Origin of the sequence: Nonomuraea sp. NPDC023979 (assembly GCF_040639085.1) — a bacterium.
Classification (GTDB): Bacteria; Actinomycetota; Actinomycetes; order Streptosporangiales; family Streptosporangiaceae; genus Nonomuraea; species Nonomuraea ceibae.
Genome location: NZ_JBEZZG010000009.1, coordinates 1 through 56262 on the forward strand (window position 1 = coordinate 1; position 56262 = coordinate 56262).

The window sequence follows — 56262 nt, forward strand, 5'->3', positions numbered from 1 at the left end:
CCTGGCTCGAGCACTACAACACCACCCGGCCACACACAGCCCTCGGCGGCCGACCACCGATCAGCCGACTGACACCAAGTTCATGACCAAGTACACCTAGAGCGTGACCGACTCGCCGGTCTTCAGCCGCCGCATGTCGGCCTTCTGCACGTCCGACTCCAGCCGCAGGTAGTTGTCGACCAGGCCCAGCCCGAAGTCGTTGAGCAGCCCGTCATGGGTGGAGAACGCCCGGGCGGGCCGCACCTCCCGCAGATAGCCGACCATCTCCGACAGCTTCATCCACGGCGCGTTGGTGGGCACCAGCAGCGTGGGCACCTCGACGCCCGGCACCGTCAGCGCGTCGCCGGGGTAGAACACCTCGTCGTCCACGAGAAACCCGACATTGCTGACGATCGGCACGTCCGGATGGTTCTTGGCGTGCCACTCGCCGAACACCCGGACCGAGAAACCGGCGGCCTGGAAGTCGTCGCCGTGCTCCACCACGTGGACCCGGACCGGCACGCCGGACAGCTCGGCGGCGACGGCGGCGCAGGTCCAGACCTCCAGGCCGGGCGAGGCGGCGGCCAGCCGGTCGATGTCGAGGTGGTCGGCGTGCTCGTGCGTGACCAGCACCGCGTCGGCGCCGTCGAGCACCGGATCGGCGGTGAACGTGCCCGGGTCGACCACCAGGACCTTGCCGTCCTTCTCCAGGCGTACGCAGGCGTGACCGTACTTCGTGAGCTTCATCTTCGAGAGCCTACGCTTGTCCCATGTTGACGTGGGGAGCCACCGGAGTCGGGTCGCATCCGGGCGAGGATCATCTTGAGGCGTTGCGCGTCGTGTTCGGGGAGGTGCCGGGCCTGCCCTACCTGCCGGAGCTGCCGGCGCGGGGGGTGGGGGCCGACCTGGTGGGCCGGACGGCGGCGCTGCTCGTGGACCTGCCCGTCGAGGTCCAGCCCTCCGGGTGGCGGATCGCCGGCCGGCCGGGCCGCGACCACCAGCGGGCGCTCGACCACCTCCGGCGTGACCTCGACGGCCTGGAGGAGGTCGGCCACGACTACGCCGGGCCGCTCAAGCTGCAGGTGTGCGGGCCGTGGACGCTGGCCGGGGCGATCGAGCTGCGCCACGGCGACAAGGTGCTGTCCGACCGGGGGGCCGTGCGCGACATGATCGCCTCGCTGGCCCAGGGCGTCGCCGACCACTGCGCGGACGTGCGGCGGCGGCTGCCCGGCGTGACCGGGATCGTGCTGCAGCTCGACGAGCCGGGGCTGCCCGGCGTGCTGGCGGGCACGGTGCCGACGGCGTCCGGGTTCGGGCGGCTGGCGGCGGTCGAGGAGTGGCGGGTGGAGGAGTCGCTGCGCTCCTTCACCGACCCGGTGGTGCACTGCTGCGCGCCGTCGGCGCCGTTCGCGCTGCTGCGCCGGGCCGGCGTGCGGGCGGTCTCGGTGGACGCGTCGCTGATCAGGCGGCGCGAAGAGGAGGCCGTCGGCGAGCTGGTCGAGGCCGGGATCGGGCTGCTGCTCGGGGTGGTGCCCGGCAGGGACGCGCGGCTGCCCGACGTGGGCGTGGTGGCCAAGCCGGCGCTGGAGCTGTGGCGGCGGCTCGGGTTCGCGCCGGAGCGGCTGGCCGGGCAGGTCGTGCTGACCCCGTCGTGCGGGCTCGCCGAGGCCTCGCCCGCCTACGCCAAGGCGGCGCTGGCGGCGTGCCGGAGGGCCGCCGACGTGCTGCGGGACGATCCTGGCAGCGAATAGGCTGGAGCGGCTACGGAGGGAGTGCACGGGGTGAGCGAGCAGGCAGGGGGCGTGCCCGTGACCGCGCTGGAGCGGCACGCCGAGCTGAGCGAGCTGGTCGAGGACGCACGCTACCGCTACTACGTCGAGGACCAGCCGACGGTCAGCGACGCCCAGTTCGACGCGTGGTTCAACGAGCTGCTGGAGCTGGAGCGGGAGCATCCGTCGCTGCAGACGCCCGACTCGCCCACGCAGAAGGTCGGCGCCCCGGCGGCCGGCGACTTCGCCAAAGTCGACCACCTGGCCCGGATGGAGAGCCTGGACAACGTCTTCAACGCCGAGGGCATGGCGGAGTGGACGGCCAGGGCCGAGCGGCTGGCCGAGCACGACCCGGGCCCCTACCTGTGCGAGCTGAAGATCGACGGGCTGGCCGTGGCGCTGGTCTACCGTGACGGCAGGCTGGAGCGGGCCGCCACCCGCGGCGACGGGCGCACCGGCGACGACGTCACGGCCAACGTGCGCACGATCAAGGGCATCCCGCACCGGCTCATCGGCGACGACGTGCCGAGCCTGGTCGAGGTGCGCGGAGAGGTCTACATCCCGGTCGAGGACTTCAAGATCCTGAACGAGCAGCTCGTCGAGCAGGGCGTCGCGCCGTTCGCCAACCCGCGCAACTCGGCCGCCGGGACCCTGCGCCAGAAGGACCCGCGCGTCACCGCGCAGCGGCCGCTGCGCATGCTGGTGCACGGCGTCGGCGTCTGGGAGGGCGCGGCAGAGCCGCAGGCCCAGTCGCAGGTCTACGACCGGCTGCGCGAGTTCGGGCTGCCGGTCAGCGACCTGTACAAGGTGGTCGACGACCTCGACGGCGTCAACGCCTACATCGAGCACTACCGCGAGCACCGCCACGACCCGGCGTACGAGATCGACGGCGTGGTGGTCAAGGTCGACAGGTTCCGCATCCAGCGCGAGCTGGGCTCCACCTCGCGGGCGCCGCGCTGGGCGATCGCGTACAAGTACCCGCCGCAGGAGGTCAACACCAAGCTGCTGGACATCCAGGTCGGCGTGGGGCGCACCGGGCGGATCACCCCGTTCGCGGTGATGGAGCCGGTCGTGGTGTCCGGCTCGACGGTCGAGCGGGCCACGCTGCACAACGCGGCCGTGGTGGTCAAGAAGGGCGTGCTCATCGGCGACACGGTCGTGCTGCGCAAGGCGGGCGACGTGATCCCGGAGATCATCGGCCCCGTCGCCGCGCTGCGCGACGGCACCGAGCGGCCCTTCGAGATGCCGACCCACTGTCCCGAGTGCGGCACCGAGCTGGCCTACGAGCGCGAGGGCGACGCCGACCTGCGCTGCCCCAACGCGCGCGGCTGCCCGGCGCAGATCCGCGAGCGGCTGTTCTTCGCCTCGCGGCGCTCGGCCCTCGACATCCGCGGCCTCGGCTACGTCGCGGCCACCGCGCTCACCCAGCCGATCCCCTCGCAGGAGCCGGTGGTGCGCACCGAGGCCGACCTGTTCGACCTCACGCTGGAGCAGCTCGTCCCCATCAGGTCCGTGGTGCGCGACAAGGACTCCGGCCTGCCCAAGCTCGACGAGAAGACCGGCGAGGAGAAGGTCGTCTCGTTCTTCTCCAACGTCGACGGCCGGCCCAGCCAGAACGCCCACCTGCTGATGGACGAGCTCGCCCGCGCCAAGGAGGCGCCGCTGTGGCGGGTCCTGGTCGCGCTGTCGATCCGGCACGTCGGCCCGCCCACCGCGCAGGCGCTGGCCAGTGCGATGGGGTCGATCGAGGCCGTCATGAACGCCTCGGAGGAGGAGCTGGCCGAGGTTCCCGACATCGGCCCGCGCGTGGCGGCGACGATCCGGGAGTGGTTCCAGGTCGACTGGCACCGCGAGATCGTCACCCGCTGGAAGGCGGCGGGGGTGCGCATGCGCGACGAGCCGCCCGCGGACGTCGAGGAGCTGCCGCAGACGCTCGACGGGCTCACGTTCGTGGTGACCGGCACGCTGCCCGACCACACCCGCGAGCAGGCGGGCGCGGCCATCGCCGCGCGGGGCGGCAAGGTGGCCGGCTCGGTGTCGAAGAAGACGTCGTTCCTGGTCGCGGGGGAGAACGCCGGGTCGAAGTATGACAAGGCGCTCTCGCTGAAGGTGCCGATCCTGGACGCCGAGGGCTTCCACGCCCTGCTCGAACAGGGCCCCGAAGCCGCCGCCGAGCTGGCCTTCAAGGAAGAAACCCCGCCTACGTAGCGTTGGGCTAATAACACGCTGGGTGGGTATATGCCGGGAAGGCGACGTGACGGAACGTACGCGCTTGGTTTCGCGAAGTGGAGTTAAGGTCGTACCCTCCCATAGTGACCTAATGGGGGTTCTGTTACCGATGACTGACCCAACCGACACCCGCGACACAGGACCGCGCGTCGGCACGCCCCTCTGGGCGTTCCTCGCGGGCGTCACCGTGATCGGCTTCACCGCGCTCGTCGTCGCCCTGCTCAGGCTCGACACCGCCGAGTTCGCCGAGCTCGTCCGCACGCCGCTGTTCTGGGTGCTCGCGGTCCTGGTCGTCCTCGGTGAGCTGCGGCCCGTCATGGTGTCGTCCGCCACCGCCGTGGGCGGCACCTACCCGTCGACGATGTTCACCTTCGCCGTGCTGCTCCACTTCGGGCTGCCGGTCGCCGCGCTCATGCAGGCCGTCGCCGTCGTCGTCAACGGCGTGGCCACGCGCAAGGCCTGGCACCGGGTGATGTTCAACATCGCCCAGTCGACGCTCGCGCTGACCACCGCCGCCGTGGTGCTCGGCGTGTTCCGCATCGTGCCCAGCGCCGCCCTGCCGTGGGTGCCCTCGGGTCCCGACCTGCTCGCCATCGCGCTGTCCGGCGTCGCCTACTTCGCCGCCCGCGCCATGCTCGTCAGCGGCGCGGTCGCCCTGCACGAGCGCCGCTCGATCGTGCGCGTCCTGCGGGTCACCGCCGGCCCGCAGAGCCTCGTGTACGCCGCGCTCCTCGGCCTGGCCCCGCTGGTCGTCGTCGTCATGAGCCATTCGCCGGGGCTGGTGCCGCTGTTCGTGGCGCCGCTCGCGGCCGTTTACTTCACCGCCACGCTCTCCATGCGCCGCGACCACCAGGCGCTGCACGACGAGCTGACCGGGCTGCCCAACCGCAAGATGCTCATCGTCTCCACCGAGGAGGCGCTCGCCGAGGCCCGCCAGGACGAGCGGGTCGGCCTCTTCCTCCTCGACCTCGACCGGTTCAAGGAGGTCAACGACACGATGGGGCACCCGGTCGGCGACCGGCTGCTGCAACTGGTCGCCCACCGCCTCACCCACTCCGTCCGGCCCGGCGACGTCGTGGCCCGGCTGGGCGGTGACGAGTTCGCGGTGCTGCTGCCGTCCATCCGCGACGCCCACGCGGCCCGCGAGGTCGCCGCCCGGCTGCGGGCCGCGCTGACCGAGCCCGTACGGCTCGAAGGCATGTCCTTCGACCTCGACGGCTCCGTCGGCATCGCCCTCTACCCCGACCACGCCCCCGACTTCGAGCTGCTGCTCCAGCGCGCCGACGTCGCCATGTACCTGGCCAAGGAAGGCCGCACCGGGGTGGAGCTCTACCAGCCGGACAAGGACCGCAACTCGCCCGAACGCCTGAACCTGCTCGGCGACCTGCGCCGCGCCATCGACAACGCCGACCTCAAGCTGCACTACCAGCCCAAGGTCGGCCTCACCGGCGGCGCCATCTACGGCGTCGAGGCGCTGCTGCGCTGGCACCACCCCGTGCACGGGCCGATCGCCCCGTCCGACTACATCCCGCTCGCCGAGCAGTCCTACCTCATGCGCCAGCTCACCGAGTACGTCGTCCACGAGGCGCTGGAGCAGGCCGCCCGCTGGTGGCACACCGGGCTGCAGATCCCGATCTCGGTCAACATCTCCGCCCGCGACCTGCTCGGCTCCGCGCTGCCCGAACAGCTCGAAGCCGGCCTGGCCAAGCTCCGGCTGCCGCCCGCCGCCATCCAGCTGGAGGTCACCGAGCGCATCCTGACCGGCGAGCAGGCCTACACCCACGAGACCATCAAGGCCCTGGCCACGCTCGGCGTCCCCCTGGCGCTCGACGACTTCGGCACCGGCTACTCCTCGCTCATCCGGCTCCAGCGGCTGGCGGTCTCCGAGGTGAAGATCGACGCCTCGTTCGTGCGCCGCATCGCCGAGTCCGAGGACGACGACCGCATCGTCCGCTCCATCGTCGACCTGGTCCGCTCCCTCGGCCTGCGCTCGGTCGCCGAGGGCGTCGAGTCCGACGAGGTCGCCCTGCGGCTGGCCGAGATGGGCTGCGACGTCGGCCAGGGATGGCTGTTCGGCCAGCCCATGCCCGCCGCCGACGCCACCGCCTGGCTGCTGCGCCGCGCCGACGCCTCCTACGACCTTCGCTCCGAGGTCACCCAGACCGCCTGACCAGCGGACCGGCGCACGGGTAATGGTTCGGAGGCGATCGGCCGACGCCCCTAGGATGTGAGTGTCCAAACTCCATCCACGAAACGGGTTCAACGACTCATGTCCGCCATAACCCGCGACGAGGTCGCGCATCTGGCCCGGTTGTCCAGGCTGGCGCTCACCGACGACGAGCTCGACCACTACGCCACGCAACTCGATGCCATCATCGAGTCGGTCGCGAAGGTGGCAGAGGTCGCCGCCGAGGACGTGCCGCCTTCGTCGCACGCTCTCCCGCTGACCAACGTTTTCCGTCCCGACGAGGTGCGACAGTCCCTGACGCCCGAGCAGGCCCTTTCGGGCGCTCCCGCCGTCGAGGACGACCGCTTCCGGGTGCCGCGCATCCTCGGGGAGGAGGCATGAGCCTGATCCGCAAGACGGCCGCCGAGCTGGGCGCGATGATCGCCGCCGGTGAGGTGTCGGCCGCCGAGGTGGCCGAGGCGCACCTCGACCGGATGGCCGAGGTCGAGCCCAAGGTCAAGGCGTTCCTGCACGTCGACCGCGAGACCACGCTGGAGCAGGCCAGGGCCGTCGACGCCCGGCTGAAGGCGGGGGAGAAGCTCGGGCCGCTGGCCGGGGTGCCGATCGCGCACAAGGACATCTTCACCACCCGCGACATGCCGACCACGGCCGCGTCCAAGATCCTGCAGGGCTGGCGCCCGCCTTACGACGCGACCGTGACGCGCCGGCTGCGCGAGGCCGGGCTGGTCATCCTGGGCAAGACCAACCTGGACGAGTTCGCCATGGGCTCCTCCACGGAGAACTCTGCCTACCAGCTCACGCACAACCCGTGGGACCTGACCAGGGTGCCCGGCGGCTCGTCGGGCGGCTCCAGCGCGGCCGTGGCCGCCTACGAGGCGCCGCTGTCGACGGGCACCGACACGGGCGGCTCGATCCGCCAGCCGGCCGCGGTGACCGGCATCGTGGGCATGAAGCCGACCTACGGCGGCTCGTCCCGCTACGGCCTGATCGCCTTCGCCAGCTCGCTCGACACGCCGGGCCCGTTCGCCCGCAACGTGCTCGACGCCGCGCTGCTGCAGGAGGCGTTCTCCGGGCACGACCCGATGGACTCGACCTCCATCGACGCCCCGGTCCCGTCCGTCGTCGAGGCCGCCCGCAACGGTGACGTGGCCGGGATGCGCATCGGCGTCGTGCGCGAGTTCGCCGGCGGCGACGGCGTCCAGCCGGGCGTGCTGGCCCGCTTCAACGAGGCCGTCCAGCTCCTGGAGTCGCTCGGCGCCAAGGTCGTCGAGGTCTCCTGCCCGTCGTTCGCGAGCGCGCTGCCGGCCTACTACCTGATCGCGCCGTCGGAGTGCAGCTCCAACCTGGCCCGCTTCGACGCCATGCGCTACGGCCTGCGCGTCGGCGACGACGGCACGCGCAGCGCCGAGGAGGTCATGGCGCTGACCCGGGCGGCCGGGTTCGGCCCCGAGGTCAAGCGGCGCATCATGCTCGGCACCTACGCGCTGTCGAGCGGCTACTACGACGCCTACTACGGCCAGGCGCAGAAGGTCCGCACCGTCATCGCCCGCGAGTTCGAGGCCGCCTACCAGCAGGTGGACGTGCTGATCTCGCCGACGACGCCGACGACGGCGTTCCCGATCGGCGAGCGCGCCGACGACCCCATGGCCATGTACCTGGCCGACCTCTACACCATCCCGTCCAACCTGACGGGCAACGCGGCCATCTCGGTGCCGTGCGGCCTGGCGGACGAGGACGGTCTGCCGGTCGGCCTGCAGATCATGGCCCCGGTCCTGGGCGACGACCGCTGCTACCGGGTCGGCGCCGCCGTCGAGAAGGCCCTGGAGAGCCGCTGGGGCGGCCCGTTGCTGAAGGAGGCCCCGTCGCTATGACCATGGTCTATGACGAAGCGCTCGAACGGTTCGAGCCGGTGCTCGGGCTGGAGACGCACGTCGAGCTGGGCACCAACTCCAAGATGTTCTGTGGCTGCCGCACCGCGTTCGGCGCGCCGGCCAACACGCAGGTGTGCCCGACGTGCCTGGCGCTGCCCGGCGCGCTGCCGGTGGCCAACGCCGCCGCGATCGAGTCGACGATCCGGATCGGGCTGGCGCTCAACTGCTCGATCGCCGAGTGGTGCCGCATGGCCAGGAAGAACTACTTCTACCCGGACATGCCGAAGAACTACCAGATCTCCCAGTACGACGAGCCGCTCTGCTTCGACGGCTACATCGACGTCGAGGTCTACGGCGAGACGGTGCGGATCGAGATCGAGCGCGTGCACCTGGAGGAGGACACCGGCAAGTCGACCCACGTGGGCGGCGCGACGGGCCGCATCCACGGGGCCGATTACTCGATCGTCGACTACAACCGGGCGGGCATCCCCCTGGTCGAGATCGTCACCAAGCCGATCCCGGGCACCGACCGGCTCGCGCCGGAGGTGGCCAGGGCGTACGTGACGGAGCTGCGCGAGATCATGCGCTCGCTGGGCGTCTCCGACGTGCGCATGGAGGAGGGCTCGCTGCGCTGCGACGTGAACGTCTCGCTCATGGAGCGCGGCGCCTCCGAGTGGGGCACCCGTACGGAGACCAAGAACGTCAACTCGCTGCGCAGCGTCGAGCGGGCGGTGCGCAGCGAGATCGAGCGGCAGGCGGGCGTGCTGGCCGGCGGCGGCCGGATCGTGCAGGAGACGCGCCACTTCCACGAGGACACCGGCACCACCACGCCCGGCAGGTCCAAGGAGGAGGCGCAGGACTACCGCTACTTCCCCGAGCCGGACCTGGTGCCGATCGCGCCGGACCCGGCGTGGGTGGCGGAGCTGAAGGCGGCGCTGCCGGAGCTGCCGTCGGTCAGGCGCAAGCGGCTGCAGGCCGAGTGGGGTCTGTCCGACCTCGACATGCAGGCGATGCACAACGCCGACGCGATCGAGCTGGTCGAGGCGACGGTCAAGGCGGGCGCGCCGGCCGCCGACGCGCGCAAGTGGTGGATGGGCGAGCTGGCCCGCCGCGCGAACGAGACGGCGACGCCGCTGGCCGACCTGCCGATCACGCCGGAGCAGATCGCCCGGGTGACCGAGCTGGTGGCGTCCGGGGCGCTCAACGACAAGCTGGCCCGCGAGGTGCTGGAGGGCGTGCTCGCCGGTGAGGGCACGCCGGACGACGTCGTGGAGAAGCGCGGGCTCAAGATCGTCAACGACGAGGGCGAGCTGTCGGCGATCATCGACGAGGTGCTGGCGGCCAACGCCGACGCGGCCGACAAGGTGCGGTCCGGCAAGATCGCGGCGGTCGGCGCGCTGGTGGGCGGCGTGATGAAGGCCAGCCGGGGCAAGGCCGACGCGGCTCGGGCGCGCGAGCTGATCCTGGAGAAGCTGGGCGTCTCCGCCTAGCGGTTCCGCACGTCCGTACGCGGCCTAGGTCCATCTGACCGGGTGGACCTAGGACCGCGGCGGGAGGTGCCCGCGCGAGCGACGGCCTAACGTCGGGTTCCATGAGACGAACTGCGTTGACAGCCGGCCTGGTGGCGATGGTGTCACTGGTGGCCTTCGAGTACGTCGCCGTCGCGGTGGCCATGCCCGTCGTGGCGGCGGATCTGGACGGTGTGGGACTTTACGGCCTGGCGTTCAGCGGGGCGATGGCCGCCGCCGTGGTGGGCACGGTGCTCGGCGGGCGGTGGGCCGACCTGCGCGGGCCGCTGGCGCCGTTGTGGACCGGGGTGGCCGGTTTCATCGGCGGCCTGTTGCTGGCGGGGCTGGCGCCCTCGATGGAGGCGCTGATCGCCGGGCGGCTGGTGCAGGGCTTCGGCGGCGCGCTGGTGAGCGTGGCCCTCTACGTGGTGGTGGCGCGGGCGTACCCGGAGGAGCTGCATCCGAAGATCTTCTCCTTGTTCGCCACGGCCTGGGTGGTGCCGTCGATGGTGGGGCCGGCGATCGTCGGCCTGGTGGTCGACACGCTGGGCTGGCGGTGGGTGTTCCTGCTGGTGCCGATCCTGACCGTGGTGAGCGGGCTGGTGCTGGCGCGCGGGGTCGCCGGGCAGCCGGTGCGCGGCGGCCAGGGCACGCCCGCGCCGGGGCTGGCGGCCAAGGTCGCCTGGGCGGCCGTGACGGCGGTGGCGGCCGGGCTCATGCAGTACGGGAGCGGCGGGTCGCCGGTCCTGCTGGTCGCCGGGCTGGTCATCCTGGCCGTGGCGCTGCCCAGGCTGCTGCCCGCCGGGACGCTGCGGGCCGCCCGCGGGCTTCCGGCGGTGGTCGGGCTGCGCGGGCTGGCGACCGGGGCGCTGTTCGCCGCCGAGGTGATCGTGCCGCTCATGCTGGTGCAGGAGCGCGGGCTGTCGCCGTTCCTGGCCGGGATCGCGATCACCGGCGGCGCGGTGACCTGGTCGTTCGCGTCGTGGCTGCAGGGGCGCGAGGTGTTCGGCCGGATGACGAACCTGGTGCTCGGCTCGGCCGCGCTGGCGGGCGGCATCCTGCTCATGGGCGCGGTGACGTTCGACGGGGTGCCGGTCGCGGTGGCCTACCCGTCGTGGATCCTGGCCGGGTTCGGCATGGGGCTGATCTATCCGACGCTGTCGGTGCTCACGCTGGAGCTGTCGGCTCCGGGCGAGGAGGGCGTCAACAGCTCGGCGCTGCAGGTGGGGGAGTCGGTGTTCTCGGTGGTGGCGGTCGCGATCACCAGCGCGCTGTTCACCGCCGTCGGCTCCGCCTACTGGGCGGTGTTCGCGGCCACGCTGGTGATGGCGCTGGCGGGCCTGGCGATCGCGCCCCGCGCGGTCCGCTCGGCCGCGCCCGCCGCCACCGCGTCGGCGTGACCCGCGGGCCCGGGTACGGTCCCGGGCCCGCGGGCGTCACGCGGCGCGCCGCGCCCAGAGCCTCCTGAACAGCGGCGTCAGCAGCGCCACGCCCGACAGGAGCAGCAGCACCACCGACACCCAGCTCTCCACCAGCACGCTCACGTCGCCCGCGCCGATGGCCAGGGCGCGGCGGAGCTGGATCTCCGCCATCGGCCCGAGGATCATCCCGATCACCGCGGGGGCGACCGGGAGCCCGAAGCGCCGCATCGCGAACCCGAGCAGCCCGAGCACGAACAGCACGACCAGGTCCACGACGCTGGCCTTCAGCGCGTAGACGCCGAGCGCCGCGAACACCACGATCCCGGCATACAGGTACGGGCGCGGGATCAGCAGCAGTCGCGCCCACAGCGGCGCCAGCGGCAGGTTGAGCACGAGCAGCATGGCGTTGCCGATGAACAGCGACGCGATCATGCCCCACACCAGGGCCGGGTTGTGGTCGAACAGCTGCGGCCCGGGCTGCAGCCCGTACTGCTGGAAGGCGGCGAGCATGATGGCGGCGGTCGCGGACGTGGGCAGGCCCAGCGTCAGCAGCGGGACGAGGGTGCCGGCGGCGGAGGCGTTGTTGGCCGCCTCCGGCCCGGCGACGCCCTCGATGGCGCCCTTGCCGTACTCCTCGCGGGCGACGCCGCGCGCCAGCCGCTTCTCGGCCGCGTACGACAGGAAGGTGGGGATCTCGGCGCCGCCGCCGGGCAGCGCGCCGAACGGGAAGCCGAGCGCGGTCCCGCGCAGCCACGGCCGCCACGAGCGGCCCCAGTCGGAGCGGCCCATCCAGGCCCGCCCGACGGGCACCACCTCGGGCGCGGCGTGCCGCAGCCGCGACGCCACGTACAGGGCCTCGCCGAGCGCGAACAGCCCGACGGCGACGATCACCACGTCCACGCCGTCGAGAAGCTGCCGCAGGCCCAGCGTGAGCCGCGCCTGCCCGGTCTGCTGGTCGATGCCGATCAGCCCGATCACCAGGCCGAACCCGAGCGAGGCCAGGCCGCGCACCACCGAGCGCGACAGCACCGACGACACGGCGGTGAACGCCAGGATCGCCAGCGCGAAGTAGTCGGCGGGGCCGAACGAGATCGCGAAGCTCACCACGGCCGGCGCGGCCACCACGAGCAGCGCGGTCGCGATGGTCCCGGCCACGAACGAGCCGATGGCGGCCGTGGCCAGCGCCTGCGCCGCCCGCCCGCGCCGGGCCATCTTGTTGCCCTCCAGCGCCGTGATCATCGACGACGACTCGCCCGGCGTGTTGAGCAGGATGGAGGTGGTCGAGCCGCCGTACATGCCGCCGTAGTAGATGCCGGCGAACATGATGAACGCGCTGGCCGGCGGCACCGTGAAGGTGATCGGCAGCAGCAGCGCCACGGTCATCGCCGGCCCGATCCCCGGCAGCACGCCGACCAGCGTGCCCAGGGTGACGCCGATGAGCGCGTACATGAGGTTGACCGGGGTGAGCGCGGCGGCGAACCCGTCGAGCAGGAGCTGCACCGACTCCACTCAGATCACCCCCCGCAGCACCCCGGCGGGCAGCGTGACGCCCAGCCCCTTGACGAACAGCAGGTACGTGGTGACGGCCAGGATCACGGCGATGCCCGCGGCGCGCAGCCGGTGGGCGGCGCCGAGCACCACCGACAGGCCGAAGAACAGCAGGCTCGCCGAGATGATCCAGCCGAGCAGGTCGAGCACCGCGGCGAAGCCCAGGAAGACGCCGCTGACCAGGCCGACGCTGCGCCAGTCGGCGGGCGCGTCGGGGTCCACGTCCTCGCTCTCCTCCGGGTCGCCGCGCCCGCCGCGCAGCACGTCGGCCACGTAGAACAGGCCGATGAGGACCATGGCGCCGCCCACGAGCATGGGGAAGAAGCGGGGGCCGAGGCCGAGCTGGGAGGCCGCCGCGGACACGTCCAGCGTGCCCACGACGACGAACACGCCCAGCCCCAGCACCACCAGCGCCAGCCCGAGCTCGGGCCGCCACCAGCGCGGGCGCTTGCCGGAATCAGCGGAGGGCATCAGGAGACGACGCCCAGCTCGGCGATGATCGCCTTGACCCGGGTCTGCTCGGCCGCCAGGTAGTCGGCGAACTCCTGGCCGGTCTGGAAGGAGTCGATCCAGCCGTTCTTGGCCACCGCGTCCTTCCACGCCTGGGAGTCGTGCATCTTGGTGACCAGGTCGGTCAGCGCCTTCTTGTCGGCGTCGCTGAGCCCGCCGGGCGCCACCATGCCGCGCCAGTTGGCCAGCTCCACGTCCAGGCCGCCCTCCTTCAGGGTGGGGGCGTCGAGGTCGGGCAGCCGCTCGCCGGAGGTCACGCCGAGCGCGCGCAGCTTGCCGGACTTCACGTGCTCGGCGAACTCGCCGACGCCCGAGATGCCGATCGTCACCTTGTTGCCGAGCAGCGCGTTGAGCGCCTCGCCGCCGCCGGAGTGCGCGATGTAGTTGACCTGCTTGGGGTCCACGCCCGCGGCCTTGGCCATGAGACCGGCCACGATGTGGTCGGTGCCGCCGGCCGAGCCGCCCGCGACCGAGACCTTGGCCGGGTCCGCCTTCCAGGCCGCGACCAGGTCGGCCAGCGTCTTCAGCGGCGACTCGGCCGGGACCACGACGATCTCGTACTCCTCGGTCAGCTTGGCGATCGGCGTGGTCTCGTCCAGCGTGACCTGGGACTTGTTCTGCTCGATGGCGCCGACCATGACCAGGCCCATCGTCATCAGCAGGTTGCCGTTGCCCTTCTCGCCGGCGAGCTGGGCCAGGCCGATGGTGCCGCCCGCGCCGGGCACGTTGAACACCTCGACCTTGCGGTCGGGCGCGGCGGCCTTGATCGCCTGCTCGGCCGTGCGGGAGGTCTGGTCCCAGCCGCCGCCGGGCGAGGCCGGCGCCATGATCCGCAGCGCGCTGGTGCCGCCGCCCGTGCCGGTGTCGCCGCAGCCGGTGAGCGCGGCGACCGAGAGCGCCGCGAGGGCGGCGAGTATGCGCAGACGCATTGATCACTCCAAGGGGGGATTTCACCTTCTTGGGAACCGCATGGTGAGCCCGTACCCCGCCGGAGTCGAGCCTTTGCCGGTAGGCGTCGTAATGGTCGTATTGGTCGCAACACCGCCGTGACCTCGGGGTGTTTGCATGTGGACCGTGAAGTGGGTCCGTGACGCCTCCCTCGGCACCCAGCTGTTCGTGCTCCAGATGGCGATCGTGCTGCTCGCCGTGGGGAGCACCGCCGGCGTGTGGGCGCAGCACACGCGCAGCCAGCTCGACGGCCGCTACCAGCAGCGGGCGCTGGCCATCGCGCAGTCCGTGGCCGGGCTGCCGCAGGTGCGCGAGGCGTTCGAGCTGCGCCGTCCGGAGTCCGTGCTCCAGCCGCTGGCGCTCAGCGTGCAGCAGACCACCGGCGCCGACTACGTGGTGATCGCCAACGACGACCAGATCCGCTACGCCCACCCCAACGCCTCGCTCATCCGCAAGCAGCTGTCGACCGACGGCACCTACGTGCTCACCACCGGCCGCGACTGGGTCGGCACCGAGAAGGGCACGATCGGCGTCACCGTGCGCGGCAAGACGCCGGTCCTGGACGAGTACGGCGACGTCATCGGCCTGGTCTCGGTCGGCGTGCTGGAGACGACCGTCACGGGTGAGGTCGCCGAGGCGCTGCCGCCGTTGCTGTGGACGGCGACGGCGGTGCTGCTGGCCGGGCTCGCGGCGGCCGCGCTGATCACCGCGCGGGTGCGCCGGCAGACGTTCGGCCTGGAGCCGGGTGAGATCGCCGCCCTGCTGGAGCAGCGCGAGGGCGTGCTGCACGGCGTCAAGGAGGGCGTGCTCGCGCTCGACCTCGAAGGCCGGGTGACGCTGGTCAACGACGCCGCCCGCGAGCTGCTCGGCGACGTCGGCGACGACCTGACCCGGATGCCGGTCTCCGACCGGATGCGCGACGTGCTGGGCGGCGCCGACCCGGGCGAGGACCGGATCGTCCTGCACGGCGACCGGGTGCTGGTGCTCAACCGCACCCCGGTGTCCGTACGCGGCCAGCACCGCGGCTGGGTGGTCACGCTGCGCGACCGCACCGAGCTCGTACGGCTGGCGCGCGAGCTGGACGACACCAGCAGCGCCACGGGAGCGCTGCGGGCCCAGGCGCACGAGTTCGCCAACCGCATGCACACCGTCGTCGGGCTGCTGGAGCTGGGCGAGCACGAGGCGGCGATCGCGTTCATCACCAGCGGCACCCCGGCCGCCTACCTCGGCGACCTGCGCGAGAAGGTCGAGGACCCGACGCTGGCCGCGCTGCTGCTGGCCAAGTCGGCCGAGGCCGCCGAGCGCGGCGCCCGCCTGGTGCTCTCCGGCGACTCCCGGGTGCCGGCGGACGTGCTCGGCGACCCGCAGGACGCGGTGCTGGTGGTCGGCAACCTGGTGGCCAACGCGATCGACGCGCTCGACGGCGCCGCCGGCACGATCGAGGTCTCGGTCGTGGCCGACGCGGCCGGGCTGCGCGTACGGGTCGGCGACTCCGGGCCCGGCATCATGCCCGACCTGGTCGAGGAGGTGTTCCGGGAGGGGTTCACCACGAAGGCGGCCCACTCCGGGCCGCGCGGTCTCGGCCTGGCGCTGACCCGGCAGGCGTGCCTGCGCCGGGGCGGCTGGGTCAAGGTGCGCAACTCGGGCGGCGCGGTGTTCACCGCCCACCTGCCCGCCGAGGAGGTGACGGTGTGAGCATCCGCGTGCTGGTGGTGGACGACGACTTCATGGTGGCGCGCGTGCACGGCGCCTACGTGGCGCGGGTGCCCGGCTTCGAGGTCGTCGCGACGGTCGGCAACGGCGCCGGGGCGCTCGCGGCGGTGACCGAGCACCGGCCGGACCTGGTGCTGCTCGACATCTACCTGCCCGACATGTCGGGCCTGGCGGTGTTGCAGGCGCTGAGCGGCGTCGACGTGCTCGTGATCAGCGCCGCCCGCGACGTGCCCACGGTCCGCGCGGCGATGCGCGGCGGCGCGATCAACTACCTGATCAAGCCGTTCACCGCCGACGCGCTGACCGAGCGGCTGCGCCACTACGCCGACACCCGGCGGCGGCTCCACGCCATCGGCCCCGAGGCCCGCCAGGACGACGTGGACCGCCTGTTCGGCACGCCGGCCGCCGCCGCGCCGCTGCCCAAGGGGCTGTCCCCCGCCACCTGCGCGCTGGTCGCCGACACCCTGCGCGACGCCGGCCGCGACCTGTCGGCGGCCGAGACGGCGCAGCTCGCGGGCCTGTCGCGGGTCAGCGCCCGCCGCTACCTCGAACACCTGTGCGCGGGAGGGCGGGCGGAGCTGCGGCCCCGCTACGGCACGGCCGGGCGTCCTGAGCACCGGTACCGCTGGCTCGGCTGACACAGTTCCGTAGTCTTTTCTCGTGACATATGCCGACCCTCGTGCCTTACTGTTGCCTGAGACTTGGCTGCGGAACGGGAGGAGATTGAGGCGTGCGTAACGCCGGACCGATCGAATCACCGACCGACCCGTTCGCCTCGGTGCCCCTGCCCTCGCGCGGCACCAGCAGGAAGCCGAAGATCGAGGGCCTGCCCCCGGGCGTCTCCCGCGACATCTTCGGCCCGCAGGAGCAGCCGGCGCAGGAGCCCCGCCCGCAGGAGCCGCCCAAGAGCGGCACCCTGCCCCCGGTGCCGACCGCGTCGCAGCCCTGGCCGGTCAACGGCAACGGGTCCGAGCCGCCGCCGTTCGGCATGCGCACGCCGCTGGAGCGGCCCCCGGCGCCCGACGCCGACCCGCCGCGCAAGCGCCGCCTGCTGCCCGGCATCGCCGTGCTCGTGCTGCTCGCCCTCGCCCTGGCCTACCTGGTCCCGGCCGTGCTCATGTCCGACGCCGTGCTGCGCGGGACCCGGGTGGGCGGCGTCGACATCGGCGGCATGACCGTCACCCAGGCGGCCGACAAGCTGCGCAGCGAGCTCGCCGTCAAGCTCAACAAGCCCGTCGTCGTCGACCTCGGCGGGCGCAAGGACACCATCCAGCCCGACGAGGCCGGGCTGGAGCTCGACGTGGTGGCCACGATCGGCCAGGCGCCCAGCGGCTTCCCCAGCCCGATCGAGGTGTGGCGGGCGCTCACCACCACGACCGACATCGAGCCGAAGGTCACCGTCGACCCCTCCCAGCTCACCAGGACCGTCGAGGCGCTGGCCGAGACCGTCGACCGGCGGCCGCACGAGGGCCGCGTCACGTACAAGGGGCTGCGCCCGGTGGCGACGCAGCCGCGCTCGGGCGCGCTGCTCGACCGCGGCGAGGCGGTCCGCGTGATCAGCGAGGCCTTCCTGAACGGCACCGGCACCGCGATCGTCAGCCTGGTGCCCGCCGAGCCCGCCACCAGCGCCCGCGCCGTCCAGAAGGCCACCGCGCAGGCCAGGCGGGCGGTGTCCGCGCCCATCACGCTGACCCTCGGCGGCAAGCAGGCGCAGCTCACCCCGGCCACGATCGCCGCCAACCTCACCTTCGTGCCCGACGGCGACGGGGGGCTGCGGCCCGACTTCGACGCCAAGGGGGCGCTGGCCACCGTCGAGAGCAGCCTGGTGGACGCGACCCAGGTGCCGCGCGACGCCACGTACGAGATCGTGAACGGCAAGCCCGTGCTCGTGCCCTCGCGCGAGGGCCGGGGCGTCAACGCCAAGGCGCTCGCCCGCGACGTGGTCAAGCTGGTGCGGAGCGGCGGGAACCGGGTCGTCCCCGTGGCGCTGGCCGACGCCCCGCCCGAGGTCACCACCGAGCAGGTGGCCGACCTCGGCATCAAGGAGACGGTGTCGTCGTTCACCACGACCTTCGACTGCTGCCTGCCGCGCGTGACCAACATCCGCCGGATGGCCGAGCAGGTCGACGGGGTCCTGGTCAAGCCCGGCGAGACGTTCTCGCTCAACGAGCTGGTGGGGGAGCGCACCGCCGAGGGCGGCTACGTGCCGGCCGACCAGATCGTCGGCGGCCGGACGCTCACGATCATGGGCGGCGGGGCCTCCCAGTTCGCCACCGCCCTCTACAACGCCGCCTACTACGGCGGCTTCGAGGACGTCGAGCACACGCCGATGGACTACTTCTCCGCCCGCTACCCGGCGGGCCGCGACGCCGCGCTGCTCTACCCCGACCTGGACCTGAAGTGGCGCAACGACTCCGACCACGGGGTGCTGATCAAGACCTCGTCCACGGCCACGTCGGTGTCCGTCGTGCTGTGGAGCACCAGGCGCTACGACGAGATCAAGGCTGTCGAGTCCGACCGGCGGGAGTTCACCCCGTTCCGCCGTGAAACCAGCGACGCCGCCGGCTGCAGGCCCACCACCGGCCAGCAGGGCTTCACCGTCGACGTCACCCGGGTCTTCATCCGCGACGGCGAAGAGATCAAGCGGGACAAGAAGGTCACCACGAAGTACCGCCCCCAGGCCCAGGTGGTGTGCACCGGCTAGGGCGTGACCGCGAGGATCCGGTCGTCGCCCACGCGCGGCTCGCCCCGGCCGTCCCTGTTGCTGGTGCCCACCCACAGCCCGCCGCCGGGGGCGGCGGTCACCGCGCGTAGCCTGCCGTACGTGCCGCCGTAGTGCGCGACCGGCGTGCCCGGCGAGCCGTCGGCGGCCAGCGGGATCTGCCACAGCCGTTCGCCGCGCAGCGCGCCCATCCACAGCGAGCCGCCGGCGAACGCCAGACCGGACGGTGACGCCTCGGAGGTGTCCCAGGTGACGACCGGATCGGTGAACTCCGGGGCGCCGCCCCGGCCCTCCACCTCCGGCCAGCCGTAGTTGCCGCCCGCCTCGATCAGGTTGAGCTCGTCGTGGGCGTCGGCGCCGAACTCGGAGGCGTACAGCCGGCCCGAGCCGTCCCAGGCCAGGCCCTGCACGTTGCGGTGGCCCAGGCTGTAGACGAGCGTGCCGAACGGGTTGCCGGGAGCCGGCCGCCCGTCGGCCGTCATGCGCAGGATCTTGCCCGCGAGCGAGTCGCGGTCCTGCGACAGGGACCGGTCGCCGGTCTCGCCGGTGGTGGCGTACAGGTGGCCGTCGGGGCCGAACGCCAGCCGCCCGCCGTTGTGGACGGTCCCCTTCGGGATGCCCTGGACGATCACCCGCGGCTCCGACAGCGTGTCGCCGGTCAGCCGGTAGCGGACGATCCGGTTGTCGGAGGCGGCCGTGCAGTACACGAACACCTGCTCACCCTTGACCGCCACGCCCATCAGCCCGCCCTCGCCGCCGGGCGTCACGCCCTCGATCACGGCCAGCTCCCGCGCCCGGCCCGCCGGGGTGACCCGCAGCAGCCTGGCCGAGTCGCGCTCGGTCACCAGCGCGTCGCCGCCCGGCAGGAACGCGATCGCCCACGGCACGGCCAGGTCGCGCGCCACCACGCGCGGCTCGCCGGGCGACGGCCCGCCGCGTGCCGAGGCGGCCGGCGGCCCCCCGCCCTGGTCAGAGGCGGCCGGCGGCACCCCGCCCGCGCCGGAACAGGCGGCGAGCGCCACCGCGAGCATGGTCAGCCAGAGTGCCCTCATGTCTCCCATACTTGCCCCCGAGCCATAAAGTTTCCCGCATGAAGATCTGGGTCCCGTACGAGCCGGTCGCCGAAGTCCTGTCCGATCTGCCGGGTGTGGCGTGCTCCGTGTACGACGGCACCGGGCCGGAGCCCGACGGGATCGAGGACGTCGAAGTGTGGATCCCGCCCCTGGTCACCGTGCCGGACGTGCCGGGCACGCTGGCGCGGATGCGGTCGCTGCGTCTGGTCCAGACCGTCACCGCGGGCGTGGACGCCTACCGGCCGCACCTGCCGGAGGGCGCGGTGCTGTGCAACGCGCGCGGCGTGCACGACGCGGGCACCGCCGAGTGGGCCGTCGGCGCGATGATCGCAGTGCTGCGCGAGTTCCCCGGCTTCACCGACGCCCAGCGCCGGGGCGAGTGGACCTACCGCCACACCGGCGTGCTGGCCGACTCCACCGTGCTGATCGTCGGCTACGGCTCCATCGGGCAGGCGCTCGAACGCCGCCTCGACGGCTTCGAGGTCGAGGTCGTCCGGGTCGCCAGGAGCGCCCGCGAGGGCGTCCACGGCATGGCCGAGCTGCCCGCCCTGCTGCCCGGGGCCGACGTCGTGGTGCTGCTCGTGCCCGCCACGCCCGACACCGCCGGCATGGCCGACGCCGCGTTCCTGTCGCGGATGAAGGACGGCGCGGTGCTGGTCAACGCGGCCAGGGGCGGCGTCGTCGACACCGACGCCCTGCTCGCCGAGCTCAAGAGCGGCAGGCTGCGGGCCGCGCTCGACGTGACCGCGCCCGAGCCGCTGCCGGCCGGTCACCCCCTGTGGAGCGCGCCGGGCGTCTTCATCACGCCGCACGTGGCGGGCAGCACGCCCGCCTCCGACCGCCGCATGCTCCGGCTCATGCGCGCGCAATTGACGCGCTATCTCGCGGGCGAGCCGCTCGACAACGTCATCACCGACGCGTATTGAGAGGAATCCGGACCGTGGCTGGTCCGTGACCTGCGGTGCGTACGGTGGCGTCTAACCAAGGTTTCCTGACTTCCTGTCAAGGAAATCCTGGCGGCAATCAGGTCCGTGTGGTTATCAGATCGGTGACGACATCGGCGTTGTCACCACCCGCGCACCACCGACCGCACACACTGGCGATGTGCACCGCCGACCGGCGGTTCACGGGAGCAGGGTTCGAGACGGGATGGGCGACGACTGTGATCCGCTGGCGTGATCCACGGGCACCGCTGACCGCCGCGGCGGCGATCGGTGCCGCGGGGTTCGCGGCTGCGCTCCTTGCGGGCGGCCCGGCCCTCGTCATCGGCGCGGTCGCCGGCTGCCTCGCCGCGCTGCTGGCCACCGTGTCACTGCTGGCCGCCTCGGTGCGGCCGGCCGAGCACCCCTCGGCGGCACTCGGCATCCGCTGGATGGCCGGTGGCGCCGCCATCTGGGCCGCCGGCGTGGCGCTGCGGCCGTTCACCGACAGCTCCACGTTCATGGTGAGCTTCGCCGAGCTGCTCGTGCTGCTCGGCACCGTGCTGACCGGAGGCGGCGCGCTCGTCGCGGCCGGGCGCAGGCCGCCTGCCGCCCTGGTGCTGAGACAGCTCATCGACGCCTACCTGTGCGCCGCCTCGCTGTTCCTGATCGGCTGGGTGGTGGCGCTGCGCCACGTCTACGAGGCGACCGCCGACCCCGCGCTGTTCGCCTTCGCCATGCTGCCGCCGATGCTCGCACTGGTGGCGACCTGCGCCGTGGCGCCGTCCGTGGCCGCGGTGCGCTCCGCCGCGTGGCCGCTCGGCCTGGCGAGCGTGGGCGTGCTCGCCACCACGACCGTGGCCGGCATGGCGACCGCCGTGGCCCGGCTCGACGGCGGCGCGCCGCCCGTGTGGAGCATGGTCATCACGCCGGTGGCCTTCCTGCTGCTGGCCGCCGTGCCCTGGCTGCGCCCGCGCCAGGTCACCGCCGCGCAGGCGCCTGACAACCTGGTGGACGCGCTGCCGCTGGCGCTGGTCGCCGTCGCCACCGTCACGATGCTCGCGCACCTGGCCGGCGGCATGCGCCAGCCCCCCGCCACCGGCGTCGTGGCGGTCGCCGCCTCCGTCGTGCTGCTCCTGCTGCTGCGCGTGTTCGTGCTGTCGGGGGCCAACGCGCGGCTGCGCACGCTCGTCTCGCTCGGCGACACGCAGCTGCGCGAGCTGGCCGAGAGCACCGGCGACGTGGTGCTCATCTGCGACTACGACGGCATGGTGCACGAGATCGGCGACGGCATCGAGGTCACCTACGGCTACCGCCCCGAGGACGTGATCGGCGGGTCGATCTTCGACTACATCCACCCCGAGGACGTGCCGCACATCCAGTCGGCGCTGCACGGCATGGGCCCCGACGGCGACGACGAGGAGGCCAGCCCCGGCGCCTGCCTCATCGCCTGCCGGGTACGGGCCGCCGACGGCACCTGGCGACCCACCGAGTCGGTCGCCACCCGCCACGCGGGCGGCGAGGACCAGGTCCTGGTCACCACCCGCGACATCAGCGACGAGGAAGCCCTGCGCAACCAGGTCGCCCACCTGACCTTCCACGACGGCATCACCGGGCTGCCCAACCGCTCCTACTTCGAGGAGCGCACCCGCGAGGTGCTGACCGGACGCAGCGTCGGCCAGGTCGCCGTCATCTTCCTCGACCTCGACGGGTTCACCTCGGTCAACGACTCGGTGGGCCACGCCAGCGGCGACTACCTGCTCGGCCAGGCCGCGCGCCGGCTGCGCGGCGCGGTGCGCCACGACGACACGCTGGCCCGGTGGGGCGGCGACGAGTTCGCCGTGCTGCTGGAGACCGGCGGGGAGGCGCAGCTCGCCGTCGACCTCGCCGAGCGGCTGGTGCGGGCGGTCTCGCAGGAGCCGTTCCGGGTGGCCGACCGTGACGTGGCGCTGACCGCCAGCGTCGGCGTGGCCTTCGCCGAGGACGACCTGCCCGCCGGCGACCTGATCCGCAACGCCGACGTGGCCATGGCGCGGGCCAAGGAGCTGGGCGGGCGCCGGGTCGAGGTGTTCGCCGCGCAGATGCACGCCGACGTGCTGCGCCGCCTGGAGCTGGCCGCCGACCTGCAGCGGGCGCTGATCGAGCAGCAGTTCGCGATCGAGTACCAGCCGGTGGTCGACCTGGCGACCTCGCGGGTGACCGCGGTCGAGGCGCTGGTGCGCTGGTGGCGCGGCTCGGTGTTCGTGCCGCCCGACCAGTTCCTCGGCCCGGCCGAGGACACCGGGCTGATCGTGCCGCTCGGCGAGTGGATCCTGCGCGAGGCGTGCCGTGAGGTGGCCGCCTGGCGGGCCTCGTCCTGGGACATCGGGCTGTCGCTCAACCTGTCGGCCCGGCAGATCACCGCGCCCCGCTTCGTCGAGACCGTGCGGGAGGCGCTGGAGGAGAGCGGGCTGCCCGCCTCCGCGCTGACCCTCGAAGTGATCGAGGAGATGCTCGTCGAGGACGCCGAGGAGACGGTCAAGCGGCTGTCGGAGCTGCGCGCTCTCGGCGTGCGGCTGGCGATCGACGACTTCGGCACCGGCTACGCCTCGCTGGCGTTCCTCAGGCAGCTCCCGGTCGACATGATCAAGATCGACCCGTCGTTCGTGTCCGGGCTGGGCCGCGACGACACGCTGACGCTGCTCACCCGCACGATCGTGCGGCTCGGCCACGACCTGGGCCTGACCGTGGTCGCCGAGGGCATCGAACGCCCGGAGCAGCTTGAGCTGCTGCGTGAGATGGGCTGCATGAAGGGCCAGGGCTTCCTGGTCGCGCGGCCCATGGCGGCCAGGGGCGTCGACTCGCTGATGAGGACGAGTCTCACCGTGTGAGACGTGTTTCTCACCAAGTTGACACCTGGTGCTTCCGACCAGCTATGGTGTTAGACATGCTTCGCAGTGGGATTCTCGTAGTACTTCGCCGGCGCGCAGGCCGTTAGCGAAGCACTCCGACCTGCGCGCCGCCCCAGCCCCGCCGTTCGTCCGGCGGGGAGGGGCATTTTTTATGTCCTGAACGTGTGACCACGCAAGGAACGAGCCGATGACCGAACGGATGACAGGTGCACAGGCCCTGGTCAGGGCGCTGGAGCACGTGGGAGTCGACACCGTGTTCGGGATCCCGGGCGGCGCCATCCTCCCGGCCTACGATCCCCTCTACGACTCGACCAAGGTCCGGCACGTGCTCGTACGGCACGAGCAGGGCGCCGGCCACGCGGCCGAGGGTTACGCGCAGGCCACCGGCAAGGTCGGCGTGTGCATGGCGACCAGCGGCCCGGGGGCGACCAACCTGGTGACGCCCATCGCCGACGCGTACATGGACTCGGTGCCGATCGTGGCGATCACCGGGCAGGTGGCGAGCAAGTCGATCGGCACGGACGCCTTCCAGGAAGCCGACATCTCCGGCATCACCATGCCGATCACCAAGCACAACTTCCTGGTCACCGACCCGGCTGACATCGCCCGCACGATCATGGAGGCGTTCCACATCGCCTCCACCGGCCGTCCCGGCCCGGTGCTGGTCGACATCGCCAAGGACGCCCTGCAGGCGGAGACCACGTTCAGCTGGCCGCCGACGATGCAGCTGCCCGGCTACCGGCCGGTGACCCGGCCGCACTCCAAGCAGATCCGCGAGGCGGCCAAGCTGATCGCCGAGGCCCGCCGCCCGGTGCTCTACGTGGGCGGCGGCGTGCACAAGGCCCGCGCCTCCGAGGAGCTGATCCGGCTGGCCGAGCTGACGCGCATCCCGGTCGTGACGACGCTGATGGCGCGCGGCACGTTCCCCGACAGTCACCCGCAGCACATGGGCATGCCGGGCATGCACGGCAGCGTCTCGGCCGTGGGCGCGCTCCAGCAGGCCGACCTGCTCATCGGGCTGGGCGTCCGCTTCGACGACCGCGTCACCGGGCAGCTGTCCACGTTCGCGCCCTACGCCAAGGTCGTCCACGCGGACATCGACCCGGCGGAGATCTCCAAGAACCGCCACGCCGACGTGCCGATCGTGGGCGACTGCAAGGAGGTCATCGGCGACCTGATCGCCGCCGTCGAGGCCGCCGGGGTCCAGGGCGACTACGACGAGTGGTGGACGATCCTCAACGGCTACAAGCAGACCTACCCGCTGGGCTACGAGGAGTTCGAGGACGGCTCGCTGGCCCCGCAGTACGTCATGGAGCGGCTGAGCGCCATCGTCGGTCCCGACGCCTACTACGTGGCGGGCGTCGGCCAGCACCAGATGTGGGCCTCGCAGTTCGTCCGCTACGAGAGGCCGGGCCGGTTCATCAACTCCGGCGGCGCCGGCACGATGGGCTTCGCGGTGCCGGCGGCGATGGGCGCCAAGATGGGCCGCCCGGACGACGTCGTGTGGGCCATCGACGGCGACGGCTGCTTCCAGATGACCAACCAGGAGCTCGCCACCTGCGCGCTGGAAGGCGTGCCCGTCAAGATCGCCGTCATCAACAACGGCAACCTGGGCATGGTCCGCCAGTGGCAGACCCTCTTCTACGACCAGCGCTACTCCAACACCGACCTGCAGGCGACCCGCCGCATCCCCGACTTCGTCAAGCTGGCGGAGGCCTATGGTTGTGTTGGCCTGCGGTGCGAGCGTCCCGAAGACGTCGACGCGACCATCAAGAAGGCCATGGAGATCAACGACGTGCCCGTGGTGGTCGACTTCGTCGTCCACCAGGACGCCATGGTCTGGCCCATGGTCGCGGCCGGCACGAGCAACGACGACATCAAGATCGCCCGTGACATGGCGCCGAAGTGGGAGAGCGACGATGAGTAGACACACGCTTTCTGTGCTCGTGGAGAACAAGCCGGGTGTGCTCGCCCGGGTGTCCGCGCTGTTCAGCAGGCGGGGCTTCAACATCGACTCGCTGGCCGTCGGGCCCACCGAGCACGACGACATCTCCCGTATGACGATCGTGGTCAGCGTCGAGGAGCTGCCGCTGGAGCAGGTCACCAAACAGCTCAACAAGCTGGTGAACGTGCTGAAGATAGTGGAGCTCGACACCTCGCAGTCCGTTCAGCGCGAGCTCATGCTGATCAAGGTCAAGGCCGACGCCGACAGCCGCTCGCACGTGCTGGAGCTCGTCCAGCTCTTCCGTGCGCGCTGCGTGGACGTGGCGGCCGACGCGGTGACCATCGAGGTCACCGGCACTCCCGACAAGCTCGAGGCCTTCGTCAAGGTCCTGGAGCCGTTCGGGATCAAAGAGCTCGTCCAGTCGGGCATGGTGGCCATCGGCCGCGGCGCCCGTTCCATCACTGACCGGTCCCTCAGGGCACTGGACCGTACCGCCTGAAAGGTTTTCAGCAAGTGACCGAGATTTTCTACGACGACCAGGCCGACCTGTCGATCATCCAGGGGCGCCGTGTGGCCGTGCTGGGGTACGGCAGCCAGGGCCACGCCCACGCGCTCTCCCTGCGTGACTCCGGTGTCGACGTGCGCGTCGGCCTGCCGGAGGGCTCCAAGAGCCGCGAGAAGGCCGAGAACGACGGCCTGCGCGTGCTCACGCCGGGCGAGGCGGTGAAGGAGGCCGACGTCACGATGATCCTGGCGCCGGACCACATCCAGCGCCACCTCTACGCCGAGCACGTCGCGCCCAACCTCAAGGAGGGCGACGCGCTCTTCTTCGGCCACGGCCTCAACATCCGCTACGGCCTCATCGAGGCGCCCGAGGGCGTCGACGTGTGCATGGTCGCCCCCAAGGGCCCCGGCCACCTCGTCCGCCGCCAGTTCGAGGCGGGGCGCGGCGTCCCGTGTCTCGTCGCGGTGGAGAAGGACGCCTCCGGCAAGGCCCTCGACCTGGCGCTCTCCTACGCCAAGGGCATCGGCGGCACCCGCGCCGGGGCGCTGAAGACCACGTTCACCGAGGAGACCGAGACCGACCTGTTCGGCGAGCAGGCCGTGCTGTGCGGCGGCGTCTCCGAGCTGATCAAGGCGGGCTTCGAGACGCTCATCGAGGCCGGCTACCAGCCGGAGGTGGCCTACTTCGAGTGCCTGCACGAGATGAAGCTCATCGTCGACCTCATGTACGAGGGCGGCATCTCGAAGATGTACTGGTCGGTGTCCGACACCGCCGAGTACGGCGGCTACACCCGCGGCCCGCGCGTCATCACCGACGAGACCCGTGAGGAGATGCGCCGCATCCTGGGTGAGATCAAGGACGGCACCTTCGCCCGGCAGCTCGTCGAGGAGTTCGACGGCGGCCAGAAGGAGTTCGCCCGTCACCGTGAGGAGCTGGCGGAGGACCCGATCGAGAAGACCGGCGCCAAGCTGCGCCCGATGATGAGCTGGCTGAAGGGCTGAGTTCGCGCGTTCGCGGCGGACGGGCGGGGGCGCTGATGCGCCCCCGCCCGTTGCTTTGGGCCTGGGGCCGCTTCGTGTCTCGTCAATGATCCGCAATGCGTGACCGCGTTAACCCCCGTCTTCGCAAAAGGACCGTTTCCGCACGTCAAAAGCAGATTAGCGGCGTTTGCCGCTGACGATCACCGGGAAGATCTCCTCCCGCTACCGACGGAGAGTAGTCGATAGGTAACAAAGGGGATTCGTATGTACAAGACGGGGCTCATCCTGGCCGGTCTGGTCGGCGGGATGGTCATGCTGGGCGGCGGTCCCGCGCTCGCCGAAGGTTACGCGATGAACACCGCCTCGGTGGTCGCGTGGCCCACGCATGGGGACGACGACAACAACGACAACGACATCCGCGCGTACGGCGAGCGGAACAACTTCGGCGAGGACAACGACGACGAAGTCGAGGGGCAGTGGAACAACAACGGGTCGGACGACGACGTCCTTGACCTGGACATTCTCAACCAGGTCCTCTCGGACATCCTGACCGCGAAGGACTAGTCGTCCCAAGCACCGTTACGGGGCCCGCCTCTCCGGAGGCGGGCCCCGTCGCTGTGTCAGCCCTCGTAGCTGAACGAGGCGGCGAACGAGTCGCGGGCGATGCGGTCGAGCTGCGCCTCCGTCAGGCCGAGCTCGTCGCGCAGGGCGCGGTAGTTGTCCTCGACGTAGCCGCCGAAGTAGGCCGGGTCGTCGGAGTTCACGGTCACGACCAGGCCCTCGTCGAGCATCGCGGGCAGGATGTGGTCACGCAGCGACGGCACCGCGCGCAGCCGCACGTTCGACAGCGGGCACACGGTCAGCGGGATGCGCTCGTCGCGCAGGCGCGCCACCAGCTCCGGGTCCTCCATGGCGCGGATGCCGTGGTCGATCCGCTCCACGCGCAGGATGTCCAGCGCCTCCCACACGTAGTCGGGCCCGCCCTCCTCGCCGGCGTGCGCCACCCGGCGCAGCCCCTCGGCGGCGGCCAGCTCGAAGACCCGGCGGAACAGCGACGGCGGATGGCCGACCTCGGCCGAGTCCAGCCCGACCCCGATGAACTGGTCCCGGAACGGCAGCGCCGCCCGCAGCACCCGCTCGGCCTCCTCCGGGCCCTGGTCGCGCAGGAAGCACAGGATCAGCGACGCGGAGAACGGCCCGTCCTTGATGGCGCCCGTCAGCCCGGCGAACACCGCCTCCAGCGGCACCCCGCGCGCCAGGTGGGCCTGCGGGTCGAAGAAGATCTCCGCGTGCCGCACGCCCTGCGCCTCGGCCCGCCGCAGGTAGGCGGCGGCCAGGTCGTAGAAGTCGCGGTCGGTGCGCAGGACCGCCATGTTCTCGTAGTAGACGTCCAGGAACGACTGCAGGTTCGTGAAGTCGTAGCGCGCCCGGATGGCGTCCACGTCGAAGGTCGGCAGCGCGACCCCGTTGCGCCGGGCCAGCTCGACGACGAGCTCCGGTTCGAGGGTGCCTTCGATGTGCAGGTGGAGTTCGGCTTTGGCGCGCATGGATCGAGTAAACCCGACCATGACCGGCCGAGGTATCGTGCGAACCTCCGAACCTTCGCCGTTTGACCTGGCATAACATGAGATTTCATGAGGTTGGCGGAGCTGTTGGCGCGTGACGACCTCCGGCTGACGCTCGTCACCGGCACCGGGACGCTCGACCGGGAGGTACGCCGCGCGTACCCGACGGACCTGCCCGATCCCCGCCGCTACCTGCGGCCCGGTGACCTGGTGCTGACCAGCGGGGTCTGGTACGGCGAGCCGGCCGACTGCGAGAGGTTCGCCGACGCGCTGTGGGCGAGCGACGTCGCCGGGCTGGTCGTGGGCCTGATCGTGCTGGGCGAGCTGCCGCAGGCGCTGGTGACGGCGTGCGAGCGGCGCAGGGTGCCGCTGATCCTGGCCGCGCCCGACCAGTCGTTCGGTGCGATCACCGAGGCGGTGGTCGCGGAGGCGTTCGCCGCCGAGCGTCGCCGGGCCGAGCGGGGCCGCGCGCAGACGCTGCTGGACGTGCTCGCCTCCCAGCAGATCGCGCCCGGCGAGGTGTCGGCGCACCTGCGGCTGCTCGGCGCCGATCCGGGCCTGCCGACGACCGCGATGGTGGTCAGCGGGCCGGGCGGGCACGACCTGCCCGCGATGCTGCACGAGGCGCTGGCCAGGAAGGGCCGCCACCTGATCGTCGGCGGCCGGGCCGACGAGGCGATCGTGCTGGTCAACGGCAGGGCGACACGCAAGGCGCTGAGCGAGGAGCTGCGTGCCCTGGCGGCCGACCGGCCGGGGCTGCGGCTCGCGGCCGGCATCAGCGACGCGACGGCCAGCGTGTCGCAGCTCGGCGAGGCGCTGGAGACCGCGCGCCGGGGCATGGAGTCGGCCCGCGACGGCGAGGGCCCGGTGTCGATCATGTCGGTGGCCGACATCGACAGCTACGACCTGCTGCTGGCCGCGCTGCCGATGGGCGTGCGCCGCTCCTTCCGCGACCACCTGCTGGGGCCGGTCGAGGAGTACGACGCGCGCCACGGCTCGGAGCTGCTGCGCACGCTGGACGTGTTCCTGGAGACGTGCGGCTCCTGGCAGCGCGCCGCCGACGAGCTGTACGTGCACGTCAACACGTTGCGCTACCGGATGCAGCGGGTCGAGGAGCTGACCGGCCGCCGCATGTCGTCGATGCGCGACCGGACGGACCTCTACCTGGCCCTCAGGGCAGGGCAGCTCGGGTCAGGACAGCACAGGTCAGGGGAGGCGGCCGGCGACGACGTGACCCCGTGACACCACGGCGACGATGTTGTCCACGGTCAGGTCCTCGATGCGCTCCCACGGCCGCCCGCGCATCACGAGCAGGTCGGCGCCGAGACCGGGGGCGATCCGGCCGACGGGCATGCGGATCGCGTCGGCGGCGTCGGAGGTGGCCGCGCGCAGCGCCGCGCCCGCGTCCATGCCGAACACCCGGGTCATGTGCACGATCTCGGCGAGCTGGTCGCCGAACTGCACGTGGTGGCCGTTGGCGTCGGTGCCCAGCACGAACCGGACGCCGAGCCTGGCCGCCTCCGCGAACAGCGCGTCACGCTGGACCACCAGCTCGCCGGCCTTGATCCGGGCGTCCTCGGGGACCGGGACGCGGCCCTCGGTGATGGCCTCGTTGATCAGCAGCGTGGGCGCGACCGGGGTGCGCTGGGCGGCCAGCTTCTCGGCCAGGTCGCGGCTCATCAGCGTGCCGTGCTCGATGGAGTCGACGCCCTCCTCGACGGCCACCCGGATGCCGTCCTCGGTGTGGGCGTGCGAGGCGACGAGCATGCCGAGCGCGTGCGCCTCGTCGACGACGGCCCGGATCTCCTCGCGGGTGTAGTTGCGCCAGACGCTCTTGTCGCCGATGGACAGCACGCCGCCGCTGGTCGTGAGCTTGATGCCGTCCATGCCGGCGCGGGCCCAGGCGCGCACCAGCTTGCGGCACTCGTCCGGGCCGTCGGCGGTGGGCTTGCGCAGCGGGAACGCGGGCGGCACGAACAGGTCGTTGTGCCCGGCGGTCATCCCGACCACGCCGTGGACCTGGATGCGCGGGCCGGGCAGGATGCCGGCGTCGAAGGCCCGGCGGATGGCCACCTGCGCCTCGTCTCCGGCCAGGTCGCGCAGGGTCGTGACGCCGTGGCGCATGGCCCGCTGGGCGTGCGCGACGCCGTGCAGCACCTGCTCGTCGCGGGTGGTGACCAGCGGCCAGGTGGTGAAGTCGGCCGAGCCGTCGCCCGCGTAGCCGATCAGGTGGACGTGCGTGTCCACCAGGCCGGGGATGACGCACAGGTCGTCGTCGCGCGGCGCCGCCGGGGTCACGCCGGTGATCCGGTCCGGCTCCCAGGTGAGGTCCACCGGGCCGCGTGGTTCAGTGCCGTCCCAAAGCGGGATTCCGTCCAGTCTCATTCCACCCGACGGTACCTGACCCGCTCCCGACCTGGAGGGATCTACGGACCTCGCGTGGCGCGCTCGTAGGGAGCTACAGAATCGGCCACGTGTTTTGCCTGCGTGCGCGGAAACCGGGGTGCGGGCGGACGAGGTGGCCGAAACTCTGTCACACGATGGTAATAATCGATGTATAGCTTCCTGACCTGCACGTTCATCGCTCAGCCCAAGGAGAATCATGGCTTCCCTCGACCGTCGTGCGTTCCTGCGGACGTCTGGTCTGGCCGGGCTGGCGCTCGGGCTGGCCGCCTGCGGTGGCGGCGGCACGTCCACCGGCGGCGGTGGCGAAGGCGGCGGGTTCGGCGCCGTGAAGCTGCAGCTGTCGTGGAAGAAGAACGTCGAGTTCGCCGGCGAGTACTTCGCCGACAGCAAGGGCTACTACAAGGCCGCCGGGTTCTCCCAGGTCGAGCTGCTGTCCGGCGGCGGCTCCGGCACCTCGGTCGAGTCGGGCCTGGCCACCGGCCGCTGCTGGATCGGCCTGTCGGCGCCCACGATCACCGCGCCCGCCGTCCTCCAGGGCGCCCAGCTCAAGATCGTCGGCGCGACGTTCCAGAAGAACCCGTTCGCCATCATCTCCCTCGGCAAGAACCCGATCGAGGACCCCAAGGCCCTGGTCGGCAAGCGCATCGGCGTCCAGGACTCCAACGAGCTGGTGTGGAACGCGCTGCTCAAGGCCAACGAGATCGACCCGGCGAGCGTGACGCGGGTGCCGTTCCAGTCGGACCCGTCCATGCTCACCTCCGGCCAGCTCGACGGCTACGTCGGCTTCGTCACCAGCGGCCCGGTCCGGCTGAAGATGCAGGGCGTGGACGCCACCTACCTGCTGTTCGCCGACCACGGCCTGCCGCTGGCCGCCGAGACGTTCACGGTCCGCCAGGAGACGATCGACAACGAGCGCGACAAGCTCAAGGCGTTCCTGACCGCCGAGATCAAGGGCTGGAAGGACGCCGTCGCCGATCCGGCCAAGTCCGCCGAGATGGCCGCCAACACCTACGGCAAGGACCTCAACCTCGACGTCAAGGAGCAGACCGAGGAGGCCAAGATGCAGAACGAGCTCGTCGTCACCCCGGACGCCAAGGCCAACGGGCTGTTCACGATGACGCCCGAGCTGATCGCGCAGAACGTCGAGTCGCTGGGCAAGGCCGGTCTCGCCGTCAAGGCCGAGCAGCTGTTCGACCTGTCGGTCCTGGACGAGGTCTACCAGGCCGACCCGAGCCTGAAGCTCGCATGAGCGGCATCTCGATCACCGGGCTGAGCAAGACCTTCGGCAAGGGCGTCACTGCCGTCGAGGGCGTCGACCTGGAGACCCCCAAGGGCTCGTTCCTGTCGCTGCTCGGCCCGTCGGGCTGCGGCAAGTCGACCGTGCTGCGCATCCTGGCCGGGCTGGAGGAGCCGACGTCCGGCGAGATCCGCGTCAACGGCGAGTCGCCCGAGGAGCTGCGCAGGAGCCACCACCTCGGCATCGCCTTCCAGGACTCGGCGCTGCTGCCCTGGCGCAGCGTGCACGCCAACATCCGGCTGCCGCTGGAGGTCGCCGGGCTGAAGCCGGAGCCCGGCGTGATCGAGGACCTGATCAAGCTCGTCGGCCTGGAGGGCTTCGAGAAGGCCCGGCCCGCCGAGCTGTCGGGCGGCATGCGCCAGCGCGTGTCCATCGCCCGCGCGCTCGTCGTCAAGCCCAGCGTGCTGCTGCTCGACGAGCCGTTCGGCGCGCTGGACGACATGACCAGGCAGCGGCTCAACCTGGAGCTGCTGCGCATCTGGACCGAGAAGCCCGCCACCACGCTCATGGTCACCCACGGCATCGGCGAGGCGGTGTTCCTGTCGGACGTGGTCGCCGTGATGAGCCCGCGCCCCGGCCGCGTCGTGGAGCTGGTCCCGATCGACCTGCCGCGCCCGCGCACGCCCGACATGATGCGCACCCCGGAGTTCCACGCCTACCACGACCACCTCAGCGACCTGCTGTTCGGGCACGGCTCATGAGGCGGCTGCACGGCCTGCTCGGCGTCGTCGCCCTGGTCGGGCTCTGGTGGCTGCTCGCCGCCACGGTGTTCGCCGGCGACGGCGCCGTGCCCACGCCGTGGGCGGTGCTCGCCGGGATGGCCGCCGACGGCTGGGGCTTCTACGGGCCGAACGTGTCGGCCACGCTGACGGCGGCGCTGCAGGGGTTCCTGTGGGGCAACGGGCTGGCGATCGGCGTCGCGGTGCTCGTCCTGCTCGTCCCCAGGCTGGAAGCCGTCGCCACCCAGCTCGCGGTGATCAGCTACTGCATCCCGCTGCTGGCCATCGGGCCGATCATCCTCGTCGTGTTCGGCGGCGAGGCGACGGTGGTGTTCCTGGCGGCGATCTCGGTGTTCTTCACCACGCTCATCGGCGCCCTGCTCGGGCTCCGCTCGGCCGACCGCGCCAGCCTCGACCTCATCACCGTCTACGGGGGCGGCAAGCTGGCCAAGCTGCGCCACGTGCAGATCATCTCGGCGCTGCCCAGCACGTTCGCCGGGCTGAAGATCTCCGCCCCGTCCGCGCTGCTCGGCGCCATCATCGGCGAATACCTCGGCAGCAACGACCAGGGGCTCGGCGTCTCGCTGATGATCTCCCAGCAGCAGTTCCAGGTGCCGCGCACGTGGGGGCTGGCCCTCGTCGCGGGGCTGATCGCCGGTCTCGGGTACGGGGTCGTCGCGCTCGTCGCCCGGCTGGTGACGCCCTGGTCGACGGGCAGAGCCGAAACGGGGTCCGCGCTGTGATCGGCCGTACCGTGCTGCGGGTCGTCGGCCCGCTGCTGCCCTCCGTGCTCATCGTGGTGGCCGCCTGGTGGCTGTTCCTGGAGGCGTTCGGCATCAGCCCGCTCGTCGGCAAGCGGCCTCACCAGGTGTGGGAGTACCTGTTCACCGCGCCGGAGGCCGCCGCGCACCGCGACGCCGTGTTCGGCGCGCTCGGCATCACGATCAGGGACGCGGCCATCGGGTTCACCACCGGCATGGTCGCGGCCGTGGTCGTCGCCATGACGTTCGTGCTGTTCCGTACGGTCGAGCAGACGTTCATGCCGGTCGCGATGCTGCTGCGGTCGGTGCCGCTGGTGGTCATGACGCCGCTGATCACGCTCGTGTTCGGGCGCGACCTGCTCGGCGTGGCCGTCATCGGCGGGATCGTGGTGTTCTTCCCGGCGCTGGTGAACATCGCCTTCGGGCTGCGCTCGGCGTCGCCGCAGGCCACCGACCTGGTCATGGCCTATGGCGGGACGCGGACGACGGTGCTGCGCAAGGTGGCGGTGCCCACGGCGATGCCCTCGGTGTTCGCCTCGGCGCGCATCTCGGTGCCGTCGTCGATCATCGGCGCGCTCATCGCCGAGTGGCTGGCCACCGGGCAGGGGATCGGGGCCGAGATCCTGCGCGCGATCGGCGGCTTCCGCTACGACGAGGTGTGGGCGGACATCGTGGTCGTCACCAGCGTGTCGATCGTGGCGTACGCGGCGGTGGGCGTCGTCGAGTCGCTCGTCCTGGCGCGTTTCTCCGACACCCGCTGACGTGCCGGCGTGTCTCTCCGGCGCCCGCTGGGCCGGGTGGTGCGGGCCCGGCCGCGGTCCGATGCGGGGGAGTGGCGGCCGGGCCCGCCGGAGGGGAGCGCGGCGGGCGTGCGGTGGGAGACCGGCGGGTGGGGCCGGTCGTGCCCGGCGCTCCCGGGCTTGACCCTGAATTCTGGCCGCCACCCGTCGGCTATGTCCTGAAAATCGGCGCTATACCTGGAGCTCCACCCGCTCCGGGGCTAGCACATCACCGGCTTCAGCCAGGAGCACTCCAGGTCCCCGGCCGTCTCGGCGGCGGTGCGGAGCTGGGCGGGCGTCCCGTCCACCGCCGCGCCGCGCTTGAACTGCGCCAGCCGGATCGCGATCTTGTCCTCGATGTCCTTCGGCGAGCCCGACAGGTACTGGTTGAGCATGATGGCGAACACCAGCGGCTCACCGTCGGCGCTGGTGACGTACCCGGACAGGGCGGTCACGCCGGTGAGCGAGCCGGTCTTGGCCCGCACGTTGTCGGCCGCGGGCGTGCCGCGCATCCGGCTGCGCAGCGTGCCGCCGACGAAGCGGTCCGGGTTGCCGGCGACCGGCAGCGACGCGTACCAGCTCTCGAACCACGGCTTGCCCCGCACCGCCGTCAGCAGCTGCACGATCGAGGCGGGCGTGAACCCGTCGCGCCGCGACAGCCCGGAGCCGTCCCGCATGTTCAGCACCTGCACGCCGTTGGCCTTGGCGAAGTCCGTGGCGACCTTGAGCCCCGCCGCCCAGGTGCCCTGGCCGGCGACCTTGCGGCCCATGGCCTTGACGAGGATCTCGGCGTGGATGTTGTTGCTCAGCTTCATGAACGGCACCAGCAGCTCGCTCAGCGGCATCGACTCGTGCCTGGCCAGCTCCCCGGCGCCCGACGGCGCGGCGCCGGACACGGTCTTGCCGAGCACCCGCACGCCGTGCTTGGCCAGCGCGTCGCGGAACAGGGAGGCGGTGTAGGCCGTGGGGTCGTCGACGGACACCCACTCCTGGTAGGACCCGGCCACCGTGCCGGTGATCTCCACGGTACGGGTGCCGTGCAGGCGCTGGATCAGCACGTCGGTCTCGGCGCCGACCGTGGCCTTGTTCACGATCTTCAGGTAGCCGGTCTCCGGGGTGGTCGTCACCTTGACCTGGCCGCCGTCCACCGCCACGCCCACGATCACCGAGCCGGCGTCGTAGTCGCGGTCCGGCGACGTGGTCAGGGCGGAGATCGGCGCCGCGTAGTAGGCCGTCTCGTCGTCCCACGCCCAGTCCGTGCCGAGCCGTACGTCGTCGAACCAGGTGTCGTCGGCCACCAGCTTGCCGGTGACGACCTTGACGCCCGCGTCGGCCACCTTCTTGGCCAGCGCGTCGTAGTCCTCGGCCAGCATCGTCGGGTCGCCGGTGCCGCGCAGCACCAGGTCGCCGCGGAGCACCGAGCCGTGCTTGCGGCCGCCGTTGAGCACGGTGGTGGGGAAGCGGTAGTCGAGGCCGAGCGTCTCCGCCGCCGCGGCCGAGGTGAACAGCTTGGTGTTGGACGCCGGGAGCAGCAGCTTGCCGGCGTCGGTCGCGTACAGCTCCTCGCCGGTGGTGGCGCTCTTGACGAGCACGCCCGCCTGGGCGATGGTCAGCCGCGAGTCGCCGAGGATCTGGTTGATGTCCTGGGCCAGGTCGGCCAGGCCGGGTGACGGTTCGAGGGCGATCGCGGGGGAGGAGGGGCCTGACGCCCACGCGAGGGCCGCGACGAGCGCGCCCGCGACGAGGGATGCAGAGGTGCGCCGCATGGGGGTCTCCAAAGGGGCTGCGACTTGGGGGTCTCGCCTTCGGATCATCGAGGAGCGCCTGCGGGCTGTAATCCGCAAATATCCGTATCTTTACCGGCGGCCGGCCGTTACGGGAGGGCGGAGCTCACCAGGAAGCCGCAGTCGCCGAACGAGATCTCGTCCCCCGAGCGCACCTTGGCCGGGCCCACCAGCCGCCAGCCGTTGAGCCGGGTGCCGTTGAGCGACCCGAGGTCGACCAGCATCCACCCGCCGTCGTCGTCGCGCCGCAGCTCGGCGTGGACGCGCGAAACCGTCAGGTCCGACAGCACCAGGTCGCACGCCGATCCGCGCCCGACCACGTAGCGGACCCGGTCGTCGTCGGGCAGCGCCAGGCGGGGCAGCCGGGGCCGCCGCCAGGCGGACTGCAGGCTGGTGGTGAAGTCGGAGGTCGCGCCGACCACCCTGGTCACCAGGTTGGTCACCCGCCCCCGGAACGTCGGCCGCCTGGGCAGATCGGCGACGAGCGCGTCGAGCTCCTCCTGGTTGCGCGCCCGCAGCGCCTGGTCGACGCGGCCCACGAAGGTGTCGTGGGAGATCCGCCCTTCGACCGCGCGGTCACGCAGCTCGCCGATCGCGCGGTCACGCTCACCGTCGGATGCGCGGAACGGCGGGTGCGTCGAGCTCATGCCCTGAGTATCGGCCTGAACCGCGTTCGCTGTCCAGAATACGCGGATCTGTTGCGGCGAGCTTACTCAGTATGCATACTGAGTATTCATGTCGATCAGGCACGGGCTGCTCGCGTTGCTGAGCAGCGGGCCGCGTTACGGCTACCAGCTCAGGGTGGAGTTCGAGGCGTCGACGGGGGCGACCTGGCCGCTGAACATCGGCCAGGTCTACACGACGCTCTCCCGCATGGAACGTGACGGCCTCGTCACGCCCGGCGGCACCGACGAGCAGGGGCGCGCGGTCTACGAGATAACCGAATCCGGCCGGCGGGAGCTGGCGGAGTGGTTCGCCACCCCCGTCGGCCAGACCGACCGGCCCCGCGACGAGCTGGTCATCAAGATCGCGATGGCCGTGGCCGCCGCCGACGTGGACGTGGCCGCGGTGATCCTGGCCCAGCGCATGGCCACCATGCGCATGCTCCAGGAGCTGACCAGAGCCAAGCACCGAGGGACGGGCGGACCGGCGCAACGGCTCGTGATCGACTCGATGATCTTCAAGGCCGAGGCGGAACAGCGCTGGCTGGACCACTGCGAGGCCGTACTCAAGGAGAAGAACGCATGACTGTGGTGAGCCTGCGTGAGGTGACCCGGACCCACGGGGACGTGCACGCGCTCAAGGGCGTGAGCCTCGACGTCGCGCGCGGCGAGCTGGTCGCGGTGATGGGCCCGTCGGGCTCCGGCAAGTCCACCCTGCTCAACGTGGCGGGCGGCCTCGACCGGCCCACCTCCGGCAGCGTCGTGATCGAGGGCGCCGACCTGGCCGCCGTCAAGGATCTGGCCGCCTTACGCCGCAGGAGCGTCGGGTACGTGTTCCAGGACCTCAACCTGATCCCGTCCCTGACGGCCGCCGAGAACGTGATGCTGCCCCGCGAGCTCGACGGCGTGGCCGCGGGCCGGGCCCGTGAGGAGGCGGAGGCCGCGCTGGAGGAGGTGGGTGCCGGCCAGGTCGCCGACCGCTTCCCCGAGGAGCTGTCGGGCGGTCAGCGCCAGCGGGTGGCCATCGCCAGGGCGCTGGCAGGGGAGCGGCGGCTGCTGCTGGCCGACGAGCCCACCGGCGCGCTCGACACCGCGACCGGCGACGGCATCCTGCGGCTGCTGCGCGAGCGCTGCGACGCGGGCGCCGCCGTGCTGCTCGTCACCCACGAGCCCCGCTACGCCGCCTGGGCCGACCGGGTCGTCTACCTGCGCGACGGCGCGATCGCGGACGCGGCGGCCGTGCGGCTGGAGAGCGCTCGATGAGCGCCTTCCGCGCGGCTCTACGCCTCTCCCGCAGGGACGCCCTGCGCGCGAAGGGCCGCAGCACGCTGATCACGGTGATGATCGGCCTCCCGGTGCTGGTGATCTCCACCCTGCTGACCGGGCTCGCCACCGGCGACGTCTCCAGGCGGGAGGGCCTGACCAGGGCCCTGGGCGCGGCCGACGCGCAGATCGCCACGACCGAGGTTCGCGGGCCGATCAGGCAGGACGTCTCCGGCGTCTTCAAGGAGGCGAAAGGAACGCCGAAGTCCACGCGGCCGTGGACGCAGGCCGAGGTCGGCGCGCTGCTCGACGCCCGGCTCATCCCCCTGAACCGCGGCTCGGTGATGGTGAACCTGCCGAACGGCGAGGACGTGGCCGGCGTCACGGAGGTGGATCTGCGCGATCCCATGACGCGCGGGATGCGCCCGCTGCTCCAGGGCCGCTTCCCGGCCGCGCCGGACGAGGTCGCGGTGACGCCCGCGATGCTCGGCCTCGACGTGCGCCTGGGGCGGCCGATGAGCGTGCTGGCCGAGCGCCGCCAGGTGCGGGTGGTCGGCGTCGTCGAGTACCCCTACCACGCGCTGCAGCGCGAGGTCGTGAGCCTGCCGGGCACGCTGCTGCGCGACAAGGAGGACGGGCACGGCACCGGCTGGCTCGCCGACGCGCCCGCTCCGGTTGGCTGGGACCAGGTGCGCCGGCTGAACGCCTCGGGGCTCCGCGTCGAGTCCCGCGCGGTCATCGAGGACCCGCCCGCGGTCCCGCGCCTGTACCCGGCGTACTCCCCGAGGGACACCGACGTGGTGATCGCCGCCGCCGTGGCCGGCGTGCTCGTCATCGTGGAGACCGTCCTGCTCGCCGGGCCGGCCTTCGCGGTCGGGCTGCGCCGGCGGCGCCGGGAGCTGGCCGTGATCGCCGCCCACGGCGGCTCCCCGGCCCACCTGAAGCTGATCGTGCTGGCGGACGGGCTGGTGCTCGGCGGGATCGCGACGCCGGCCGGGGCGGCGCTCGGCATCGCCGCCGCGATCGCCCCGGCGCCGCTGGTGCGCGAGATGATCGGCGGCTACGGCCCGCCCGACGTGCCCTGGCTCCAGATCCTCGGCGTCGTCCTGCTCGGCACGGCCACCGGGGTGATCGCCGCCCTCGTCCCGGCCGTGCAGGCCGCCCGGCAGAGCCCGGCGCGGGTCCTCGCCGGACGGGAGGCCCGGGTCATGGCCCGCGACCGCGCCGGCCACCCGGTCCTCGGCCTCCTCCTGATCGCGGCAGGGCTGGCCGGATGCGCGCTCGGGCTCATGAGCGAACGACGGCTGATCATGATCGGCGTGGTCCCGTTCGTGCTGGGGCTGGTCGCCGTCACGCCGTGGCTGGTGCGCGCCACCGGACGGCTCGCCGCGCGGCTGCCGCTCCCGCTCCGGCTGTCCGTGCGCGACGCCTCCCGGCACCGGGTCCGTACGGCCTCCGCCGTGGCGGCGGTCATGGCCGCCACCATGGGGGCGATCACGCTGGGCATCGGGGCCGAGAGCCAGTACACGGTCCGCAAGGAGAACACCTGGGCCGTCGAGCCGACGGGCACGCTCGTGATCAGGGGCAACGGCCTGGACGACCGGGAGTGGGCCCGGGTGCGCGCCGCCGCCGAGAAGGCGCTCCCGGGGGTGCCGCTGGTCAGCGGGCAGCGGGCCGTCACCGAGAAGGGCGAGGAGGCCTCGCTCCATTTGCGAGCCCCGTTCGAGGCGTGCAGGGATTTCTGCCACGGCGCGGTGTTCAACCTGCCCGTGGGGGACGCCCGGCTGCTCGCGCTCCTGCAGGGCCGGGTGGACCCGGTGGCCGCGGCGGCCCTGGCCGAGGGCAAGGCGATCGTGTTCCAGCCCGGAGCGGTGCGCGGCGGCAAGGTGCGCGTCGGACTGTCCCTCGACCGCCGCGACCTTGAGATCCCGGCGGTCGAGGCCCGCCCGGCGCAGCCGAAGCAGGCCGGCGCCCTGATCCCGGCCACCGCGTTGCGGGCGGCCGGCCTGAAGATCGGCGAGCGCACGCTGTACGCGGCGCACCGGCCGGCCGATCCGGCGACGCTGGCGGCGCAGATCGGGGCGGCCCACCGCGACGCGTACGTCAGGGTGGAGAACGGCTACGACGACTACCCCGCGGGGGTGCTCTGGCTGGCCCTGGGGCTGGCCGTGGTGCTGGTGCTCGGCGGCACGTTCGCGGCCACCGGGCTCGCGGTGGCCGACATGCGGCGCGACCTCGACACCGTGTCGGCCGTCGGCGCGCCGCCCCGGGTGCGCAGGCTCATCGTGGCGGCCCAGGCCGGCTACATCGCCGGGCTCGGCGCGCTGGTCGGCGCCGTCGCCGGGTCGGTCACGGGCATCACGCTGGCCTGGCTGTTGACGAGGTCGCGCGTCCCGCGGCCGGGCGCTCCGGGGGACTTCCAGTTCGAGCTCGGCATGCCCCTCATCGCGGTGCCCTGGGTGTTCTGCGCCGTGGTCGTGCTCGGCCTGCCACTGCTGGCCGCGGCGGTGGCCGGGCTCGTCACCCGGACCCGTCCGGCGCCGGCGCGGCGGCTCGCATAGGGTCCTTGATCCGGTAGCCGAACGTCATCGCCACCGACAGCAGGATGATCAGCGCGGGGACCGCGGTCTGCCCGACGAGCACCGCGGTCACCGCGCTGTCCGGCTGCTCGACCGGCCTGCTCGGCTCCGAGGACAGGAAGCCGCCCATCGACAGGATCACGCCGAAGATCAGCGCCCCGAACGCGCTCACGCCGCTCTCGACCGCCGTCCACAGCCCGGTGAACACGCCCGCCCGCCGCTTGCCCGTGTCCGCGGCGTCCTGCGCGATCACGTCGGCCAGCATCGAGAACTGCAGCAGCGTCACCCCCGCCACCCCGGTGCCCACCAGCAGGATCATCGCGTGCGCGTACCAGCCGCCGAAGAGCGGGGTGGCCAGGGCCAGCGCGGTGCCGGTCGCGAACGTCAGCGCGGCCAGGATCATCGCGCCCCGCTTGTCGAAGCGCCTGGACAGCCACGACCACAGCGGCATGGTCAGCATCATCGGCCCCACCAGCGCCGCGAACAGCGAGGTCGTGGCCTTCGGGTCGCCGATCGTGTACGCGGCGAAGTACGGCGCGGCGGCCAGCATGATGGCCACCGCGAGCTGCTGGGTGCAGCTCAGCACCGTCAGCCACAGGAACGACGCGTTGCCCCTGACCACGGCGAACTGCCTGATCAGGCTGCCGGTGTCGGCCTGCGGGGCGCCCGTCATGGGGGCGCGGGCCGTGCCGAGGAACGAGCCCAGCATGGCGGCGAGCAGCACGACGGCGATCACCACGCCCATCAGCCGGTAGCTGTCCAGCGTGCCGCTGTCGCCCTGGCTGTTGACGATGGCCGGGGCGGCGATGCCGGCGATCGCGGTGCCCGCGCCGACGAACACCATCCGCCACTGCAGCAGCGACGTCCGCTCGTGGTAGTCGTCGGTCATCTCGGCGGGCATCGCCTTGTACGGCACCTCGAACAGGGCGTAGGCCGTGGCCGCCGCCAGGAAGCAGGCGCCCACGTACAGGGCGGCGGGGACGCCGGTCAGCGGCGGGCCGGCGAATACCAGGAAGAACGCGACGGGCAGCGTGCACGCGCCCGCCAGCAGCCACGGGCGGCGCGGGCCGAGCCGTGAGGCGGTGCGGTCGGACCAGCGGCCCACCAGCGGGTTGATCAGCAGGTCCCACACCTTGGGCGCCGTCACCACGACCCCGGCCAGCCACGCGGGCACCGCCAGGAAGTTGGTCATGTAGTACAGCAGCAGCAGCCCGGGCACGGCGGTGAAGGTCGCGGTGCAGAACGACCCGACGCCGTAGCCCAGGCGCACGCCACTGGAGACCGTGGGGGCGGCCACGCCGGGTGCGATCATGGCCTCATTGAAGCCGAGCAGAGGCTTGTTCGGTAGGGCCCAGTTTCGCTATTCGTGGACGTTCGCGCAGACCACGTGCGCCCCGATCTCGATCATCCGGCGCTCGCTGCGCGAGTCCGCGACCCGAGCCATCAGGATCGGCGCCCCGCTGGCCGCGAACTGCGGCAGCCGGGCCCTGGCGCCCCGGTGCAGGTCGCGCACGACGTCCTCGGCGGCCGACATGTGCACCTTCACGTGCAGCATGATCCCGGTCGCGCCGGACGCCGTACGGGCCTCGGAGATCCACACGTGGTGCACCAGCGGGAAGTCCTGGAGGAGCTGGGCGATCGCCTGGCGCAGCGCGGGCAGGATCGGGTGCGTGCAACGCCGGTAGCCGGGGTCGACCTGCTGCATCGGGCCCGACAGGTGCGGGCGCGGCGCCGGGATCCACGGCATCGGGGGCGCTTCGGGCGAGGCGGGGGCCGCCTGCGCCATCACGGTCCCGCGCGACACCGTGGCCATCGCGCCCGTCGCGTAGGCGGCCGGCGCGGCTCCCGACAGGACCGGCGTCGGGCCCGTACGGGTGGAGGTGAGGAAGCGCGCCAGGTCGTCGATGGGGACGGCGGCGGCGGCGGGGCCTGCGGCGTCGATCACGATCTCCCGCACGCCGGTGACGCGCTGGATGTCGAGGATGGTGTCGGCGTCGCACGCCGACAGGGAATGGCCGCCGCGGTGCCGGGCATAGGTCACCGCGCTGGTGTAGCCGAGCAGGACCCGGTCACCGGCCTGGGTCGTCCCGAGGACGACGGATCGATCTGGTCGCACGGCCACCAGGACTCCACAGTCAGCGAGAGCCGCCAGCAGGCGGTGCGGACCACCATGCTGGGCGAGCACGTCGGCAAGCGCAGGATTCCCGATGCTCATATGACGAACCATAGGTAGTAGGCCACGGCTTATCAGGCTAATGGCCAATAAATCTCCCGATCAAGACAAAGATGGGTGCAGTGTGGATGAGTTTCCGGGTGCTGGGTACCGCGGGAGGCGTCTCGAATGCTGGGTCTCTCGTGAACGCGTTCACAAGCGGTGGATAGACTCTGAGGGCTCCGAGGGACCCAGGGACGTGTCCCTCCCGCCCGCCGCTCGCCTAAGGATCCAACACTCGTGAACAAGCCCGTCGTTCTGGTAGCAGAGGAGCTGTCCGAGGCCGGTCTCGCCGTCCTCGGCGCCGATTTCGAGGTCCGCCACACCGACGGCGCCGACCGTTCCCAGCTGCTGCCCGCCCTGGCCGACGTGGACGCGCTCATCGTCCGCTCCGCCACCCAGGTCGACGCTGAGGCCATCGCCGCCGCGCCCAAGCTGCGCGTGGTCGCGCGCGCCGGCGTCGGCCTCGACAACGTCGACGTCGAGGCGGCCACCAAGGCCGGCGTGATGGTGGTCAACGCGCCCACCTCCAACATCACCAGCGCCGCCGAGCAGACCGTGGCGCTCATCCTGGCCAGCGCCCGCAACACCGCGCAGGCCCACGCCGCGCTGAAGAACGGCGAGTGGAAGCGGTCCAAGTACACCGGCGTCGAGCTCGACGAGAAGGTCGTCGCCATCCTCGGCCTCGGCAAGATCGGCCAGCTCGTGGCCCAACGGCTGCAGCCGTTCGGCGTCGAGCTGATCGCCTACGACCCCTACCTGCCGCCGGCCCGCGCCGCGCAGATGGGCGTCAAGCTGCTCAGCCTCGACGAGGTGCTCAAGCAGGCCGACTTCATCACCGTCCACCTGCCCAAGTCCAAGGAGACCCTGGGTCTCATCGGCGACCGCGAGCTGCACGAGGTCAAGCCGTCGGTGCGGATCATCAACGTGGCCCGCGGCGGCATCGTCGACGAGGCCGCCCTCTACTCGGCGATCAAGGAAGGCCGCGTCGCCGGCGCCGGCCTCGACGTGTTCGCCAAGGAGCCGTGCACCGACAGCCCGCTGTTCGAGCTCGACCAGGTCGTCGTCACGCCGCACCTGGGCGCCTCCACGCACGAGGCCCAGGAGAAGGCCGGCACTCAGGTCGCGCGCAGCGTCAAGCTGGCCCTGGCCGGCGAGTTCGTGCCCGACGCGGTCAACGTCCAGGGCGGCGCCGTCGCCGAGGACGTCAAGCCGGGCCTGCCGCTCGCCGAGAAGCTGGGCCGGGTCTTCACCGCGCTGGCCGGCGAGGTGGCCACCAAGCTCGACATCGAGGTCCGCGGCGAGATCGCCGCCCAGGACGTGCGGGTCATCGAGCTCGCCGCCCTCAAGGGCGTCTTCGCCGACGTGATCGAGGAGCAGGTCACGTACGTCAACGCGCCGCTGCTGGCCAAGGACCGGGGCATCGCCGTCGAGCTGGTCACCAGCTCCGACAGCCCCGACTGGCGCAACGTGATCACCGTGCGCGGCGTGCTGGCCGACGGCCGCCACGTCTCGGTGTCCGGCACGCTCTCCGGCCCCCGGCAGATCACCAAGATCGTCGAGGTCAACGGCTACCAGATGGAGATCGAGCCGACCGAGCACCTGTCGTTCTTCACCTACACCGACCGGCCCGGCGTCGTCGGCGTCGTCGGCCGCATCCTCGGCGAGCAGGGCATCAACATCGCCTCGATGCAGGTGGCCCGTGACGTCAAGGGCGGCAAGGCGCTCATCGCGCTGACCGTCGACACCGCGATCCCGTCCGACGTGCTGGAGCAGATCGGCTCCGAGATCGGCGCGGAGAGCGGCCGCTCGGTCGACCTCTGACGCACTCCCGACGAGAGGGGCCGCCGCACCGGTGGCCCCTCTTCGTGTCTCACGATGCGAGATAGTAGGACATCCAACGAGACGCGCTGGTAGTCTGACGAGTAATGCGCCAGGTGCTCGTACTCATTACCTGCCGCGGCGGGGCCTGTTAGGGCAGGTCGACGACTCGCCGCGGTGAGTGGCGTTGCTGTCGGCCGGTAAGTCCCTCCTTCGCCGGTCCGTGATCCGGACCGCGAACACAGGCCCGGGCGGATTCGCGACCGGGATCCGACTTCACACATCCGACGCCCCGCGAAACGAGATGAGTCACCTCATGTACGAGATGTATGCCTGGAACAGCGCCGACGAGCACGAGAACGAGGCCGCCGAGGCCCTGCAGACAGCCCTGGACCGCCGCGACAACGGCGGCGCGCCGCATCCCAGCCACTGAGATCATGTGTTCGGCAGCCGAGACGAGCCGGTAAGGTACGCCCATGGAGTCGCGCAACATTCGTCTGGCCGTCATCCCTGGTGATGGCATCGGCACCGAGGTCGTGGCCGAAGGTCTGAAGGTCCTCGAAGCGGTCGGGACCAAGATCGAAGCCACCCATTACGACCTGGGCGCCGCCCGCTATCACCGCACCGGTGAGACCCTGCCCGACAGTGTGATGCAGGAGCTGCGCGGCTACGACGCGATCCTGCTCGGCGCCATCGGCGACCCCAGCGTGCCCCCCGGCATCCTGGAGCGCGAGCTGCTGCTGCGCCTGCGCTTCGAGTTCGACCACTACGTCAACCTGCGCCCGGTCAAGCTCTTCCCCGGCGTCGAGACGCCCCTGGCCGACACCCCGGCCGAGGACATCGACATGATCGTGGTCCGCGAGGGCACCGAAGGCCTCTACGCCGGCACCGGCGGCACCATGCGGCGCGGCACCCCGTACGAGATCGCCACCCAGGAGTCGCTCAACACCGCCCACGGCGTCGAGCGCGTCGTGCGCTACGCGTTCGAGAAGGCGCGCTCGCGCCCGCGCAAGAAGCTCACGCTCGTCCACAAGACCAACGTGCTCACCTTCGCCGGCGACCTCTGGCAGCGCACCGTCAACCGGGTGGCCGAGGAGTACCCCGACGTCACCACCGACTACAGCCACGTCGACGCGGCCTCGATGTTCTTCGTCACCCAGCCGGAGCGGTTCGACGTCATCGTCACCGACAACCTGTTCGGCGACATCATCACCGACCTCGGCGCGGCCGTCGCGGGCGGCATCGGCCTGGCCGCCAGCGGCAACATCAACCCCGAGGGCACCGCGCCCAGCATGTTCGAGCCGGTGCACGGCAGCGCGCCCGACATCGCCGGGCAGGGCAAGGCCGACCCGACCGCCACGATCCTGTCGGTCGCCATGCTCCTGGAGCACCTCGGCCTCAGCGCCGAGGCGGCCAGGGTCGAGCAGGCCGTCGCCGACGACATCGTCGAGCGCCTGACCGGCTGGGCCGGACGCACCACGCACGAGATCGGTGACGACATCACCGCGCGCGTATCGAGCTAGGGGCCGCCCCTGCTCAGCAGCGCCTGGCGGTCCCGAACGAGGACCCGCCAGGCGCTTTTTCATGTCCAAACGGGCGTCACCCCCTTGCCATCCCAAATAGCGAGACAATAGGAAGTACGGACTGCCGTTTCGCGGCAGCACCCGCAGGAATCGCAGAGAGAAGGACCCGCGTCATGACCATCGCTCAGAAGCTCAGCTTCGACGTGCAGCTATCCGACCACGCTCGCACCGCGGCCGAGCGCGAGCAGGTACTGGCGAACCCGGGATTCGGCCAGGTCTTCACCGACCACATGATCTCGATCGACTACACCGAGGGCCGCGGCTGGCACGACGCCCGCCTCCAGCCGTACGGGCCGCTCACCCTCGACCCGGCCACGTCCGTCTTCCACTACGCGCAGGAGCTGTTCGAGGGGCTCAAGGCCTACCGGCAGGTCAACGGGTCCGTGGTCACCTTCCGGCCCTACGCCAACGCGAGCCGGTTCAACCGGTCCGCCGCCCGCATGGCCATGCCCGAGCTGCCCGAGGAGACGTTCGTCGAGTCGCTGGAGCTCCTGGTCCAGACCGACCGCGACTGGGTGCCCACCACCGAGGGGCACAGCCTCTACCTGCGGCCGTTCATCATCGCCACCCAGGTCGGGCTCGGCGTGAACTACCCGTCCAAGACGTACAAGTACCTGGTGATCGCCTCGCCGGCGGCCTCGTACTTCACCGGGGGCATCAAGCCGGTCTCGGTGTGGCTGTCCACCGAGTACACCCGCGCCGCTCCCGGGGGCACCGGCTTCGCCAAGTGCGGCGGCAACTACGCGGCCGCGTTCGTGGCCCAGCGGGAGGCCGTCGCGCAGGGCTGCGACCAGGTCGTCTGGCTCGACGCCCACGAGCACCGCTACGTGGAGGAGATGGGAGGGATGAACCTGTTCTTCGTCTTCGGCGACAAGCTCGTCACCCCCGCCCTCACCGGCACCCTCCTGCCCGGGATCACCCGCGACTCCATCCTCGGCCTGGCCGACGAGCTCGGCCTGGAGGCCGAGGAGCGGCTGATCAGCACCGACGAGTGGCAGGCCGGGTGCGAGTCCGGCGAGCTCACCGAGGTGTTCGCCTGCGGCACGGCCGCCGTCGTCACGCCCGTCGGCTCCGTCAAGGGCGCCGACCGCGCCTGGACCGTCGGCGACGGGACCCCGGGGCCGGTGACGATGCGCATCCGCGAGGAGCTCGTGGGCATCCAGTACGGCTCCCGGCCCGACACGCACGACTGGGTCCACAAGATCCTCTAGCCGTGGCCGCCACCCCGATCTTCCAGGAGCACACCGCATGACCCTGCCCGACCCCCGCACGTTCGAGCAGCGCAAGCAGGACACGCTGCGCCGGCTGGAGTCCGACGTCGACACGTGGGTGGCGACGGCCGACCCGGAGAAGGGGGCGCCGTTCCTGGTGCCGCTGTCCTTCCTGTGGGACGGCTCCAGCCTGCTGCTGTCGACCCCGGCCGCCAGCCCCACCGGCCGTAACCTGGCGGCCACCGGGCTGGTCCGGCTGGGGCTGGGGCTGACGCGGGACGTCGTCCTGATCGACGGCACCGTGGAGATCACCGAGATCACGGCCGAGGTCGGTGACGCGTTCGCCGCCAAGACCGGCTTCGACCCGCGCGAGATCGGCGAGCCCTACCCCTTCTTCCGCGTCCGCCCGCAGCGGATCCAGGCGTGGCGCGAGGTGAACGAGCTGAAGGGCCGCGACCTGATGCGCGACGGCCGCTGGCTGGCCTGAGTCAGCCCCCCTTGGGGGAGGTCCACGCGGTGACGCCGAGGACGCCCGTCGAGCCGAGGTCCACCGGCGTGTCCACGGTGAGCCGGGCTCCGGCGGCGGTGACGACCACCGTCGCCCCGACCGTGGCCCCGACCTCGGACCGGCGGCTCGTGTCCGTGTACGTGTTGCGCCAGGCCAGGCTGAAGTGCGCCGATCGGCCGGGCCGCAACGTCACCGTCTCCGGCCCCGGGTCCGCGACGGCCGTGGTGATCTCCTGGGCGCCCCGGTCGAGGCGCACCTTCAGCGGGTCGCCGGCCGCGTCCAGCAGCCGCACCTTCGGGTAGCCGCTGACCTGGCGCACCCGCTTGCCGCAGTTGGTGAGGATCAGCGTCTGCGCCCGCAGGCCCATCGCCGCGTTCGCCGGCTCGGCGGTGAGCCGCAGCCCCGACCGGGGGCACCGGCTCCTGGCCGGCGCCGCGCGCTCGGAGTCCAGGGGCGGGATCGGCGTGACCTGGACGGTGTGCCGGGGCGGAGCCGGCGGGGCCCCCGCCTCGCCGGCCGTCCGCGTGCCGCACCCGGCCACCGCCAGCGCCGCCACGACCAGGACGTACGAGATTCTCACCCCACCATCCTGGTGCACCTCAGGGGCCGGGCCGCCCGCGCAGCGCCTCGACGAACGGGGTGAGAGCCGGGGCGAGCGGCTCCGGGGCCGGCCAGCCGTTGATCGCGGCGAGCAGGTCCAGGTAGAGCTCGCGGCGAGGATCGGCGGCGGCCTCCAGCCGGGAGAGGAGGCGGCGCCGCAGCGCGGCGTCGTCGGGGACGCCGAGCGCCCGCGCGTACTCGCCCGCCACCGCCGCCACGTCGGCCGCCGACGGAGGCGCCCCGGCGCGGGCGCGGGCCGCCTCGACCGGGCCGGGACGCAGGCCGAGGCCGTCGTCCCGGTGGTCCTCGGCCAGCCGGCGCATCGAGGCGCGGAAGTCCGGGTCCCGGGACAGCTCGGCCAGCCGCACCCAGGCCTCGACCTGCTCGGCCGTGGGGTCGTCGGGCAGTTCGGGCGTCATCGAGCGCCTGGGGCCGTCGAGCCCCAGCCCGTCGACCACCAGCCCGTCGAACACCGCGTCCAGGAAGCCGCCGATCAGCTCCCGGCGCTCCTCCTCGGACAGTCTGGCCAGCTTGTGCATGAGATCCATCTCCTCAGGGGTCGAGCCCCGCCTGGCCACCGCCGTGAGCACCGCCCGGCGCTGCCTGAGCGTGCGGATCTGCACGCTCAGCGCCTCGGCGTGGGCCGCGGCGACCTCGGCGAGCGTGACCTCCCGGTCCACGACCCTGCGGATGGTCGCCAGGCCCACACCCAGCTCGCGCAGCGTCCGTACGAGATCGAGGCGGGCGACGGCGGCGGCGTCGTAGCGGCGGTAGCCGGTGGGGCCGCGGTCGGCGGGCGGCACGATGCCCTGGTCGGAGTAGAACCTGATGGTCTTGACCGTCAGCCCGGTGCGCCGGGCCAGGTCGCCGATCGAGTAGAGCGTGCCGTCCATGCCCCCACCTTCGCGTCTCCCCTTGCTGGAGAGTCAATTGTCGGGTTCATGATGAGATCACGCCGGGCCGGGGTGCGCAGCGCGCTCGTGGCGGCCGCCGCAGGCGGGCGGGAGCGTGTCTCGTAGGCTGCGTGGGTGCAGAAGCGGGCAATGGTCATCGTCACCGTGGTGTTCGCGGGACTCACCAGCGTCTACGTGGTGGCCGGCTCGCCGCTGGCGCTGCTCGCCTTCCCCCTCCAGGTGGCGTTCGTCAGGCGCCGGACATGGTGGGTGCTCGCGGCGCAGACCGTGGTGACCTGCGGCTCGGTGCTGCTGTACGGCACGTCGGTCGGGATTCTCGGCTTCGTCGGCGGGTCGCTGCTCCTGACCAGGCTGTGGCCGCTCGCGCTGGGCGTCGTCGGGGTCGCGGCCCTCATCGGCCCCGCCGACCCGCTGATCAGCATGGTGCTGATCTGCCTGCTCGTCCGCGGCCTCACCACGATGGTCGACCGGATCGACGAGGTGAACGCCGCCCGCCTGTCCCTGGCCCTGACCGCCGCGGCCGAGGAACGGCTGCGCATCGCCGCCGAGCTCAGCCGCGGCCTGGGCGAGGCGCTGGCCGCGATCGCCCGCAGCGCCGCGGCCGGTGCCCCTGACGTGGAGACGGCCCGGCGCGCGCTGGCCGACGCGCGGGCCGCGGCGGCCGGCTACCGTGCGATGTCGCTGGCCCCGGAGGTGACCACGGCCAAGGCCATGCTCGCCGCCGCCGGCATCGTCCCCGAGGTGCGCATGAGCCACGCCGAACCGCTCGGCCCGGCGGGCGCGCTGCTCGCGGCCGTGCTGCGCGAGGCCGTGACCGACGTCGTACGCCGGCGTTCGGCCACGACCTGCCTGATCGAGACCGTCGCCGTCGCGGACTCGGTACGGCTGCGCGTCTGCGACGACGGCGCGCGCACCGCGGGCGACGACCGGCTGGGCGAGCTGCCCGCGCAGGTCGAGGCGGCCGGAGGCACGCTCACGGTCGGCCTCGCACCGGACTCCAAGCTGGTCGTCGAGGCCACGCTGCCCGCCACCCGCGCGCCCGCCCCGCCCGCCGCCGACGCGCCGGTGGCGACGGCGCTGCTGGCGACCGTCATGGTCGGCTTCTCGGCCAAGGCGCTGCTGCTCGCGGGCTCGTTCTGGCCCGCGCCGCTGCTGCTGGTCATCATCGTCATGCAGCTCCGCTCGATCGAGGGACGCCACAGGACGGCGCTGGCGATCATGGCGGTGCTGACGTTCGCGCCGATCCCGCTGTTCGGCCAGGCGTGGCTGGGCGTGGCCGGCTTCCTGGCCGGTCCGGTCCTGCTGGCGTTCCGGTGGGCGGTGGCGCTGCCGCTCACCGCCGTGATCGTCGCGGTCGTCACGGCCGCCGGCGTCCTGCTCCGCCTGCCGGTCCCGCTGACCGTGAACTACGCCATCAGCACGGTCGTGACCGGCCTGGTCATGTACGGGCTGCTCACGCTGGCCCGGCTGACCAGGGAGCTGCGCGAGTCCAGGGACGGCCTGGCCCGCGCCGCCGTGGTCGAGGAACGGCTGCGCGCCGCCCGCGACCTGCATGACCTGCTCGGCCACACGCTGGCCGCGATCCTGCTGAAGTGCGAGCTCGCCCACCGCCTCGACCCCGAACGCGCCCGTAAGGAACTCGCCGACGTGGCGGCGATGACCGAGCGGGCGACGGCGGACCTCGCGACCGTCTCGGGCGAGGACGGGCGGCTCTCGCTGGCCGCCGAGGCGGAGTCGGCGCGTTCGGTGCTGGCCGCCGCGGGGGTCGCCGCCACGCTCGACCTCCGCCATCCCGGCCTCGACCCGGAGGTGGAGCACGTGCTCGGCGCGGTGCTGCGGGAGGCCGTGACCAACGTGCTGCGCCACAGCGCGGCGAGCCGCTGCTCGATCACCACCGCGGCCGGCGACGGCGTCGTACGGCTGAGCGTCCGCAACGACGGTACGCGCGCCTCGGAGGGGCGGCGTGGTTCGGCCGGGATCGGCAACCTCACCACCCGCCTGTCCGAGCTGGACGGGCGCCTGGCCGTCTCCGGCGAGGGCGGCTGGTTCGAACTGACCGCCACCATCCCCGCTCCGGCACTGACCCCGGCCCCTGCTCGATAGAGCCGCCCACCGTCGGGCGCGCCTGCTAGATCCAGCCGGCTTCGGCGGCGATGCGGGCGGCGTCGGTGCGATTGCGGGCGTTGAGCTTGGTGACGATCGCCGTGAGGTAGTTGCGCACCGTCCCCGCGCTCAGGAACAGCTCGGCGGCGATCTCCGTGGCCTCGGCGCCGCCCGCGGCCAGCCGCAGCACGTCGGCCTCGCGCGGGGTGAGCGGGTTGTCGGCCAGATTCCAGGCGGTGACGGCGAGCGAGGGGTCCAGGACGCGCTCCCCCCGCGTCACCTTCCTGATCGCCGCGGTCAGCTCGTCCGGCGGCGCCGTCTTCAGCACGAACCCGTCCACCTGCGAGGCGAGCGCCCGGCGCAGGTGTCCCGGCTTGCCGTGCGCGGTGAGCATGAGCGTGCGGCAGCCGGGCGCCCGGGTGCGCAGTTCGGCGGCGGCGTCGAGGCCGTCCATCGCCCCTGGCATGTCGATGTCGAGCACGGCCACGTCCGGCCGGTGCTCGACGGCGGCGGCGACGGCCGCCTCGCCCGACTCGACCGCCGCGACGACGTCGATGTCGGCTTCCAGGCCCAGCAGCGTCACGAGCGCTTCCCGGATCACGTGCTGGTCCTCGGCCAGGAGTATGCGAATCACGAGGGTATGTCTACCAGTATGTCCGGATCATGATGAGGTCATGCCCGGGTGATGATCGGCTCTCTGGTCCGGGAAAGCCCAGATCAGCAGGCTGGTTCCCATGACAGAAGTCGTGCGGCTGAACGCCGTGAGCAAGGTGTACGGCAAGGGACACGGCGCGGTGGCCGCCCTGCGCGAGGTGTCGGTGGGAATCCCGGCGGGCACGTTCACCGCGATCATGGGCCCGTCCGGCTCGGGCAAGAGCACGTTCCTGCACTGTGCCGCCGGCCTGGACCTGCCCACCTCGGGGTCGGTCCGGCTCGGCGGCACCGAGCTGGCCGGCATGAACGAGACCCAGCTGACCGAGCTGCGCAGGAAGCGCGTGGGCTTCGTCTTCCAGGCGTTCAACCTGGTCGCCTCCCTCACCGTGACCGAGAACATCACGCTCCCGCTCACCCTAGCGGGCGTCAGGCCGGACCCCGCCTGGCTGGCGGAGATCGTGCGCCGGGTCGGGCTCGACGGGCGCGCCGGGCATCGTCCCGCCCAGCTCTCCGGCGGGCAGCAGCAGCGCGTGGCGATCGCCAGGGCGCTGGTCACCAGGCCCGAGGTGGTGTTCGGTGACGAGCCCACGGGGGCGCTCGACACCATGACCGCACGCGACGTGCTGGTCCTGCTGCGCGAGGTCGTCTCCGGGCTCGGCCAGACCGTGGTGATGGTCACCCACGACCCGGTGGCAGCCTCGTACGCCGACACCGTGCTGTTCCTGGCGGACGGCCGGATCGTGGACTCGATGAGCGCCCCGGCCGCCGACAAGGTCGCCGAGCGGATGACCAGGCTGGGGGCGTGGACGTGATGATCTCCTTCGCGTGGCGGACCATCGGGCACCGCAGGGCGGGGTTCGCGGGCGCGTTCGTGGCGCTGCTGTGCGCGGCGGCGCTGGTGACGGCCTGCGGCATGCTGCTGGAGACGGGCCTGCGGGGCGCGGTGGCGCCGGAGCGCTACGCGGGCGCCCCCCTCGTCCTGGCCGGCGACCAGTACGCCCGGCACACCAAGGCGAACGGCAAGACGAAGGCCAAGCCGCTCGCCGAGCGCCGCTGGATCCCCGAGAGGATCGCCGGCGAGGTCAGGCGGGCGCCGGGCGTGACGAAGGTCGTGACGGAGGTGACGTTCCCGTTCGCCGGGTTCACCGCGCACGGCTGGGAGTCGGCCGCGCTCACCCCGTTCACGCTGGCGAGCGGCCGGCCGCCGCGTGCCGCCGGCGAGGTCGTCGTGGACGCCCGGCACCGTACGGCGAAGATCCCCGGATACCGGGTCGTCGGCGTCACCGCGCAGGCGCTGCCCAGCCAGGACACGATCTTCTTCAGCACGGCCGAGGCCCGCCGCCTGGCCGGGCGCGACGGCCTCGTCACCGCGATCGGCGTCTTCCCCCGGGTGGACGTCAAGGTCGAGGGCGCGCTCGCCTACACCGGCGACGCGCGCGGCACCGTGGAGTTCCTCGACGCGGAGAACGCCAGGGTCAAGCTGATCAGCCTCGGCGGCGCGCTCGGCGGCACCTCGCTGCTCGTGGCGATCCTCGTGGTGGCCGGCACGTTCGCGCTCTCCATCCAGCAGCGCCGGCGCGAGCTGGCCATGCTGCGCGCCGTCGCGGCCACGCCCCGGCAGATCAGGAAGCTCATCGGCGGCGAGGCGCTGACGATCAGCGTGGTCGCCGGGACGATCGGCGCGGGTGGCGGGATCCTGCTGGGGCTCTGGCTGCGTGAGCGCTTCGTCGCGCTCGGCGCCGTGCCGGAGAACCTGGCGCTCGTCGTCAGCCCGTTCCCGGCGCTCGCCGCGCTGCTCGCCACCCTGGCCGCCGCATGGACCGCCGCCCGCGTGTCGGCCCGCCGCGTCGCCAGGATCAGGCCGGTGGAGGCGCTGAGCGAGGCCGCGCTGCCCGCCGCCGGGCTGCCCCGGGTGCGGACGGTCGCCGGCGTGCTCGTCTTCGCGGGCGCCGTGGCGCTGACGATCCTGCTGGCGAACCTGTCCGTCGAGGCGGCCTCCAGCCCGGTCTCCATGCTGACCGCACTGGTCTGGACGGTCGCGGTGATCCTGCTCGGCCCGGCGCTCGCCCGCGCGGTCACCGCGCTGCCGCTGCGCGTGCCCGGCGCCGGCGGCTACCTGGCGCACCGCAACCTGCGCGCCGGCACCGGGCGGCTCGCCGCGGTGATCGGGCCGCTCACCCTCATGACCGCGATGACGAGCACCATCCTGTTCTCTCCCGCCACGCTCGGGCATGCCGCGCAGCAGGAGCTGAACGCCGGCATCACCGCCGACCACGTGCTCGACCCCGGCGCGTCCGCCGAGGCCGCCCGCCAGGTGCCCGGCGTCCGCGCGGCCACGGAGGTGCTGCGCACCACCGCCCGGATCGAGCTGGAGAAGTACGGCGTGCAGGCGGTCACGCCCGACGGCCTGGACCGCACCATGGACCTGGGCGTGACGGCGGGCTCGCTGGACGGCTTCGGCGGCACGTCGGCGGCGGTCAGCCGCACCGCGGCCGACAGGCTCGGCGTCGGCGTCGGTGACCGGCTCGCCCTGACGCTCGGTGACGGCACCCCCGCCACGGTCACGATCGCGGCCGTCTACGCGCGCGGCCTCGGCTTCGCCGACCTGACGCTGCCCCACGAGCTGGTCGCCGACCACGTGGACGACCCCCGCGCCACCGTCCTGGTCTCCGGTGGCGAACGTGCCGCGCTGGAGCGCGCCCTGCCCGGCGTGACCGTACGCGACCGGGCCGAGGCGGCGGAGGCCGGCACCTCCAACGCGGCCGTCACGTACGTCGCGATGGGCCTGATCATCGGTTTCTGCGCCATCGCCGTGGTCAACACGCTGGCCATGTCCACCTCGGCCAGAAGCCGCGAGCTGGCGCTGCTCCGCATGGTCGGCACCACGCGGCGGCAGATCCTGCGGATGCTGCGCACGGAGACGGCGGTCGCCGCCGCGCTGGCCGTGACGCTCGGCACCGGGATCTCGCTGCTGACGCTGGCCGCGTTCGGCGCCGGGATGACGGGATCGGCCACGCCCTACCCGCAGCCGCTCGGCTACCTGGGCGTCGTCGCCGCCACCGTCGCGCTGGCGCTGGCCGCCACCGCGGTCCCGGCCAGGTTCGCGCTGCGGGCCCGTCCGGCCGAGGCGCTGGCCGCCCGGGAGTGAGACGTACTTCACCGTTTCCCGAGACTGTCCCAGCCTGGGAGCAATACGCTCTGCCAGGAAGCGATCACACTCAGGTGAGGGAAAAGGCATGATCAGGCCGGTCGAAGAGCGATACCGCACGGTGCGCGACCTGTTCCCCGAGCTGCGCATCGAGATGGTGGGCGGTCGCATCGTGGTCAACGAGCCCGGCACCTGGCAGCACAACACGATCATTGCCCAGGCGCTCTTCCAGCTGCTGCCGGCCGTGGCCGAGCGCGGCTGGGAGGTGTGGCCCAACATCAGCGTGTTCATCGGCCCCGAGGCCGACCGCTACGTGCCCGACCTGACGGTGGTGCCGCCGAACCCGGTGATGGAGACCGACGAGGCGGTCCACGGCCACAGCACGATGCTGCTCGTCGACGTGGTGGCCGCGGGCAACGCCTACGACGACCACGTCGTCAAGCCGATGAGCTACGCCCCGGCGGGGGTGCCGCTCTACCTGGTGGTCGACCCGTTCCAGCGGATGGTCAAGCTGCACAGCGCGCCCGAGGTGAGCGGCTACACGCAGGTGACGGTGGAGCCGGTGGGCGTGGCCCTGCGCCTGCCCGCGCCGTGGGACTGCACGCTCGACACCGGCAAGCTGCTCGACGTCTGAGCGGTCCCCGGCGCGGGGGAGGCGGCTCCCCGCGGTGGGGGAGTCGGCGGCGGGGCCCCGGCCCGCAGACTCGACGGCATGGCGAAGCGGCTCGCGGCGGCCTGGACCGCCGCCTACGGTGCGGTGCACGTGTGGTGGCTGGTGGCCGGAGCTCCCGAGTTCGGGAGGTTCGGCGAGTCGTTCGTCCCGGGGGAGTGGCCGCCGATCGTGCTGGCGGCGCTGGCCACGACGGCCTGCCTGCTTCCGGCGGGCCGGGCCGCCGTGGCGCTCGGCTGGGCGGCCGGGGCGGGGCTGGTCGGCTACTGCTTCCTGTTCGCGCTGGACCTGGTGGGCCTGCTG

The 56262-nt window shown here is 72.3% G+C and carries 48 protein-coding genes (1 of these 48 only partly in view); 34 read left to right on the forward strand and 14 right to left on the reverse strand.

Annotated features, from left to right (window positions below; genetic code table 11):
• Nucleotides 1-86 (forward strand): integrase core domain-containing protein (locus tag AB0G11_RS18095; RefSeq protein WP_357587182.1); only part of this gene is annotated, 86 nt, incomplete at its 5' end.
• A gap of 10 nt (nt 87-96) precedes the next feature.
• Here the strand turns inward: AB0G11_RS18095 and AB0G11_RS18100 are convergent.
• Nucleotides 97-726, reverse strand: coding sequence for an MBL fold metallo-hydrolase (locus tag AB0G11_RS18100; protein ID WP_219501046.1), 630 nt, complete (start codon nt 724-726; stop codon nt 97-99).
• 23 nt (nt 727-749) lie between these two features.
• Between AB0G11_RS18100 and AB0G11_RS18105 the strand changes: the two genes are divergently transcribed.
• From AB0G11_RS18105 to AB0G11_RS18135, 7 genes are all read left to right on the forward strand, one after another.
• Nucleotides 750-1730 carry a methionine synthase gene (locus AB0G11_RS18105; protein WP_357586878.1) on the forward strand — a complete coding sequence of 327 codons (981 nt, stop codon included), beginning with the start codon at nt 750-752 and terminating at the stop codon, nt 1728-1730.
• A 21-nt stretch (nt 1731-1751) separates the two neighbouring features.
• Nucleotides 1752-3956 carry an NAD-dependent DNA ligase LigA gene (gene ligA / locus AB0G11_RS18110; RefSeq protein WP_219501048.1) on the forward strand — a complete coding sequence of 735 codons (2205 nt, stop codon included), beginning with the start codon at nt 1752-1754 and terminating at the stop codon, nt 3954-3956.
• Nucleotides 3957-4086: 130 nt separating this feature from the next.
• Complete coding sequence (locus tag AB0G11_RS18115) at nt 4087-6147, forward strand: EAL domain-containing protein (RefSeq protein ID WP_219501050.1); 2061 nt, start codon at nt 4087-4089, stop codon at nt 6145-6147.
• Between the two features lie 99 nt (nt 6148-6246).
• Nucleotides 6247-6546: an Asp-tRNA(Asn)/Glu-tRNA(Gln) amidotransferase subunit GatC gene (gene gatC / locus AB0G11_RS18120; protein ID WP_049556801.1), complete on the forward strand. Its 300-nt coding sequence runs from the start codon at nt 6247-6249 to the stop codon at nt 6544-6546.
• Entirely contained in the window at nt 6543-8036 is a 1494-nt protein-coding gene (gene gatA / locus AB0G11_RS18125) for an Asp-tRNA(Asn)/Glu-tRNA(Gln) amidotransferase subunit GatA (protein ID WP_219501052.1), read from the forward strand. Before gatC ends, gatA begins: the two co-directional genes overlap by 4 nt.
• A gap of 2 nt (nt 8037-8038) precedes the next feature.
• Nucleotides 8039-9526, forward strand: a complete 1488-nt coding sequence (gene gatB, locus AB0G11_RS18130) for an Asp-tRNA(Asn)/Glu-tRNA(Gln) amidotransferase subunit GatB (RefSeq protein ID WP_219501228.1) — start codon at nt 8039-8041, stop codon at nt 9524-9526.
• A gap of 101 nt (nt 9527-9627) precedes the next feature.
• Nucleotides 9628-10944: an MFS transporter gene (locus AB0G11_RS18135; protein ID WP_246644121.1), complete on the forward strand. Its 1317-nt coding sequence runs from the start codon at nt 9628-9630 to the stop codon at nt 10942-10944.
• A gap of 36 nt (nt 10945-10980) precedes the next feature.
• Here AB0G11_RS18135 and AB0G11_RS18140 read toward each other — a convergent pair whose 3' ends face one another.
• The 3 genes from AB0G11_RS18140 to AB0G11_RS18150 are packed head-to-tail and all read right to left on the reverse strand — an operon-like array spanning nt 10981 to nt 13952.
• Nucleotides 10981-12474, reverse strand: coding sequence for a tripartite tricarboxylate transporter permease (locus AB0G11_RS18140; protein WP_219501055.1), 1494 nt, complete (start codon nt 12472-12474; stop codon nt 10981-10983).
• Nucleotides 12475-12984 (reverse strand): tripartite tricarboxylate transporter TctB family protein, encoded by a 510-nt coding sequence (locus AB0G11_RS18145; protein WP_219501057.1) that lies wholly within the window; start codon nt 12982-12984, stop codon nt 12475-12477.
• Nucleotides 12984-13952 (reverse strand): tripartite tricarboxylate transporter substrate binding protein, encoded by a 969-nt coding sequence (locus AB0G11_RS18150; RefSeq protein WP_219501060.1) that lies wholly within the window; start codon nt 13950-13952, stop codon nt 12984-12986. Before AB0G11_RS18150 ends, AB0G11_RS18145 begins: the two co-directional genes overlap by 1 nt.
• 136 nt (nt 13953-14088) lie before the next feature.
• Here AB0G11_RS18150 and AB0G11_RS18155 point away from each other — a divergent pair, with 136 nt between their 5' ends.
• The 3 genes from AB0G11_RS18155 (at nt 14089) to AB0G11_RS18165 (ending at nt 18388) form a co-directional block, all read left to right on the forward strand.
• Nucleotides 14089-15666, forward strand: coding sequence for a sensor histidine kinase (locus AB0G11_RS18155; RefSeq protein ID WP_219501063.1), 1578 nt, complete (start codon nt 14089-14091; stop codon nt 15664-15666).
• A gap of 32 nt (nt 15667-15698) precedes the next feature.
• A complete protein-coding gene (locus AB0G11_RS18160; RefSeq protein WP_246644193.1) occupies nt 15699-16322 on the forward strand; it encodes a response regulator in 624 nt (207 codons plus the stop codon).
• Nucleotides 16323-16414: 92 nt separating this feature from the next.
• Nucleotides 16415-18388, forward strand: coding sequence for a VanW family protein (locus AB0G11_RS18165; RefSeq protein WP_219501069.1), 1974 nt, complete (start codon nt 16415-16417; stop codon nt 18386-18388).
• On the opposite strand, the gene AB0G11_RS18170 is transcribed toward AB0G11_RS18165, so the two are convergent.
• Nucleotides 18385-19458 carry a PQQ-dependent sugar dehydrogenase gene (locus tag AB0G11_RS18170; RefSeq protein WP_357586879.1) on the reverse strand — a complete coding sequence of 358 codons (1074 nt, stop codon included), beginning with the start codon at nt 19456-19458 and terminating at the stop codon, nt 18385-18387. The two genes, AB0G11_RS18165 and AB0G11_RS18170, sit on opposite strands and share 4 nt — an antisense overlap.
• 38 nt (nt 19459-19496) lie before the next feature.
• Between AB0G11_RS18170 and AB0G11_RS18175 the strand changes: the two genes are divergently transcribed.
• From AB0G11_RS18175 to AB0G11_RS18200, 6 genes are all read left to right on the forward strand, one after another.
• A complete protein-coding gene (locus AB0G11_RS18175; RefSeq protein ID WP_357586881.1) occupies nt 19497-20405 on the forward strand; it encodes a 2-hydroxyacid dehydrogenase in 909 nt (302 codons plus the stop codon).
• A 236-nt stretch (nt 20406-20641) separates the two neighbouring features.
• Nucleotides 20642-23269, forward strand: a complete 2628-nt coding sequence (locus AB0G11_RS18180; protein WP_308125625.1) for an EAL domain-containing protein — start codon at nt 20642-20644, stop codon at nt 23267-23269.
• A 208-nt stretch (nt 23270-23477) separates the two neighbouring features.
• Nucleotides 23478-25217 carry an acetolactate synthase large subunit gene (locus AB0G11_RS18185; RefSeq protein WP_219501082.1) on the forward strand — a complete coding sequence of 580 codons (1740 nt, stop codon included), beginning with the start codon at nt 23478-23480 and terminating at the stop codon, nt 25215-25217.
• Nucleotides 25210-25734 carry an acetolactate synthase small subunit gene (ilvN, locus tag AB0G11_RS18190; RefSeq protein WP_219501098.1) on the forward strand — a complete coding sequence of 175 codons (525 nt, stop codon included), beginning with the start codon at nt 25210-25212 and terminating at the stop codon, nt 25732-25734. Before AB0G11_RS18185 ends, ilvN begins: the two co-directional genes overlap by 8 nt.
• Before the next feature lie 23 nt (nt 25735-25757).
• Entirely contained in the window at nt 25758-26741 is a 984-nt protein-coding gene (ilvC, locus tag AB0G11_RS18195; protein WP_219501234.1) for a ketol-acid reductoisomerase, read from the forward strand.
• A 243-nt stretch (nt 26742-26984) separates the two neighbouring features.
• Nucleotides 26985-27284: a hypothetical protein gene (locus AB0G11_RS18200; RefSeq protein ID WP_049556833.1), complete on the forward strand. Its 300-nt coding sequence runs from the start codon at nt 26985-26987 to the stop codon at nt 27282-27284.
• A gap of 56 nt (nt 27285-27340) precedes the next feature.
• Here the strand turns inward: AB0G11_RS18200 and AB0G11_RS18205 are convergent, their stop codons facing one another.
• Nucleotides 27341-28267: an adenosine deaminase gene (locus AB0G11_RS18205; protein ID WP_219501102.1), complete on the reverse strand. Its 927-nt coding sequence runs from the start codon at nt 28265-28267 to the stop codon at nt 27341-27343.
• Nucleotides 28268-28354: 87 nt separating this feature from the next.
• Between AB0G11_RS18205 and AB0G11_RS18210 the strand changes: the two genes are divergently transcribed.
• Nucleotides 28355-29527, forward strand: coding sequence for a helix-turn-helix domain-containing protein (locus AB0G11_RS18210; protein WP_357586883.1), 1173 nt, complete (start codon nt 28355-28357; stop codon nt 29525-29527).
• On the opposite strand, the gene AB0G11_RS18215 is transcribed toward AB0G11_RS18210, so the two are convergent.
• On the reverse strand, nt 29492-30670 hold the full coding sequence (locus tag AB0G11_RS18215; protein WP_219501107.1) for an amidohydrolase family protein: 1179 nt from the start codon (nt 30668-30670) through the stop codon (nt 29492-29494). The genes AB0G11_RS18210 and AB0G11_RS18215 overlap by 36 nt on opposite strands.
• 217 nt (nt 30671-30887) lie before the next feature.
• Here AB0G11_RS18215 and AB0G11_RS18220 point away from each other — a divergent pair, with 217 nt between their 5' ends.
• Genes AB0G11_RS18220 through AB0G11_RS18235 form a run of 4 tightly spaced genes read left to right on the forward strand, consistent with a single transcriptional unit; the run spans nt 30888 to nt 34229 of the window.
• Nucleotides 30888-31940: an ABC transporter substrate-binding protein gene (locus AB0G11_RS18220; protein WP_219501110.1), complete on the forward strand. Its 1053-nt coding sequence runs from the start codon at nt 30888-30890 to the stop codon at nt 31938-31940.
• Nucleotides 31937-32689 carry an ABC transporter ATP-binding protein gene (locus AB0G11_RS18225; RefSeq protein WP_219501113.1) on the forward strand — a complete coding sequence of 251 codons (753 nt, stop codon included), beginning with the start codon at nt 31937-31939 and terminating at the stop codon, nt 32687-32689. The genes AB0G11_RS18220 and AB0G11_RS18225 overlap by 4 nt, the downstream gene beginning before the upstream one ends.
• Nucleotides 32686-33450, forward strand: coding sequence for an ABC transporter permease subunit (locus AB0G11_RS18230; protein ID WP_219501116.1), 765 nt, complete (start codon nt 32686-32688; stop codon nt 33448-33450). The genes AB0G11_RS18225 and AB0G11_RS18230 overlap by 4 nt, the downstream gene beginning before the upstream one ends.
• Entirely contained in the window at nt 33447-34229 is a 783-nt protein-coding gene (locus AB0G11_RS18235; protein ID WP_357586885.1) for an ABC transporter permease subunit, read from the forward strand. The genes AB0G11_RS18230 and AB0G11_RS18235 overlap by 4 nt, the downstream gene beginning before the upstream one ends.
• 239 nt (nt 34230-34468) lie before the next feature.
• Here AB0G11_RS18235 and dacB read toward each other — a convergent pair whose 3' ends face one another.
• Together dacB and AB0G11_RS18245 are read right to left on the reverse strand one after the other, a co-directional pair.
• Nucleotides 34469-36013, reverse strand: coding sequence for a D-alanyl-D-alanine carboxypeptidase/D-alanyl-D-alanine-endopeptidase (gene dacB / locus AB0G11_RS18240; protein WP_219501119.1), 1545 nt, complete (start codon nt 36011-36013; stop codon nt 34469-34471).
• 107 nt (nt 36014-36120) lie between these two features.
• The gene (locus AB0G11_RS18245; RefSeq protein ID WP_219501122.1) at nt 36121-36678 is read right to left on the reverse strand and encodes a DUF1707 and FHA domain-containing protein; all 558 of its coding nucleotides are present in this window, start codon (nt 36676-36678) and stop codon (nt 36121-36123) included.
• Nucleotides 36679-36766: 88 nt separating this feature from the next.
• Here AB0G11_RS18245 and AB0G11_RS18250 point away from each other — a divergent pair, with 88 nt between their 5' ends.
• The 3 genes from AB0G11_RS18250 to AB0G11_RS18260 are packed head-to-tail and all read left to right on the forward strand — an operon-like array spanning nt 36767 to nt 40517.
• Nucleotides 36767-37279, forward strand: a complete 513-nt coding sequence (locus AB0G11_RS18250; protein ID WP_219501126.1) for a PadR family transcriptional regulator — start codon at nt 36767-36769, stop codon at nt 37277-37279.
• The gene (locus AB0G11_RS18255) at nt 37276-37956 is read left to right on the forward strand and encodes an ABC transporter ATP-binding protein (RefSeq protein WP_357586887.1); all 681 of its coding nucleotides are present in this window, start codon (nt 37276-37278) and stop codon (nt 37954-37956) included. Before AB0G11_RS18250 ends, AB0G11_RS18255 begins: the two co-directional genes overlap by 4 nt.
• Nucleotides 37953-40517: an FtsX-like permease family protein gene (locus AB0G11_RS18260; RefSeq protein ID WP_357586889.1), complete on the forward strand. Its 2565-nt coding sequence runs from the start codon at nt 37953-37955 to the stop codon at nt 40515-40517. Before AB0G11_RS18255 ends, AB0G11_RS18260 begins: the two co-directional genes overlap by 4 nt.
• Here the strand turns inward: AB0G11_RS18260 and AB0G11_RS18265 are convergent.
• A complete protein-coding gene (locus AB0G11_RS18265) occupies nt 40477-41847 on the reverse strand; it encodes an MFS transporter (protein WP_357586891.1) in 1371 nt (456 codons plus the stop codon). The genes AB0G11_RS18260 and AB0G11_RS18265 overlap by 41 nt on opposite strands.
• 48 nt (nt 41848-41895) lie before the next feature.
• Complete coding sequence (locus tag AB0G11_RS18270; protein ID WP_219501153.1) at nt 41896-42750, reverse strand: hypothetical protein; 855 nt, start codon at nt 42748-42750, stop codon at nt 41896-41898.
• 237 nt (nt 42751-42987) lie between these two features.
• On the opposite strand from AB0G11_RS18270, the gene serA reads away from it, so the two are divergent.
• The 4 genes from serA to AB0G11_RS18290 all read left to right on the forward strand — a co-directional run bounded on the left by serA (nt 42988) and on the right by AB0G11_RS18290 (nt 47849).
• On the forward strand, nt 42988-44571 hold the full coding sequence (serA, locus tag AB0G11_RS18275) for a phosphoglycerate dehydrogenase (RefSeq protein ID WP_219501156.1): 1584 nt from the start codon (nt 42988-42990) through the stop codon (nt 44569-44571).
• A 473-nt stretch (nt 44572-45044) separates the two neighbouring features.
• Complete coding sequence (locus AB0G11_RS18280; RefSeq protein ID WP_219501159.1) at nt 45045-46091, forward strand: 3-isopropylmalate dehydrogenase; 1047 nt, start codon at nt 45045-45047, stop codon at nt 46089-46091.
• Between the two features lie 173 nt (nt 46092-46264).
• Nucleotides 46265-47362 carry a branched-chain amino acid aminotransferase gene (locus tag AB0G11_RS18285; RefSeq protein WP_357586893.1) on the forward strand — a complete coding sequence of 366 codons (1098 nt, stop codon included), beginning with the start codon at nt 46265-46267 and terminating at the stop codon, nt 47360-47362.
• Between the two features lie 37 nt (nt 47363-47399).
• A complete protein-coding gene (locus AB0G11_RS18290; protein WP_357586895.1) occupies nt 47400-47849 on the forward strand; it encodes a pyridoxamine 5'-phosphate oxidase family protein in 450 nt (149 codons plus the stop codon).
• A gap of 1 nt (nt 47850) precedes the next feature.
• On the opposite strand, the gene AB0G11_RS18295 is transcribed toward AB0G11_RS18290, so the two are convergent.
• A complete protein-coding gene (locus AB0G11_RS18295) occupies nt 47851-48450 on the reverse strand; it encodes a DUF4232 domain-containing protein (RefSeq protein ID WP_357586897.1) in 600 nt (199 codons plus the stop codon).
• A gap of 19 nt (nt 48451-48469) precedes the next feature.
• Complete coding sequence (locus tag AB0G11_RS18300) at nt 48470-49363, reverse strand: MerR family transcriptional regulator (RefSeq protein WP_357586899.1); 894 nt, start codon at nt 49361-49363, stop codon at nt 48470-48472.
• A 135-nt stretch (nt 49364-49498) separates the two neighbouring features.
• Between AB0G11_RS18300 and AB0G11_RS18305 the strand changes: the two genes are divergently transcribed.
• Nucleotides 49499-51487, forward strand: coding sequence for a histidine kinase (locus AB0G11_RS18305; RefSeq protein WP_357586901.1), 1989 nt, complete (start codon nt 49499-49501; stop codon nt 51485-51487).
• Nucleotides 51488-51512: 25 nt separating this feature from the next.
• Here the strand turns inward: AB0G11_RS18305 and AB0G11_RS18310 are convergent, their stop codons facing one another.
• The gene (locus AB0G11_RS18310) at nt 51513-52121 is read right to left on the reverse strand and encodes a response regulator transcription factor (protein ID WP_357586903.1); all 609 of its coding nucleotides are present in this window, start codon (nt 52119-52121) and stop codon (nt 51513-51515) included.
• 100 nt (nt 52122-52221) lie between these two features.
• Here AB0G11_RS18310 and AB0G11_RS18315 point away from each other — a divergent pair, with 100 nt between their 5' ends.
• From AB0G11_RS18315 to AB0G11_RS18330, 4 genes are all read left to right on the forward strand, one after another.
• On the forward strand, nt 52222-52953 hold the full coding sequence (locus AB0G11_RS18315; protein ID WP_357586905.1) for an ABC transporter ATP-binding protein: 732 nt from the start codon (nt 52222-52224) through the stop codon (nt 52951-52953).
• The gene (locus tag AB0G11_RS18320; protein WP_357587184.1) at nt 52953-55289 is read left to right on the forward strand and encodes an FtsX-like permease family protein; all 2337 of its coding nucleotides are present in this window, start codon (nt 52953-52955) and stop codon (nt 55287-55289) included. Before AB0G11_RS18315 ends, AB0G11_RS18320 begins: the two co-directional genes overlap by 1 nt.
• A gap of 88 nt (nt 55290-55377) precedes the next feature.
• On the forward strand, nt 55378-55923 hold the full coding sequence (locus AB0G11_RS18325; RefSeq protein WP_219517281.1) for a Uma2 family endonuclease: 546 nt from the start codon (nt 55378-55380) through the stop codon (nt 55921-55923).
• 78 nt (nt 55924-56001) lie between these two features.
• Nucleotides 56002-56262, forward strand: the start of a protein-coding gene (locus AB0G11_RS18330; RefSeq protein WP_219517280.1) for a hypothetical protein. It continues 618 nt past the right edge of the window; only the first 261 of its 879 coding nucleotides appear in the window; it begins with the start codon at nt 56002-56004; its stop codon lies beyond the right edge, outside the window.

What these genes read in the sequence shown, in the direction of transcription:
- AB0G11_RS18100 (WP_219501046.1), bottom strand. Translation starts at nt 726, where the DNA reads ATGAAGCTCACGAAGTACGGTCACGCCTGCGTACGCCTGGAGAAGGAC.
- AB0G11_RS18105 (WP_357586878.1), top strand. Translation starts at nt 750, where the DNA reads ATGTTGACGTGGGGAGCCACCGGAGTCGGGTCGCATCCGGGCGAGGAT.
- AB0G11_RS18115 (WP_219501050.1), top strand. Translation starts at nt 4,087, where the DNA reads ATGACTGACCCAACCGACACCCGCGACACAGGACCGCGCGTCGGCACG.
- gatC (WP_049556801.1), top strand. Translation starts at nt 6,247, where the DNA reads ATGTCCGCCATAACCCGCGACGAGGTCGCGCATCTGGCCCGGTTGTCC.
- gatA (WP_219501052.1), top strand. Translation starts at nt 6,543, where the DNA reads ATGAGCCTGATCCGCAAGACGGCCGCCGAGCTGGGCGCGATGATCGCC.
- gatB (WP_219501228.1), top strand. Translation starts at nt 8,039, where the DNA reads ATGGTCTATGACGAAGCGCTCGAACGGTTCGAGCCGGTGCTCGGGCTG.
- AB0G11_RS18135 (WP_246644121.1), top strand. Translation starts at nt 9,628, where the DNA reads ATGAGACGAACTGCGTTGACAGCCGGCCTGGTGGCGATGGTGTCACTG.
- AB0G11_RS18145 (WP_219501057.1), bottom strand. Translation starts at nt 12,984, where the DNA reads ATGCCCTCCGCTGATTCCGGCAAGCGCCCGCGCTGGTGGCGGCCCGAG.
- AB0G11_RS18150 (WP_219501060.1), bottom strand. Translation starts at nt 13,952, where the DNA reads ATGCGTCTGCGCATACTCGCCGCCCTCGCGGCGCTCTCGGTCGCCGCG.
- AB0G11_RS18155 (WP_219501063.1), top strand. Translation starts at nt 14,089, where the DNA reads ATGTGGACCGTGAAGTGGGTCCGTGACGCCTCCCTCGGCACCCAGCTG.
- AB0G11_RS18160 (WP_246644193.1), top strand. Translation starts at nt 15,699, where the DNA reads ATGGTGGCGCGCGTGCACGGCGCCTACGTGGCGCGGGTGCCCGGCTTC.
- AB0G11_RS18170 (WP_357586879.1), bottom strand. Translation starts at nt 19,458, where the DNA reads ATGAGGGCACTCTGGCTGACCATGCTCGCGGTGGCGCTCGCCGCCTGT.
- AB0G11_RS18175 (WP_357586881.1), top strand. Translation starts at nt 19,497, where the DNA reads ATGAAGATCTGGGTCCCGTACGAGCCGGTCGCCGAAGTCCTGTCCGAT.
- AB0G11_RS18185 (WP_219501082.1), top strand. Translation starts at nt 23,478, where the DNA reads ATGACCGAACGGATGACAGGTGCACAGGCCCTGGTCAGGGCGCTGGAG.
- ilvN (WP_219501098.1), top strand. Translation starts at nt 25,210, where the DNA reads ATGAGTAGACACACGCTTTCTGTGCTCGTGGAGAACAAGCCGGGTGTG.
- AB0G11_RS18200 (WP_049556833.1), top strand. Translation starts at nt 26,985, where the DNA reads ATGTACAAGACGGGGCTCATCCTGGCCGGTCTGGTCGGCGGGATGGTC.
- AB0G11_RS18205 (WP_219501102.1), bottom strand. Translation starts at nt 28,267, where the DNA reads ATGCGCGCCAAAGCCGAACTCCACCTGCACATCGAAGGCACCCTCGAA.
- AB0G11_RS18210 (WP_357586883.1), top strand. Translation starts at nt 28,355, where the DNA reads ATGAGGTTGGCGGAGCTGTTGGCGCGTGACGACCTCCGGCTGACGCTC.
- AB0G11_RS18215 (WP_219501107.1), bottom strand. Translation starts at nt 30,670, where the DNA reads ATGAGACTGGACGGAATCCCGCTTTGGGACGGCACTGAACCACGCGGC.
- AB0G11_RS18220 (WP_219501110.1), top strand. Translation starts at nt 30,888, where the DNA reads ATGGCTTCCCTCGACCGTCGTGCGTTCCTGCGGACGTCTGGTCTGGCC.
- AB0G11_RS18225 (WP_219501113.1), top strand. Translation starts at nt 31,937, where the DNA reads ATGAGCGGCATCTCGATCACCGGGCTGAGCAAGACCTTCGGCAAGGGC.
- AB0G11_RS18230 (WP_219501116.1), top strand. Translation starts at nt 32,686, where the DNA reads ATGAGGCGGCTGCACGGCCTGCTCGGCGTCGTCGCCCTGGTCGGGCTC.
- dacB (WP_219501119.1), bottom strand. Translation starts at nt 36,013, where the DNA reads ATGCGGCGCACCTCTGCATCCCTCGTCGCGGGCGCGCTCGTCGCGGCC.
- AB0G11_RS18245 (WP_219501122.1), bottom strand. Translation starts at nt 36,678, where the DNA reads ATGAGCTCGACGCACCCGCCGTTCCGCGCATCCGACGGTGAGCGTGAC.
- AB0G11_RS18250 (WP_219501126.1), top strand. Translation starts at nt 36,767, where the DNA reads ATGTCGATCAGGCACGGGCTGCTCGCGTTGCTGAGCAGCGGGCCGCGT.
- AB0G11_RS18255 (WP_357586887.1), top strand. Translation starts at nt 37,276, where the DNA reads ATGACTGTGGTGAGCCTGCGTGAGGTGACCCGGACCCACGGGGACGTG.
- AB0G11_RS18260 (WP_357586889.1), top strand. Translation starts at nt 37,953, where the DNA reads ATGAGCGCCTTCCGCGCGGCTCTACGCCTCTCCCGCAGGGACGCCCTG.
- AB0G11_RS18265 (WP_357586891.1), bottom strand. Translation starts at nt 41,847, where the DNA reads ATGATCGCACCCGGCGTGGCCGCCCCCACGGTCTCCAGTGGCGTGCGC.
- AB0G11_RS18270 (WP_219501153.1), bottom strand. Translation starts at nt 42,750, where the DNA reads ATGAGCATCGGGAATCCTGCGCTTGCCGACGTGCTCGCCCAGCATGGT.
- AB0G11_RS18280 (WP_219501159.1), top strand. Translation starts at nt 45,045, where the DNA reads ATGGAGTCGCGCAACATTCGTCTGGCCGTCATCCCTGGTGATGGCATC.
- AB0G11_RS18285 (WP_357586893.1), top strand. Translation starts at nt 46,265, where the DNA reads ATGACCATCGCTCAGAAGCTCAGCTTCGACGTGCAGCTATCCGACCAC.
- AB0G11_RS18290 (WP_357586895.1), top strand. Translation starts at nt 47,400, where the DNA reads ATGACCCTGCCCGACCCCCGCACGTTCGAGCAGCGCAAGCAGGACACG.
- AB0G11_RS18300 (WP_357586899.1), bottom strand. Translation starts at nt 49,363, where the DNA reads ATGGACGGCACGCTCTACTCGATCGGCGACCTGGCCCGGCGCACCGGG.
- AB0G11_RS18315 (WP_357586905.1), top strand. Translation starts at nt 52,222, where the DNA reads ATGACAGAAGTCGTGCGGCTGAACGCCGTGAGCAAGGTGTACGGCAAG.
- AB0G11_RS18320 (WP_357587184.1), top strand. Translation starts at nt 52,953, where the DNA reads ATGATCTCCTTCGCGTGGCGGACCATCGGGCACCGCAGGGCGGGGTTC.
- AB0G11_RS18325 (WP_219517281.1), top strand. Translation starts at nt 55,378, where the DNA reads ATGATCAGGCCGGTCGAAGAGCGATACCGCACGGTGCGCGACCTGTTC.